This window comes from Dietzia sp. IBK-p2-16D (assembly GCF_057773085.1).
In genome coordinates, this window is record NZ_JBYMTL010000005.1 from 1 (window position 1) to 57671 (window position 57671).

46 protein-coding genes, 1 tRNA gene and 1 pseudogene (1 of these 48 running past the window's edge) are annotated in these 57671 nt (G+C 67.5%); 25 read left to right on the forward strand and 23 right to left on the reverse strand.

Translation table 11 applies throughout. The annotated features are described in order from the left end of the window. Nucleotides 1-329: 329 nt before the first annotated feature. A complete protein-coding gene (locus AC3DE3_RS11380; RefSeq protein ID WP_488370050.1) occupies nt 330-2525 on the forward strand; it encodes a hypothetical protein in 2196 nt (731 codons plus the stop codon). Between the two features lie 324 nt (nt 2526-2849). Here AC3DE3_RS11380 and AC3DE3_RS11385 read toward each other — a convergent pair whose 3' ends face one another. After that, the gene (locus AC3DE3_RS11385; RefSeq protein WP_488370051.1) at nt 2850-3185 is read right to left on the reverse strand and encodes a histone-like nucleoid-structuring protein Lsr2; all 336 of its coding nucleotides are present in this window, start codon (nt 3183-3185) and stop codon (nt 2850-2852) included. Between the two features lie 298 nt (nt 3186-3483). Beyond that, entirely contained in the window at nt 3484-4878 is a 1395-nt protein-coding gene (gene merA, locus AC3DE3_RS11390; protein WP_488370052.1) for a mercury(II) reductase, read from the reverse strand. A 92-nt stretch (nt 4879-4970) separates the two neighbouring features. On the opposite strand from merA, the gene AC3DE3_RS11395 reads away from it, so the two are divergent. Then, the gene (locus AC3DE3_RS11395) at nt 4971-5360 is read left to right on the forward strand and encodes a heavy metal-responsive transcriptional regulator (protein WP_061230215.1); all 390 of its coding nucleotides are present in this window, start codon (nt 4971-4973) and stop codon (nt 5358-5360) included. A 94-nt stretch (nt 5361-5454) separates the two neighbouring features. On the opposite strand, the gene AC3DE3_RS11400 is transcribed toward AC3DE3_RS11395, so the two are convergent. Both AC3DE3_RS11400 and AC3DE3_RS11405 read right to left on the reverse strand, forming a co-directional pair. Then, a complete protein-coding gene (locus AC3DE3_RS11400; RefSeq protein WP_173674812.1) occupies nt 5455-6051 on the reverse strand; it encodes a CueP family metal-binding protein in 597 nt (198 codons plus the stop codon). 8 nt (nt 6052-6059) lie between these two features. Beyond that, entirely contained in the window at nt 6060-7997 is a 1938-nt protein-coding gene (locus AC3DE3_RS11405; protein ID WP_070720014.1) for a heavy metal translocating P-type ATPase, read from the reverse strand. Between AC3DE3_RS11405 and AC3DE3_RS11410 the strand changes: the two genes are divergently transcribed. Then, entirely contained in the window at nt 7947-8273 is a 327-nt protein-coding gene (locus AC3DE3_RS11410) for a hypothetical protein (RefSeq protein WP_239550487.1), read from the forward strand. The genes AC3DE3_RS11405 and AC3DE3_RS11410 overlap by 51 nt on opposite strands. Before the next feature lie 280 nt (nt 8274-8553). On the opposite strand, the gene AC3DE3_RS11415 is transcribed toward AC3DE3_RS11410, so the two are convergent. Then, complete coding sequence (locus tag AC3DE3_RS11415) at nt 8554-9186, reverse strand: DUF305 domain-containing protein (RefSeq protein ID WP_488370053.1); 633 nt, start codon at nt 9184-9186, stop codon at nt 8554-8556. Between the two features lie 45 nt (nt 9187-9231). Further along, nucleotides 9232-10758 carry a multicopper oxidase family protein gene (locus tag AC3DE3_RS11420; protein WP_488370054.1) on the reverse strand — a complete coding sequence of 509 codons (1527 nt, stop codon included), beginning with the start codon at nt 10756-10758 and terminating at the stop codon, nt 9232-9234. Nucleotides 10759-11068: 310 nt separating this feature from the next. On the opposite strand from AC3DE3_RS11420, the gene AC3DE3_RS11425 reads away from it, so the two are divergent. Together AC3DE3_RS11425 and AC3DE3_RS11430 are read left to right on the forward strand one after the other, a co-directional pair. Further along, nucleotides 11069-11767, forward strand: coding sequence for a response regulator transcription factor (locus AC3DE3_RS11425; protein WP_070720006.1), 699 nt, complete (start codon nt 11069-11071; stop codon nt 11765-11767). A gap of 50 nt (nt 11768-11817) precedes the next feature. Then, nucleotides 11818-12915, forward strand: a complete 1098-nt coding sequence (locus AC3DE3_RS11430) for a sensor histidine kinase (protein ID WP_070720027.1) — start codon at nt 11818-11820, stop codon at nt 12913-12915. A gap of 100 nt (nt 12916-13015) precedes the next feature. Here the strand turns inward: AC3DE3_RS11430 and AC3DE3_RS11435 are convergent, their stop codons facing one another. The 3 genes from AC3DE3_RS11435 to AC3DE3_RS11445 form a co-directional block, all read right to left on the reverse strand. Then, nucleotides 13016-13447, reverse strand: coding sequence for a hypothetical protein (locus AC3DE3_RS11435; RefSeq protein WP_488370055.1), 432 nt, complete (start codon nt 13445-13447; stop codon nt 13016-13018). A gap of 184 nt (nt 13448-13631) precedes the next feature. Next, nucleotides 13632-16127, reverse strand: a complete 2496-nt coding sequence (locus AC3DE3_RS11440; RefSeq protein WP_488370056.1) for a polynucleotide kinase-phosphatase — start codon at nt 16125-16127, stop codon at nt 13632-13634. After that, nucleotides 16124-17536, reverse strand: coding sequence for a 3' terminal RNA ribose 2'-O-methyltransferase Hen1 (locus tag AC3DE3_RS11445; protein WP_488370057.1), 1413 nt, complete (start codon nt 17534-17536; stop codon nt 16124-16126). The genes AC3DE3_RS11440 and AC3DE3_RS11445 overlap by 4 nt, the downstream gene beginning before the upstream one ends. Here AC3DE3_RS11445 and AC3DE3_RS11450 point away from each other — a divergent pair. Then, complete coding sequence (locus tag AC3DE3_RS11450; RefSeq protein WP_488370058.1) at nt 17520-18002, forward strand: hypothetical protein; 483 nt, start codon at nt 17520-17522, stop codon at nt 18000-18002. The two genes, AC3DE3_RS11445 and AC3DE3_RS11450, sit on opposite strands and share 17 nt — an antisense overlap. 16 nt (nt 18003-18018) lie before the next feature. On the opposite strand, the gene AC3DE3_RS11455 is transcribed toward AC3DE3_RS11450, so the two are convergent. From AC3DE3_RS11455 to AC3DE3_RS11485, 7 genes and pseudogenes are all read right to left on the reverse strand, one after another. After that, nucleotides 18019-18537, reverse strand: a complete 519-nt coding sequence (locus AC3DE3_RS11455; RefSeq protein ID WP_488370059.1) for a hypothetical protein — start codon at nt 18535-18537, stop codon at nt 18019-18021. 152 nt (nt 18538-18689) lie between these two features. Beyond that, a complete protein-coding gene (locus AC3DE3_RS11460) occupies nt 18690-19304 on the reverse strand; it encodes a hypothetical protein (protein WP_488370060.1) in 615 nt (204 codons plus the stop codon). A 55-nt stretch (nt 19305-19359) separates the two neighbouring features. Next, on the reverse strand, nt 19360-19776 hold the full coding sequence (locus tag AC3DE3_RS11465; RefSeq protein WP_488370061.1) for a DUF2188 domain-containing protein: 417 nt from the start codon (nt 19774-19776) through the stop codon (nt 19360-19362). Nucleotides 19777-20601: 825 nt separating this feature from the next. Further along, nucleotides 20602-20929, reverse strand: a pseudogene (locus AC3DE3_RS11470) (IS21 family transposase); the annotation flags it as partial. 847 nt (nt 20930-21776) lie between these two features. Continuing rightward, complete coding sequence (locus tag AC3DE3_RS11475) at nt 21777-23954, reverse strand: site-specific integrase (RefSeq protein ID WP_488370062.1); 2178 nt, start codon at nt 23952-23954, stop codon at nt 21777-21779. After that, nucleotides 23951-25681, reverse strand: a complete 1731-nt coding sequence (locus AC3DE3_RS11480; RefSeq protein WP_488370063.1) for a hypothetical protein — start codon at nt 25679-25681, stop codon at nt 23951-23953. The genes AC3DE3_RS11475 and AC3DE3_RS11480 overlap by 4 nt, the downstream gene beginning before the upstream one ends. A 14-nt stretch (nt 25682-25695) precedes the next feature. Then, on the reverse strand, nt 25696-27132 hold the full coding sequence (locus AC3DE3_RS11485) for a tyrosine-type recombinase/integrase (RefSeq protein WP_488370064.1): 1437 nt from the start codon (nt 27130-27132) through the stop codon (nt 25696-25698). A 63-nt stretch (nt 27133-27195) separates the two neighbouring features. Here AC3DE3_RS11485 and AC3DE3_RS11490 point away from each other — a divergent pair, with 63 nt between their 5' ends. Genes AC3DE3_RS11490 through AC3DE3_RS11500 form a run of 3 tightly spaced genes read left to right on the forward strand, consistent with a single transcriptional unit; the run spans nt 27196 to nt 28171 of the window. Then, entirely contained in the window at nt 27196-27363 is a 168-nt protein-coding gene (locus AC3DE3_RS11490) for a DUF4244 domain-containing protein (protein WP_488370065.1), read from the forward strand. Nucleotides 27364-27410: 47 nt separating this feature from the next. Continuing rightward, nucleotides 27411-27722 carry a TadE family type IV pilus minor pilin gene (locus tag AC3DE3_RS11495; protein WP_488370067.1) on the forward strand — a complete coding sequence of 104 codons (312 nt, stop codon included), beginning with the start codon at nt 27411-27413 and terminating at the stop codon, nt 27720-27722. Then, nucleotides 27719-28171, forward strand: coding sequence for an Rv3654c family TadE-like protein (locus AC3DE3_RS11500; protein ID WP_488370068.1), 453 nt, complete (start codon nt 27719-27721; stop codon nt 28169-28171). Before AC3DE3_RS11495 ends, AC3DE3_RS11500 begins: the two co-directional genes overlap by 4 nt. A gap of 30 nt (nt 28172-28201) precedes the next feature. On the opposite strand, the gene AC3DE3_RS11505 is transcribed toward AC3DE3_RS11500, so the two are convergent. Next, the gene (locus AC3DE3_RS11505) at nt 28202-30547 is read right to left on the reverse strand and encodes a DEAD/DEAH box helicase (protein WP_488370069.1); all 2346 of its coding nucleotides are present in this window, start codon (nt 30545-30547) and stop codon (nt 28202-28204) included. A 199-nt stretch (nt 30548-30746) separates the two neighbouring features. On the opposite strand from AC3DE3_RS11505, the gene AC3DE3_RS11510 reads away from it, so the two are divergent. The 3 genes from AC3DE3_RS11510 to AC3DE3_RS11520 all read left to right on the forward strand — a co-directional run bounded on the left by AC3DE3_RS11510 (nt 30747) and on the right by AC3DE3_RS11520 (nt 32453). Beyond that, the gene (locus tag AC3DE3_RS11510; protein WP_260486571.1) at nt 30747-30950 is read left to right on the forward strand and encodes a cold-shock protein; all 204 of its coding nucleotides are present in this window, start codon (nt 30747-30749) and stop codon (nt 30948-30950) included. Nucleotides 30951-31038: 88 nt separating this feature from the next. Then, entirely contained in the window at nt 31039-31626 is a 588-nt protein-coding gene (locus AC3DE3_RS11515) for a hypothetical protein (protein ID WP_488370070.1), read from the forward strand. 41 nt (nt 31627-31667) lie between these two features. Next, entirely contained in the window at nt 31668-32453 is a 786-nt protein-coding gene (locus tag AC3DE3_RS11520) for an NRDE family protein (RefSeq protein WP_488370071.1), read from the forward strand. Between the two features lie 41 nt (nt 32454-32494). On the opposite strand, the gene AC3DE3_RS11525 is transcribed toward AC3DE3_RS11520, so the two are convergent. Next, nucleotides 32495-33565: a 2-oxoacid:ferredoxin oxidoreductase subunit beta gene (locus AC3DE3_RS11525; RefSeq protein WP_260486574.1), complete on the reverse strand. Its 1071-nt coding sequence runs from the start codon at nt 33563-33565 to the stop codon at nt 32495-32497. A 24-nt stretch (nt 33566-33589) separates the two neighbouring features. Further along, a complete protein-coding gene (locus AC3DE3_RS11530; RefSeq protein WP_488370072.1) occupies nt 33590-35593 on the reverse strand; it encodes a 2-oxoacid:acceptor oxidoreductase subunit alpha in 2004 nt (667 codons plus the stop codon). A gap of 243 nt (nt 35594-35836) precedes the next feature. Between AC3DE3_RS11530 and AC3DE3_RS11535 the strand changes: the two genes are divergently transcribed. The 3 genes from AC3DE3_RS11535 (at nt 35837) to topA (ending at nt 42318) form a co-directional block, all read left to right on the forward strand. Next, complete coding sequence (locus AC3DE3_RS11535) at nt 35837-37519, forward strand: alpha/beta fold hydrolase (RefSeq protein ID WP_488370073.1); 1683 nt, start codon at nt 35837-35839, stop codon at nt 37517-37519. Nucleotides 37520-37547: 28 nt separating this feature from the next. Continuing rightward, nucleotides 37548-39206: an alpha/beta fold hydrolase gene (locus AC3DE3_RS11540; RefSeq protein ID WP_488370074.1), complete on the forward strand. Its 1659-nt coding sequence runs from the start codon at nt 37548-37550 to the stop codon at nt 39204-39206. Nucleotides 39207-39339: 133 nt separating this feature from the next. Continuing rightward, on the forward strand, nt 39340-42318 hold the full coding sequence (gene topA, locus AC3DE3_RS11545; protein ID WP_488370075.1) for a type I DNA topoisomerase: 2979 nt from the start codon (nt 39340-39342) through the stop codon (nt 42316-42318). A 10-nt stretch (nt 42319-42328) separates the two neighbouring features. On the opposite strand, the gene AC3DE3_RS11550 is transcribed toward topA, so the two are convergent. After that, nucleotides 42329-43900 (reverse strand): adenylate/guanylate cyclase domain-containing protein, encoded by a 1572-nt coding sequence (locus AC3DE3_RS11550; protein ID WP_488370076.1) that lies wholly within the window; start codon nt 43898-43900, stop codon nt 42329-42331. Nucleotides 43901-43973: 73 nt separating this feature from the next. Here AC3DE3_RS11550 and AC3DE3_RS11555 point away from each other — a divergent pair, with 73 nt between their 5' ends. Together AC3DE3_RS11555 and AC3DE3_RS11560 are read left to right on the forward strand one after the other, a co-directional pair. After that, the gene (locus AC3DE3_RS11555) at nt 43974-45188 is read left to right on the forward strand and encodes a DNA polymerase III subunit delta' (protein ID WP_488370077.1); all 1215 of its coding nucleotides are present in this window, start codon (nt 43974-43976) and stop codon (nt 45186-45188) included. Nucleotides 45189-45262: 74 nt separating this feature from the next. Further along, a tRNA-Thr gene (locus tag AC3DE3_RS11560) sits at nt 45263-45335 on the forward strand. 63 nt (nt 45336-45398) lie between these two features. Here AC3DE3_RS11560 and AC3DE3_RS11565 read toward each other — a convergent pair. Continuing rightward, nucleotides 45399-46004 carry a TetR/AcrR family transcriptional regulator gene (locus AC3DE3_RS11565; protein WP_260486581.1) on the reverse strand — a complete coding sequence of 202 codons (606 nt, stop codon included), beginning with the start codon at nt 46002-46004 and terminating at the stop codon, nt 45399-45401. 45 nt (nt 46005-46049) lie between these two features. Between AC3DE3_RS11565 and AC3DE3_RS11570 the strand changes: the two genes are divergently transcribed. The 5 genes from AC3DE3_RS11570 (at nt 46050) to AC3DE3_RS11590 (ending at nt 51133) form a co-directional block, all read left to right on the forward strand. Further along, nucleotides 46050-46874: an alpha/beta fold hydrolase gene (locus AC3DE3_RS11570; RefSeq protein WP_488370078.1), complete on the forward strand. Its 825-nt coding sequence runs from the start codon at nt 46050-46052 to the stop codon at nt 46872-46874. 147 nt (nt 46875-47021) lie between these two features. Next, entirely contained in the window at nt 47022-47825 is an 804-nt protein-coding gene (locus tag AC3DE3_RS11575; protein WP_488370080.1) for a crotonase/enoyl-CoA hydratase family protein, read from the forward strand. A gap of 8 nt (nt 47826-47833) precedes the next feature. Continuing rightward, the gene (locus AC3DE3_RS11580) at nt 47834-48997 is read left to right on the forward strand and encodes an acyl-CoA dehydrogenase family protein (protein WP_488370081.1); all 1164 of its coding nucleotides are present in this window, start codon (nt 47834-47836) and stop codon (nt 48995-48997) included. Next, nucleotides 48994-50175 carry an acyl-CoA dehydrogenase family protein gene (locus AC3DE3_RS11585; RefSeq protein WP_488370082.1) on the forward strand — a complete coding sequence of 394 codons (1182 nt, stop codon included), beginning with the start codon at nt 48994-48996 and terminating at the stop codon, nt 50173-50175. Before AC3DE3_RS11580 ends, AC3DE3_RS11585 begins: the two co-directional genes overlap by 4 nt. A gap of 73 nt (nt 50176-50248) precedes the next feature. Further along, entirely contained in the window at nt 50249-51133 is an 885-nt protein-coding gene (locus tag AC3DE3_RS11590) for a DUF1542 domain-containing protein (protein ID WP_260486585.1), read from the forward strand. Nucleotides 51134-51169: 36 nt separating this feature from the next. Here AC3DE3_RS11590 and AC3DE3_RS11595 read toward each other — a convergent pair whose 3' ends face one another. Then, the gene (locus AC3DE3_RS11595) at nt 51170-51997 is read right to left on the reverse strand and encodes an HNH endonuclease family protein (protein ID WP_488370083.1); all 828 of its coding nucleotides are present in this window, start codon (nt 51995-51997) and stop codon (nt 51170-51172) included. A gap of 67 nt (nt 51998-52064) precedes the next feature. Between AC3DE3_RS11595 and AC3DE3_RS11600 the strand changes: the two genes are divergently transcribed. The 3 genes from AC3DE3_RS11600 (at nt 52065) to AC3DE3_RS11610 (ending at nt 57239) form a co-directional block, all read left to right on the forward strand. Beyond that, nucleotides 52065-53972 carry a hypothetical protein gene (locus AC3DE3_RS11600; protein ID WP_488370084.1) on the forward strand — a complete coding sequence of 636 codons (1908 nt, stop codon included), beginning with the start codon at nt 52065-52067 and terminating at the stop codon, nt 53970-53972. Between the two features lie 122 nt (nt 53973-54094). Continuing rightward, nucleotides 54095-56179, forward strand: a complete 2085-nt coding sequence (locus AC3DE3_RS11605) for a DUF6541 family protein (RefSeq protein ID WP_488370085.1) — start codon at nt 54095-54097, stop codon at nt 56177-56179. A gap of 121 nt (nt 56180-56300) precedes the next feature. Next, the gene (locus AC3DE3_RS11610; protein WP_260486588.1) at nt 56301-57239 is read left to right on the forward strand and encodes an SDR family NAD(P)-dependent oxidoreductase; all 939 of its coding nucleotides are present in this window, start codon (nt 56301-56303) and stop codon (nt 57237-57239) included. A gap of 21 nt (nt 57240-57260) precedes the next feature. Here AC3DE3_RS11610 and AC3DE3_RS11615 read toward each other — a convergent pair whose 3' ends face one another. Further along, nucleotides 57261-57671, reverse strand: partial view of a hypothetical protein gene (locus tag AC3DE3_RS11615; RefSeq protein WP_488370086.1) — the 3' portion only. Its footprint extends 327 nt past the window's final position; only the last 411 of its 738 coding nucleotides appear in the window; its start codon lies off the right edge, out of view; its stop codon occupies nt 57261-57263.

Below are 57671 nucleotides of genomic sequence, written 5' to 3' on the forward strand. Positions count from 1 at the left end.
CGATTCGCCATGCCCCATGATTTCACATACCCAACCGTAAAACTACTTCACACGCGCGACACTAGAACAGCCCGCAACTTGTTGCGGCCGTTTACGATTTGGGCCGAAGGGAGTGAGTGCGAATGACATGGCCGCTTTTGTCTAACGTAAGGCTTGAAGGGGCGCATTCCATCGACCGTGCGTTCCGCCCGCCGAATCCAGCACAAGCGGTCGCGCGCAACGATTTTGAAGCCGCCACCGACGTTATTCGGCGCGCCTGTGATGCCTGGGGCGGTGCCTACATGCCCCTCGTGCCTATAAGTGTCGGCCAGCCCATAGAGAAGTTGTGGGTGGATCTTCTCGACGGCGGCCACATCGATGGCCTAGCCGAAAACGGCCTCGTCGATAGTCAACCTCAATTCGGTTACGGGTTCACCACCCAAATCAGCTCAGGACTTTTCCTGCTACGTCAGTTGATGAATTTAGAGCTGCCGGAAAACCGTCTGACGATACAGACTGTAGACGGCCTCGATGTAGACAATCCGTGGTTTCTGTCGTATCTCGGAACGCTTGGTGGGCACCCCCTTAACCGCGCGCCCGATATCAAGCGAATGGAGGGAATCCGGGAAGACTACGATTACGGTGACCTTTTCCCAATTGAGGAGTTTAGGGGGGAGCCGGGTGCCGGAGACCTGTTAGCCCGCCTACGCGACCCCAACAAGATGACCGCGGCACAACTAACTCTGAACGGTCTTTCGAGCACCGCTGAGCCCGTCGATAGCAGCTTCCCAAGCGCTCCACCCCGAGTGCAACTCGATGGCCGTGCGGATGCTCGAAGGTTCGGCCCCAACGTGGTTATCGTCTATGAGCCAGGTTCAGTCGACGATCTAGCGCTCCTGTGGTATCTGCGTTCTCTCCATGGCCTCCCCGACGGCTTTCCGCTTGCTATCCCTGCGACGGCCGACGTTGCAGCTGCCCTTTCCATTTGGCGGGACCAACGGGCCTACCGGCTCTGGGGTTGGGCGGGAGGTGACATGACGATAATCTCAGCAAGTGTGTCGCAGGATCGTCTTAGCGAGTACGCCGCTGGTTCCCGCTTCCAAATCTCGGTGCCCGAGGACGTACTTATGCCGTTGCACGGCTGTGGATTGTTCTCGACAGATACAGCCCACTATATAAATGGCCGTGCTGAAGTCCCACGATTCGTGCCTACTGAACGACAAGCGATTGGTATGCGCGCTCTTGAGTACGCTGGTGGATGGTCTACCGTGACCGTCACTGTCAAAGACGACAGATTGCCGCCCAGTCGGGCATTACGCCGCACTTCCCACTATGGCCAAGGCTATCTCGAAGGGTACCGTGCTCAGACGTCAACTAGCGATAGCGTACTTACACTCTTCCATCCCACTGGTATTGAAGTACTCAACGCGCTTGCAAAGGACCACGAGCAAACAATCAAGCTCAGCGTGCCCGGGCGGGCGGCCGCGCAGCTCATTACAATGGTCGGGGGTATGTCGGGCATTACTCGTTTGACATGTCCGACGATTGCAAATCTTCTCTATGAGCTCACTCGTGGTCGAAATAAGACAGTGATTTCAAGGCAACTACGCAATTTTCTAAAGATTGACGATCCCGGCGATACAAGTGAAGAACGTTATCAACTAATTGAGCAGAGACTTGACTCCGCGTTTCCGCGACCAGACGTTGAGGATATTTCTTATAAAGCTCTGAAGGCGATCGCTCGAATCTCAAAGCTCACCCCGGCAGCTAACACGGAGTGGGTGCGCTGGGCATGTCAGCGGCGGCTCTTACTGCGCGGCTTCGAGGCTTACTGTCCGCACTGCGAACACAGGCAGTGGCGCCCCCTGAACGATGTCGCTCCTGAGCTGACTTGTCACGGATGCGGCCAGACAATTCCCGAGCCCCTTGGCACCGACCAGGCGAACCTTCGCTATCGAGCAAGTGAGACAGTGCTTCGAGCTATGAATGCCGACGTGCTGCCCCACGTCCTCGCACTCCGCTACCTAGTCGACATCTGGGATGGAGGCCGAGGTTCTCACAGTGTATTTGGCGCGTATCCAGGTGTAGAGATCGTTGACCCAGCAAGCAAGAGGATTGCTGCTGAGGCCGACGTCGTTCTTATCCTTGCAGATGGCCGATGGGTAGTTGGTGAATGCAAGACTACGGCACTTGGGCTTCGTGAAGAAGATCTGGATAAACTAAACGAGTTCGCTAGTCGCGTTGACGCGGCAGCCACATTCGTGGCCACTATAGATTCCTCGGAAAAATGCGGAGAAATATGGAAACGTACCACAATCGGTTCCGATAGGCCGCACTTCGCGCTCACGGCGGAACACCTTTTCGACTTTATGCCAATTTCTTTGGTAGATCAGGATCCGCTCGATTGGCGCTCTTCTTACCATCTTGGCACCTCGGAGATTGATGAAAGCGCTCTCTCCGACGAATTGTCGAATTATTTGATTGTTTCTGGCGATGACCACGAGCTGCATCGCAGGGCGCCCTGGATGAAGACCGACCAGGACTAAGTCGGAAGGTGGATGCGGTGACTATTCGGACGCTTTGATGCCGGTAGATCCCGTCGCAGGCATGTGCCGGTGTTACATAACGTCTGGATGTCGGCGTGGACCCACAGCCTCTGGAATGTGCACAGCCTCGCTCGGCGCGGACGACACTGACATCCAGTGACGCCACCGGGAATCAAGCGTGAAGGGGACCAATAGCGAAGTCTCGGCGTGAGTGAGCTTGCGCACGACCGCGCTGACGGCGGGAAAGATGCTGAGCGAACCCGGCCATCTTGCGAGCACGGCAATCCGACCAGCGATTACCTTGGCCGGCGCCGGGCTGCTTTCCTACTTGGCGGCTGCGTACGCTTCCATCACCGTGGCGGGAATGCGGCCGCGGTCAGAGACATCATGGCCATTGTCGCGAGCCCATTCGCGAATCGCCTTGGTGTCCTCGGATGCGGTCTTGGTCGTGGCCTTGCGCGGAGTCTTGGACTTTCCGGTCACCCGCTGGCCGGCCTCGATGTACGGCGCCATGATCTGGTGGAATGTGTCAGCGTTCTCGTCGCTGAGGTCGATCGAATATTCTTTTCCATCGAAGGCGAAGAAGAGAGTGTTCGCCTCGTTGCCCAGGTCAGAGCCGTCGATATCGTCGATGTACCGCATCTGAAAATGCTGTGCCATTGCGTCCCCCTATAGTGATGCCGTCAAAACTGAGTGACAGTATGCACCAAATGGAGAAATCAGGTCCAATCACATTCCCGGGCAAGCCTCAGGCGCCGATTCCGCCAGTGGCCGACCCGGCGTCGAGGTGCCGATAGAAGCCGACACGGGTTTTCGGACACTGGTGGCCTGGCGAAACAAGTTGGCTTCGGAAGCGTCGCAAACTCGATCGTTTTACGGATGTGGGAGTGATGTAGCTTTCTGAGGCGATCACAAAATGCCGCGACTGAGCGATTAATCCCGCCACGCGAGGCGGTGGTCAGACGCAGCAGGAGGTGGGCAGTTCGGTGTGGAAGGTGCCTGCGACCAGGCGCAGAGCTTCGGAGACGGTCAAATAGGGGGCCCAGGTGTCGGCAATCTGGCGGGTGGTCATCCCGGCTGTGATGGCGTAAGTCGCCGCGAGCATGACTTCTCCGGCGTGGTCTCCGATTGCGCTGAGTCCGAGGATTCTTCCGGTTTCTGTTTCGGCGACCATCTTGATCGCCCCGCGGGTGTCCTGGTCGACTAAGGCGCGCGGCAGGTCCTCGAAGCTCATCACCCGGGATTGGCAGCGGTGCCCGGCGGCCCGGGCTGCGGCCTCGGTGAGCCCGGCGGTGGCCAGGTGGGGGCGGGAGAAGATCACCGCTGGCAGTCCGGTGTAGTCGACGACCTCGCCTGGGCCCTGCGGATCGGTGCGAAGGGCGTTGGCCGCGGCGGCTTTCCCGGTGGCAGCAGCGACGTAGACAAACTGGGGTGCCGAGGTGGCGTCACCGGCGGCGAAGACGCGCCGGTTGGTGGTGCGCTGATGCTCGTCGACGAGGATGAATCCGTCCGGGTCGGTGGCGATTCCTGCGGCTGGCAGGTTGAGGCGGTCTGTGGACGGGCGACGCCCGGTGGCCACTAGTAGCCGTTCTGCGCAGTGGCTGCGGCCCGAAGCGGTACGGACTGTGACCTGTGCGTTCTGCCGGTCGACAGAGGTGGCGTGCTGCTCGATCACCGTGATCCCGTCCTGAGCCAGGGCCTGGCGAAGGATGGCGACCATCTCCGGCTCGGCAGCAGGGGTGATCCTGCCGATGATGGTCACCCGGGTGCCCAGATGGGCGAAGAGTTGGGCCTGTTCGATACCGACGTAGCCACCGCCAATGACGATCATGGAGTCGGGCAGTTCAGTTAATTCCATGGCGGTGGTCGAGGTCAGATGCTCCACCTCGTCCAGCCCGGTCACCTCCTTCGGTAGTGCCGGTTCTGCTCCGGTGGCCAGTACCACCGAACCGGCCGCCACCGGATCCCCATCCATCACCAGAGTGCCGGGATCGAGGAAGGAAGCCTCCCCACGGCGGATCTCGAAGCCATGGGCGTTCGCGACGTCGGCGTACTTGGTCTCTCGCAGTCGAGTGACCAGCTGGTCCTTCTGCTTGACCAGCGCTCCGAGATCAACGCCCCGGGCGAGGGTGGGGACCCCGGGGAAGGGATTGGTCAGTGCGACCTGGCGGGTGCCGGCAGCGGCCAGCAGCGCCTTGGACGGGACGCACCCGATGTTCACGCAGGTGCCGCCGATGGTGCCGTGCTCGATCACCAGCACCGTCCTGCCGGCCTGGCGAGCGGTGATAGCGGCCGCCATGGCTGCCCCGCCGGAGCCCACCACCGCCAAATCGAATTCGAAACCCGGTTCCATCAGATGGCCCCTCTCTTTCTTCGCTCATTAGGATGGACCTTCCAGCGCACTGGAAGGTCAACCCAGGCGGTCTCGAAGGAGCGGTAATTCCAATGAGGATCGGCGAACTGGCTGCCACGGCGGGCACCACTCCGAAAACCCTTCGGTACTACGAATCCGTGGGCCTGCTCCCGCCCCCACAACGAACCCTCAACGGCTACCGTGACTACCCCGAGCACGTGATCTCCCGGCTCGATTTCATCCGGCGGGGCCAGAGCGCGGGACTATCGCTTGCCCGCATCGGTGAGATCCTCCGGATTCGCGATGACGGACAGGCACCTTGCGCTCACGTCGACACGCTCCTGGTGACTCGACTGGACGAGATCGACCAGCAGATAGCCGATCTCTTGCAGCTGCGTCAGGCAGTCGCCCAGCTCCAGTCCGCCAGCCGCACAGTGGACCCTGCGACCTGCCAAGCCGAGACGATCTGCCGCTACCTCTGACTGGCGGTGCTGTGGTCCATGCGGGACGCACCGCCTTCCCTGCCGGCCGGGGGCCGCGACCCGGCGGGGGGTTGTTGATGCGGGGAGGGGGTTGTCAGGTGAGTCTCATGGTGGTCAGGCAGGTGAGGTCCTGGTCTCCGGTGGCGATCGGAACAGTGGCCGACTTGTCGTCGTAGTCGATGGTGAGCGTGGCAGTGATGTCTCGCGGTAGCCAGAATCCGAGGAAGCCGTTGTCGTAGGTGGTGCGTGGTTCGTCGATGAGGATGTCTCCGGTGGCGGTATCGGTGACGGTGACGTGCACCTCTTCGGTGGCCATCTCGCCGCGGCAGGTGGTCAGGCTGTGGAACTGGCAGGGGTGGGTGCTGGTGTTGTAGGGCGCCACTGACAGATAGAACTGGTCATCTGGCATAGGCATCGTTGCCAGGCCCTCATCGCTACTGGTCAAGACCAGTTCGGTCGGCTGCACCGAGGCGATCAGGTCATCCGGCCTATCGGCCACCGGCATGGTGTCGAGTTTGTTGATGATCTGGGGCGCGTCGAGACCGGCGAGGCCGTAGGACTCCAACGACGGGTTGGGTGGTTCTGTCGAAGCGTTCTCGGACGGCCCGGTCGAGCAGCCGGCGAAAGTTAACGCGGCGGCAGCAAGGAACGCGGACGCGACTCGTCGCCGCGAGTGGTGTCTGATGGTCATCGTGTTTATCATCGCTCCATCGCTCTTGTGACGGATTCTGGACTCAGGTCGAGGCGGCGTAGCAGCTGGGCGTTGAGAGCGACAACGACTGTCGATAGCGACATGAGGATGGCGCCGACGCTCATGGGCAGCACGAATCCGACCGGGGCCAATACGCCAGCGGCGAGAGGCACGGCGGCGAGGTTGTAGCCGGCGGCCCACCACAGGTTCTGTTTCATTTTGCGGTAGCTCGCGCGGGAGAGTTCGATGACCGAGAGCACCGAGCGCGGATCCGAGCTGGCCAGGATCACCCCGGCGGAGCCAATCGCCACGTCGGTCCCGGCGCCGATGGCGATGCCGACGTCGGCTTGGGCCAGCGCCGGGGCGTCATTGACCCCATCGCCGACCATGGCGACCTTGCGGCCCTCGTGCTGGAGCTGGGCGACCTTGGCGGCCTTGTCTTCGGGCCGGACCCCGGCGAAGACCCGGTCGATGCCCAGTTCGGCGGCGACGGTGTCGGCGACGGCCTGAGCATCGCCGGTGATCATGACGACCTGCGCACCGGCAGCATGGAGCGCGTCGACGGCGTCACGGGACTCGGGCCGGATCTCATCGGCCAACCGCAGCGCACCGATCACCCGACCATTGGCGAGGATGTGCAGGATGATCGCGCCCTCGGTGCGCCAGTGATCGGCGACAGGGAGTTCGTCGCGGCCATGCTGGTCGAGGAGATAGGGGCCACCGACCTCGACCACGGTGCCGTCCACCGTGGCCTTCACGCCCACAGCTGGCGAGGAGGAGAAGTCGGTCGCCTTCGACACGGCCAGTTCGCGGGCTCGCGCGGCCCCGATCACAGCTCTGGCGAGCGGGTGCTCACTGTCGCTCTCGGCCGCCGCAGCGAGGGCGAGCACCTCGTCTTGGGTGTGTCCCTCGATCGGTTCGATCCCGGTGACGGTGGGTTCGCCCTTGGTCAGGGTGCCGGTCTTGTCGAACAGCACGGAGTTCACCGTTCGCATCGATTCCAGCGCGAGGCGGTCCTTGATCAGCACGCCGCCGCGGGCGGCGCGTTCGGTGGCGATCGAGACCACCAGCGGGATCGCCAATCCCAGGGCGTGCGGGCAGGCGATCACCAGCACGGTGATCGTGCGAACCACCGCCGCATCCGGCAACCCCAGGACACTCCAAATGACCGCGGTGATCGCCGCCGAACCGAGGGCGAACCAGAACAACCACCCGGCCGCGGTGTCGGCGATGCGCTGGGCACGCGAGGAGGATGCCTGCGCGTCGGCCACCAGCTTCTGAATTCCGGCCAGGGCTGTGTCGTCACCGATTGCGGAGACTTCGACGCGCAAGCCGGAGTCGGTGGCCACCGTGCCGGCGACCACTTGCTCGCCGATCTCACGGCGGACCGCCTTGGACTCGCCGGTGACCATGGATTCGTCCATGCTGGCCGAGCCGTCGATAATCTTGCCGTCGGCGGGCACAGAAGCGCCGGGGCGGACGATCACGACGTCACCGACCGCCAGGTCGGCTGGTGCGACTGTGACCACGTCGTCGCCGTCGAGCTTCTCGGCCTCATCGGGTAGCAGTGCCGCCAGGGAGTCGAGTGCAGAGGTGGTTTGCGCCAGGGAGCGCATCTCGATCCAGTGGCCCAGCAGCATGATGACTACCAGCAGGGCCAGTTCCCACCAGAAGTTCAGCTCAGGATCCAGGATGCGCAAGGTAGCGCCCCAGGAGGCGATGAACGCCACCGTGATCGCCAAGCCGATGAGCAGCATCATGCCGGGTTGACGAGCGCGGACCTCGGAGAGAGCGCCGGTCAGGAACGGCCGGCCGCCCCAGAGGTAGATCACTGTGCCCAGGATGGGGGAGACCCACCACACCCATCCGGCGTCGATGAGGTGGTAGCCAAGGAGGTGGGCGAACATGTCGTTGAAGCCGACCACCGGTACCGCCAGGACGAGCATGATCCAGAAAAGACGTCGGAATTGTCCGACGTGGTCTGCGTGCCCGGCATGACCGCCGTGGTCTTCATGTCCGGCGTGATGCTGCCCCGCCTGGTCGTGGCCGGTGGTGTCATGGGGCGCGTCCGGGTGATGATGCTCGGCTACCGCCGCGCCCCTATCGTCGAGGCGCCCGGCCGAGTCGCCACCGGATCCGTGCCGGTGGGCGTGGTCATGATGATCGTGTGGCTGACTCATTCGTTCACTTCCGTCTTGTCCAGTGCCGCGCGGTTGGCGTGATCTTCGGGCAGCAGCCGTCCGGCAGCTTCGATATCCAGAAGTTTCGAGGGAGTGGAGCAGCACGAACACGACTCCCTGACAGCCGTTAGCGGTAGCGCATGGTGCGTTCTAGAGGTCATGGACATTCCTTCCCGCAGGCCCAGTTGCGAATGCTCTCGGCCAAGAGGCGATACCCCCATAGGGTATCGATCCATGTTCGTCGTCTGTGTCGGCCGCACAAAGTTCACGGATGCGAAACCGGGGTTGTGGGCCGCTGCCGCGGCCCGCAACGATCGGGTGGTTAGAGCGAGTTGAGCAGGTCGCGCATGGTGTCGATTTCCTGTTGCTGGATGTCGATGATGGTCTGGGCCAGGTCGACGGCAGGCTGGAAACTGCCGTTTTCGACCTCGTCTTCGGCCATGGTGATCGCGCCTTCGTGGTGGGCGATCATCTGCTCCAGGAACAGTCGTGCGGCGTCGGTGCCTTCGGCGTCGGACAGTTGCTGCAGTTCGTCGGCGCTGAGCATGCCGTCCATCTCAGCCATGTTGTGGCCGCCGTGACCGCCCTGCGGTTCGGTGGGTTCACCCCACTGGTCGAGCCACTCGGTCAGCTGCTGGATCTCTGGGCCTTGAGCGTTCTTGATGTCCTCGGCCAGCGTGGTGACGTCCTCGGGGATGCCGTCCTTGGCCAGAATGATGTCGCTCATCTCGATCGCCTGTTGATGGTGCGGCATCATCATCTGCGCGAACATCACGTCCGCCTCAGAGTGTTCCGCGGCCGCACTGGATGTGGCGGTCGTCGTCGATTCGACGGCCGACGAGATGACAGAGGTCGTGGCTTCGGCGGTGGTGTCGTCGCTGTCGTTGGTGCACGCGGAGAGGGCGAGCAGCGCGGCTGCCGCAACTGCGGTGACTAGCTTGGGCTTGCGGATCATCGTGGGAGTGCCTTTCTCGATGGGTATAGGTCGGGCCGGGAGTGGTCAGGCGAGGTAGGACAGGGTGGTCATCATCCCGGCCTCCTGGTGGTAGGCGTTGTGGCAGTGGAAGGCCCATTGACCGGGGTTATCGGCATCGAATTCGATCTCGACCGTGCGCATCGGCCGGATCGTGACGGTGTCCTTGCGCAGCCCGGTGTCGGCGAGGGCGAAGGTGTGCCCGTGCAGGTGCATCGGGTGGACCATGTCGGACATGTTGCGAAGCCGCATTCTGATCCGCTCGCCCTGGGCGACGTCCAGTGGCGTCGAGTCGGGGTGGGCGCGGCCATTGAGTGTCCAGCGGTAAGGCGCCATGGTGCCGCCCATGTCGACGCTCAAATAACGGTCGTGAGCTCGATCTGCCACGCGGGCTGCTGGCGTTGGTGTCAGGTCCGTGCCGAAGAGAATCCGCCTGTCGAGTTCGTCTGGGCGATCCTGGGCCGGTAGTTGGCCGGAGCCGGTGCGCACGATGCCGTACCCGTACCCGGTTTTGCCCTCCGCCTGGGCAAATAGCGGGAATGCACCGTCGGCCAGCGTGACGACTACGTCCACCCGTTCACCCATCCCGATCAACAGGGCATCTGCGTCGTCGGGCTCGACGGGGAAACCATCGGTGTGGGTGACCGTCATCTGGTGTCCGCCGAGTGCGACGCGGAAGACGGTGTCGGCACCGGCGTTGACGAAACGAATCCGTGCCCGCTGTCCCGGCGTGGCGGTCCACACGGTCGGATCGGCAGGGACGCGCCCGTTGATCAGATAGAGCGGGTAGGCCACGTCCCCGGCGGCACCGATCAACGGCGACAGCATCGCGCCGTCGCCGGAGTGCATGCCCCCCATAGCGCCGTGATCCATGCCTGCGGTCGCGCTGGCGCGTTCAGAGCCGCTGGGAATGCCGAGCTGGGATGCGGCATCGTCTGGGGTGCCGTCGATACCATCGAGCCAGTCATCGAGCACCACAAGCCACTCGTGGTCGTAGTCACCGGGCTCGGCTGGGTCATCGATGATCAGTACGCCGTACAACCCGCGATCGAGCTGCAACCCCGAGTGGGAATGGTAGAAGTACGTGCCCGGATGCGAGGCGGTGAACTCGTAGTCGAAACGGGCACCGGCCGCGATGGGTTCCTGCGTGAGACCGGGGGCGCCATCCATGTCGTTGCTCATCGCGATCCCGTGACAGTGCACACTCGTCGGCGCTGGTAGCTGATTGTCCACCGAGATCTGCAGCAGGTCACCAGCCCGAGCCCGCACCACCGGCCCGGGTATTGCCTGGCCGTAGGCCCACGTGGGAACCACGCGTCCGCCCAGGTCGACCTCGACCGGGCGGGCGACCAACTGCGCCGAGGTCACCGGCTGATTCGGTCGTCGCCGCTGGAGTTCGAGCTGGCGAACCACAGGGGATGAGGCAGTCACCGGTGTGCCGGAAGGGGCGGCCGGTCCAGTGCAGGCCGCCAGGGCGCCGGCGCCGGCACCGGCGACCACCGTGCCGAGCAGGAAGCCACGACGGGACAACTCACCCACCGAGTGCCTCCCCATGCCTGGAGCCGAACAGAACGGTCACCAGAAAAAGCGCGGACACCCAGAAGACGATCAGGCCCATGGCCCCCACAGTCATGCTCGTCCACGCTGTCACCCGCGCCTCCCTCATCCGGTCGACAACCAGGATTGCGGGCGAACCTGCGCGTTTCGGTGGAGATCGCATGAAGGTTCGCTCAAGAATTTCCCCTGGCCGAGGGGGTTCGCGCTGGAGCTGACCATGATGGAGGCCATGGCCTCTTCTCCTCGTGCGCTCGGAACGACAGAAGTCGCCGCGCCGACGCCGCGTCCGGCCACGGGTGTGCGGGCGATGGTTGTCGAGGACGAGCGGTCTTTGGCCGATGTCGTGGCCACCTATCTCGAACGGGACGGCTTCGAGGTGACGATCTGCGGCGATGGTCTTCAGGCGGTGACACTGGCCCGGCAGGTCGACCCGGACGTCATCGTCCTCGATCTTGGCCTGCCCGGGCTGGACGGGGTGGAGGTCTGCCGGCAGGTTCGCACGCATTCCGACGCCTACATCGTCATGCTCACGGCGCGCACCGAGGAGGTCGATACGCTGATCGGTCTGTCCGTCGGTTCAGACGACTACATGACCAAACCGTTTAGCCCCCGCGAGTTGATGGCCCGAATTCAGGCAATGATGCGTCGCCCGCGTACGGGCCCGGCGGCCGGTGCTCCCGCCGTGATGGGCGCGGGGGAGTCGCTTCGCAAGTTCGGCGACCTGACGATCGATGTCCAGGGCCGGGAGGTCACCGTCGCCGGGAACGCAATTGCACTCACTCGCACCGAATTCGACATCCTGGCGGCCCTATCGAGAGACCCCGGCGTCGTTCTCGGCCGGCCCCAACTTATCTCCGCGGTCTGGGGACCGAACTGGGTCGGCGATGATCACCTTGTCGATGTGCACATCGGGCATCTGCGCCGAAAGCTCGGTGATGAGGCCACTCGAGGCCGCTACGTTCGTACCGTCCGAGGTGTCGGCTACCGGATGGGCATCGGACAGTGAACTCTCGCGCCGCCAGCCGCACCTTCGTGCCGAGGCTATGGCCGCGCCGAATATTCGCCCGGTCGAGCTTTGGCAGCAGGCTGCTCACCGCGCTGAGCGTGGTTGTTGTCGGTTGCGCGGTCAGCGCGTGGTTTGTCGCCTCAGCTCTAGCCCCGGGAATCTTCCACGATCACCTGGGCCAGGCCGGCATCGATCATAATTCGGCGGAGGCAGCCCACGTCGAGGAAGCATTCACGGCGTCCATCATCGTGGCCTGGGGGTTGGCGGTGACCATCGCAGTGTTACTGGCGCTGCTGGTGAGTTGGTATCTCACCCGGAGAGTCCAACACTCCGTCACCGCCGTGACCTCCTCGACCGCCGAGATCGCCAGTGGACGCTACGACACGCGGGTCGTTAGCCCAGGCCTGGGCCGCGAGTTCGACGATCTCGCCGACAGTGTCAACGAACTCGCCCGACGGCTCGACGCCACCGAGACCACCAGACGCAGGATGTTGGCCGACCTCGGACACGAAATGCGCACACCCCTTGCCACACTCGACTCCTACCTCGAAGCCATCGACGACGGCATCCACACCTTCGACGACGACGTCCGAACCATTCTGTGGTCGGCTACTCGGCGGCTGGAGAGACTCGCCGCGGACATCGTCGACGTCTCCCGCGCGGAAGAACACCTCACCCGCCTTCGCCCCAGTCTGACCACTACTCGGGCCCTGGTGACCAGTGCGGTCGACGCCGTCCGAGAACGATACGAGAACAAGGGAGTCCAGCTACACACCCATGTCGACGACGCGCCGGTGGCGGTGGACACCGACCGCATCGGACAAGTACTGGGCAATCTCCTGGACAACGCGCTCCGCCACACCCCCGCCGGCGGCACCGTCACCGTCACCAGCACGGAGGTAGGACACCGCCACGTCGAGATCACTGTGTCGGACTCCGGCGAAGGAATCGCCCCACACCACCTCGACCACCTCTTCGACCGCTTCTACCGAGCCGACACCTCACGCGGCCGCCACAGCGGCGGCAGCGGTATCGGCCTGACCATCACTCGCGCACTCGTCGAAGCCCACGGCGGGCACATTCGAGCACACAGCGACGGGCCCGGCCAAGGGGCAAGCTTCACCGTCACAATTCCGAAGCCTGGCTAAGGCGACCCCGGTGTAGGGGCCTGTAGGAAGCTCGAGCGGCGCGCAATCTACTACTCGGCATCGTTAGCTTTACAGAACGTCTGGTTACCGGACTTCGCCACTATCGGCGGGGTGGGTGTCGGCGGTGCCCTTCGGCCGCGAGCGCCACTATCAGCGCGGCACCCGCGAGGCCTGCGGCCCACCATGCCCATGGGATGCCGGTGCCATCGAGGTCGACCGGGCGTTGATCGCCGTCCGGCGTTTGCGGGGGGCCGTAGACCTCGATAGCGGCCTCACGGGTGCGGATGTCGGTAGAGACTGCTGTGGCTGAACAAGAATTGTCCGACCACGGGGCCCTGTTGGCGGTAGAGGAGCTGGCAAAGACCAGATACTCGGTGCCGATCGCGTACCCGGTTCCGCAGGAGGGGCCTTGTGTACTGGTGGCCACGACGGTACTGGCGCCAATCTCGCCGGCGAACACCTCCCGGACATCGAACTCGTAGTAGGCAGTGTCACCGTCGATGCGCTGCGCGGTCGCGGTGCCGGTGAACACCCCTGACGCGTGGCTGACGTGATCGAGGATCCGGGGGCCATCGGGGGCGTAGGCGCATGAGCATGCGTGCGCGGTGCCTGGGGCGGCGACTGGCACGGCAAGCGGTGCGACCAGTACTGCGACGATCAATATCCACCGCATTGCGATACCTCCCGGTTCACTGCGCACTGACTCGGCTATCGGGTCACAGTCGTGGGTCGATAGGTTCGGATTCCATGGCGAGGACGGCGAAGACACATTGATGGATTTTCCACAGTGGTTCGCCGACGGCGGCCCGGCGTGCGGCCTCGAGCCCCAGCGCGTATTCACGCAACGCCATGGAGCGTTTCTGGCCCAGGGCTCGGTTCTTGAGGCCGGCCAGGATGTCGGGGTTGGTGTAGTCGGCGCCGTAGATGATGCGCAGGTACTCGCGCCCCCGCACTTTCAGTCCGGGTTGCACGAGACCTTTCTTGCCGCGGGTGAGGTTGGCCCAGGGTTTGACGACCATCCCCTCGCCACCGGCGTCGGTGAGCTCGTCCCACCACTGGATGCCCGCGGCACGTGAGGCGTCGTCGGCGGTGTTGACTTCGAGGCGGCGTGTGGTGCGGAACAGGTCCGGGTCGGCCGAGATGAGACGGTCGGCCAGCTCCAAGTGCCATTGGTGGTCGCGGGTTTCGTAGGTGCCCGCGTCGGTGGCCACGAGCTGGAACGGAGCGATCTGCAGACCAAACTGGTTCTCGATCGGCTGGATGTAGCGGCGGTAGGCCTGAACGAACTTCCCGGCGTTGGCGGCCCGGCCCCGTGTGCGAGCGAGCAGGTCACCGACATCGAGACCCCGATGAGCAGCTGATTCGAGCACGCTCACCGTGGCGGGCAGTGCGGTGGTGGCCGCGGCGCCCACGGCGGCGTACTGGTCGCGGATCATCGGCTCGGCTTTGAGAGTCCACGGCAGAATCTCGGTGTCCAGCAGCAGCCAGGTGGCGCCGAGGTCTGACCACAGCCCGGCGGCGGTGGCGGCGCTGGCGATCCGTTGAAGGATCACTGTCTGCTGCTCGTCGGGCAGCAGGGCGCGGCCGGTGCGGGAGTGGATCACCCCGCCGCCCTGGTCGGTCAGGTGCACAACAGCGCGCGAACCCATGTGCTTCTCCTGGCAGATGACCCGGTCGACGCCATGCTTGGCGAAGTAGTCAAAGGCCTGATCCGGATGTTCGAGCAGATCGGGACGAGCGGAGCTGTCGACCGGTGACATGGTCGGCGGCAGGTAGAGAAGCTGCGCCGGGTCGACGGCGAAGCGACTCATCACCTCCAACGCCCCGGCCGCATTGTCTGCCCGCAGCGACACCCGTCCCATGTGCTGGGTCTCGATGACTCGCGGTCCCAGGACGTCGGACAGTTTGAGCGTCGCTGGGTCCCGCTCGGGCGGGGCAGGGGGACGGATCGGCTCGTAATAGGTGTCCTGGGCGGGCACTGAGACGACGTCGCGTTCGGGATAGCGCAGCGCGGTCAGAGCTCCGCCGAACACGCACCCCGTGTCCAGACACATGGTGTTGTTGACCCACTCGGTCTTCGTGACCGGGGTGTGCCCGTAGAGCACCATGGCCGCGCCGCGGTAGTCCTCGGCCCACGGATAGCGCACGGGCAACCCGAACTCGTCGGTCTCACCACTGGTGTCGCCATACAGGGCGAACGCCCGCACCCGCCCCGATGCCCGGCCGTGATACTTCTCCTTCAGGCCAGCGTGGGCCACGACGAGGCGACCGTCATCGAGCACGTAATGCGCCACCAGTGAGTCGCAGAACTCCCGCGTCCTCGCGACGAAGTCCGCGTCCTGGTCGGCCAGCTGATCCAGCGTCTGTTGCAGACCGTGGGTGGCTTTGACCGATCCTCGGCCCAGTGCCTTGGCGAGTTTGGCCTCGTGATTGCCCGACACGCACAGGGCATTGCCGGAGTCGACCATTCCCATCGCCAACCGCAGCACGCCTGGAGAGTCCGGGCCCCGGTCGACCAGATCGCCCACAAACACCACGCGCCGCCCCTGGGGGTGGCGGGCATCGACCGCACGCCCGTGATGGTCGTGCTCGATTACATAACCGAGCGTGTCGAGCAATTCCTCTAGCTCTCGGCGGCAGCCGTGGACGTCACCGATCACATCGAACGGGCCATGCTCGTCTCGGCGGTCGTTGAACAGCCTCGTGCGCACAATCGACGCCTCGGCCACTGCCTCGACCGAGTCCAGGACGTGGATGGATCGGAACCCTTCCTTCTTCAGGCCGCGCAGGGAGCGGCGCAGCTGCTCGGCCTGCCGCTTGATCACCCCGGCTCCGAAATCGCGGTCGTCGCGGGCGGCATTGCGCTGCACCGCGACCGCGGTGGGCAGGTCCAGCACGATCGCCGTGGCCAACACGTCATGCTCACGCGCCAAGGCCACGAGGGATTTGCGGGCGGCCGGCTGCACGTTGGTCGCATCGATCACGGTCAACCGTCCCCGCGCCAGACGCTTGCCGGCGATGAACTCCAGCACGGCGAACGCATCCACTGTTGCGTCCTGGGCGTTGGGGTCATCACAGACCATCGCCCGACAGTCATCGCTGGAGATCACCTCGGTGGGGGCGAAATGGGTCGCGGCGAAGGTCGATTTGCCCGATCCGCTGGCCCCGATGAGCAGAACCAGCGACAACTCCGGAATGGGCAGCTCACTCATGCGGGCACCTCCACAGGGGCGGACAGATTGAACACGGCCATCTGCGTCGGCGGACCGACCTGCGGATCGTCGTCGCCCACGGGACGGAAGTCCACTTGGTAGCCGTGCATGGTGGCCACCGTGGTGGCCCACTGTCGGAACTGCTCGCGGGTCCACTCGAACCGATGATCCGGATGCCGAAACCCTCCTGAGGCCAGCGCGGGGTAATGCACGTTGTACTCCCTGTTGGGCGTGGTGATCACCACGTGCCGGGGACGCATCGCCCCGAACACGTTTCTGGTCACCGCTGGCAGGCGGTCAGGGTCGACGTGCTCGATCACTTCCATCAGGATCGCCAGATCCAGATCGATCAGCCGCTCGTCCTCGTACAGCAGCGAGGACAGCAGCAACGTCAGACGCTCGGCTTGCCGCTCGGTCATCGACTCCACGTGCAGCCGCGTGGCCGCCTTGGACAGTGCGACATCCGAAACCTCGGTGCCGATCACCCGCGCCACGCCCTGCACCTTGAGCAGACCGCCCAGCAGAGCGCCGGACCCGCATCCCAGATCCGCGATCGATGCAGGCGATAGGTCGCGGACCACCTTCAGCGCCGCCTCGTGGCGCAGTCGTACCAGCGGCCGCGGGGCACTGGCACCGTCATTGTCGTCGACGGTGGGTTGAGTGCTGTCGTCCAGTTCGGCCAGTCGGGTCAGGGCACTGTCGCGAAGATCGCGCTGACCGGCCAGGAATCGATGCGCGATCACCTCGCGCTCGGGATGCGACGATAACCAGCCCGAGCCAGCGCGCATCAACTTGTCGATCTCGTCGTCACCGACCCAGTAGTGCTTGGACTCGTCGAGCACCGGCAGCAACACGTACAGGTGATTGAGCGCCTGGGCCAGGCGCACCGTCCCGGTCAGCGTCACCGACACCATTGGAGCCTGGCCCCACTGGGGCCTGGTGGCATCGAACGCGATCGGCGTGGCCTGCACGTCCCATCCCAGCGGCGTGAACAGTCTGCGGACCAGATCCGCCTCCCCGGGCACCGCCGGCAGGAACAGTGTCAGGTCTAGAGCAGCGTCGACGAGATCCTCATGGCCGGTGCACTGACCATTCAGGGCGGAGCGGAACACTTTGCCCACCGCCACCGACAGCAGGGACGACGCCACGTACGGGCGATCGTTGACGTAATGCCCCAGAGCGAAAGCGTCGCTGCGGCCCGAGCGCCCCCGCACCAAGGCCACCGGATCCACCTCCAGCACCACCGCCGCAGTACACGTCTCGGCTGAGCTCTCGGGGTAGAACACATGCGCCGTGCCCCCGTACACCTTGAACGACTGCACCCGCTCGGGATGCTTATGCAGCAAGATCCCCAGATCACTCGGCGTCGGCAGCGCCTGCGAACGGCGGGCAGTGATCGTCAACAACATACAGGCCAGTCTGCCGCACCAACTCACGCGAGCAGGCACGACGGGCAATCGAGGGCCTCACGGTATTTTCAGCAGGAGCGCCGCCGGCTGCCTCGTGGGGGCTACCGTCACGGCCATGGTGTGGGTATGGACGTTTGCGGTGGTGATGGTCGTGTTGGTCGGCGCTGCGGTGTTGCCCCGGCGCTCCGGGATCCGTCGCGAGGGCTTTCCGTGGTTCTGGTTGGCCTTCCCGACAGCGATGCTGCTGGTGGCCGCGTCGGTCAATATGTGGGTTCCCGGGATCAGCGCGACCGGGGGGTGGACGATGTACATGCCATTGGCGGATCGAAGCGGTGGCCTGCAGTTCCTCAGCAATGAGCAGTTCTGGCAGCTGCAAGCCTTCCTGCTCGGACGGTGGATACTGCCCGCAAGTGCCCTGATCGCTGCCGGGTTGTCGGTGTGGTCATGGAGACGCGGTCGATACTGAGCCCGGCGCGACCCCATCATTGGTTGACGTCGACGACTGGCCTAGCACGGTTGGTCAGGAGGGTCGCTGCGGCCAGCAGGTAGCCGGCGAGGGCGATCATGACTGGGGCCAACAGGTAGGCGCCGGGCGCGCACGCGAGGACAAGCACAGCAGTCATCACGCAGGCGGACCTGGCGGCACTGGTATTTCTGCGAGCAACGAGGACGAGCGCAAGCCCCGCTGCGGTGATCGTGATGCTTGCCCACCCGGCGAGCGGGGAGTACTTCGCGAAGGACACGGGGATGGAAAAGCCTCCCTGGGCGATGAGCAGGGCCCCGACCACAGTCATCACCAGTGCGGCGGCCCGGGTGCGCTCGCTGCCGGTGTCGTGGCGGAACTCGACTGTGGTGGTGATCATCAGCGCGACCACACACGTCAGGGCCACCACGCTCAGCGCCGGGATCACGTAACCGAGGCCGTCCGGGCAGCTCCACACCTGTTGGCCGTCGATTCTGTTGCGCGTGCAGCCGTAGTGGCTGACTTGGGCTAGCTGCATGGCGCCGACCGCCAGGAACGCTCCCACGCAGCAGCCGCCAATGACCGCGACAAATGAGGCGTAAGCAATCCGCGCACCAACTCCCATGGCCACACCGTAGAGCGGCACGGCTGTCTTGAAGCCGGCCCCGATGTGATGCCGGCGGCCCGGGTCTATCCGGAGGAGGTCGGAGTGTCTGGAGGCCGGCCGTAACGAGACCGAATGTAGTGGGTGATGTATCCGGCGAGGGCCAGGACCGCGAGGGCGAGTTGGACGCGGCGATCGGCGAGCCACGTCAGCGGCCATTCGAGTACCCAGAGGGCCCATGAGGCGGGGGTGTGGCGCGGCGAGGTCGGGTCACCGTGAAGGCTGTGGGCGAGGTCGCTGGTGCTGGCCGACTGTCCGTCACGGAATGTGGAAAGTGCGTAGCCGCACATGTCGGCCTCCGCGGCTGCGATCGGCCAGAGGCGGCCAGTGCCGAGGAAGAGTCTGGACTGTCCACGTTCCGGCCGGCCGGGGGAGCAGGAGTTGCCCGAATCGGGCGAGGTGACCAGCACTCGCGAGGCCACGTTTCCGGCGTAGACCTCATCGACCCGGTATTCGCTGACGCCGGGGAAGGTCCGCACCAGCGTGCCCGTGAAAACAACGTCGTAGCGGGACAGGCGCTCCAGTGCACCCTGACGGTTCTCCGGCAACGCGCAGCTACATGCCGCCGCGGTACCGGCCCCGCCGAAGAAGAGCGCCACAGCCAGGCCGATTAGCGTCGCGACCTTCCACGGCCCGGTCACAGGTCTTTTAGGAAAGCCAGCGGGAGAACTCGGCAGGATGGCGGGTGTTGGACTTCTATCCCTTTGATGAGCGCGGATCATTGCCTGGGTCGATGGTCTCTTGTGCCCGGATCTGTCCGTTCTTGCCCCGCACTTGTAGTTCGCCGCCGCCATCGTTGGCAAGGATCTCGCGCGCCCGGTCAATGCCATCTGACTGTCTGGGTGTGACTGCGCTCGCTCGGTCGGCTCCCGGTTTGCGTACCTCCCAATTTCCGTCGTCACGCTTTTGAACGACTCGTTTGTTGACCATGCCGATGTCCCATCGTCGCCGACTGTTGATGTGAGCGTAGAGCGGAAGCGGAGCGCTGGGGCGCGAAGTGGTCTTGGGCGTTCTCTCTTTGTCGTAGGTCCATGCAAGTCTTCGCGGTGTGACTGATATCGATGTGCTGAGGATTGGCAAGCGTCTGATTTCGTGACGCTGGAGGAAAGTCATCAGCGCGGCGGTTATCGCAGTGTTCGTGCTTCATCCTGCGACGGGGCAACGAGCGGCCATGTGGGCCGGGGACCAGTACGCTCAACGACTTTCGCGAATGGTGGAAGATGCAGAATTGCTGGATGCCGCCCCAGCCTCCGCTGCCTGATGGACCCTGACTTGTCATAAAGTCTGGGTATCGGTGAGACGAGTGCTATAAGGGCGCATTGAGTGCGATGTTCCGCGATCGTGCGAGGTGGGTGCCGGCGAGTGTGAGTGCTCCGCCTATAGTCGCCCCCGCCCCGGTCAGGACCACTGCTGCTCCCCATGTCGGTGGACGTATGACGCCTAGCGTCTGACCTTCGCCACCGACCAAACCGCGAGCAGAGCAAACCCATCCCGGGGGGAAATACGACCACGTTGAGGTCCAATCAACCGTGGAAGTCGGATCCGCCTTATCAAGAATTCGCTGGTATTCATCCCGCAGGGATTGGCGGGCCGGGGCATCACTGTATGTGCTAGTGCAGCCGTTGTTGGCGCCAACATCCGGGCCTCGAATGAACAGGGCAAATCCGTAGACGACGATCAGCGCGGCGACGCCGACAATGAGCGCTGTGCGGCCGGCGAATGTACAAGCTCTCGTTGTCGAGTACGTGTTGCGCATTTTCGACCCTTTTGGTTCTGGCCTCGATGTTCCCTGGGTAGCCAGCCGGGCCACGCACGGTCTGCGCGAGCAGATTGTCATCAAGTATCCACGCCAGGGTGCGGGCGAGCGGCGTTCAAGGCGCTTTGAGCCGCTAGCTTTACAGAATATAAGTTATCGGCGTTAACTTCGCTGCTGGTCGGAGCGTTTTCCGCACGGGTCAACCACCCATGCTCGCCGTGCAGGAGCTTCATCGCCCGCCCCGACCCGGGCCATCTCCCGATGCACCTCGGCCCAGTCGGGCTCGGCGAACACGCTGTCGTGCTCACCCCGCCCGGGGAACAACAGCGAGTACACCTCGCCGTCCGGTAGACCTGCGACATCGTCCCAGCTGAGCTCGGCCGCATCAGCGGCCTCCAGCACCGCAGCGACGCTATTGCGCGAGATCTGCTGCGAGGCCGCGATCGCCCGCCCCGACAGGCCTTCGGCCCGTAGCTGCAAGACGAGTTTCGCCTTGATCTTCCTTACCATTGGGAACTGCTCCTTCCGCCAGGTGCCCGTTACACCCAGCGGAAGGAGCCTAAGAAGGTGGCTCCGAACGCGAATAACGGTGGCTCCGACGGAGTCGTCCGCATCAAGCCGCCGCCGGCTCCCATAGCCAATACGACTGGCCCTCAGAACAGCGAATACTCAGTTGGCGCTCCATCGGGACGGGCTAGGTCATTTGTGGTCATCATTGGCCGGTGGCGAGCTGCGCTCGGATGACGTGCTTGGTGAGCTTGCCTGAGGGGTTGCGCGGAAGTTCATCGACTTGCACCACCTCGCCGGGAAGCTTGTACCGGGCGAGCGTGGACTCCAATTGTGCGCGGCCCAGTCCGTCATGCGTGTAGCGGAGTCCTGCTGAGCAATCAAATTGGCACTGGTTCAGCGGTCCTCGGAGGCAGGGTATGGTGCTCGGTGCAGTCGAGTATCTGACAGTAATGCAACTTTGCTCTTGTCGGCTAGGAGTTCGCGAAGTCTCGATATTTCCTCGTGCTGGGCGGCTAAACGGGAGACTGCGACGCTCCGAAAGGTTTGGAGTTCCGAAATCAAATCCTGCTGCTGTGAGACTCGCTCTTTGAGCGTTTCAATTTTCTTCTTCAAGTGGACGAGCTGAGCTTCCCGAGGGTCTGGGTGGTCCCCATCGGCGACGAGCCGATCCCGGCGCCGTTCAAAATCGTCCTTAAGATGAAGATATGTCGAATAGAGGGCCGAGCGGCTGACCCCCGCTTCCTTGGCTAACGTCGCGAAGTCACATCCGCCTCCTGGCGGTAGCTCACCGGCTAATAACCGGTCGGCCGCCGCGCGAATCCGATTCTCAATCTGTTCGCGCTGTTTTTCAGTTAGCCGCATCTGAGCCCCCCGTTTTAGTCGCAGAATCGATCGAGCCGAGCACTCGGGTGTTGCGTTCGAGTTCAGAGTGCAGCCGCTCCCTCTCGTTTGATGACACGCGGGGATTGGCAAGCAGCGCCGTCGTGGCTTTTGCTGCGTTCGCCCACACGGCGCGGTGTGAAGGGTGGTGAGTGGCCTGTGGGCAACGAGCTGAGTCACATAGACCGACTAAAGGACGGGTCTGGTCGGTTTTTCCAGCCAGCCGGATGCAAAGTGCTTTCGACGGATCCTGAAACCAGCAATAGTTTGCTGGTGTGGTGTGTAAGGACCCTGCTTGGAGCCGGAGCAAATTCTCCATCCTTCGTTCATTAGCAAGCACGTTTGGTTCGGTCTTGTGATCACCAAGTTGCGATTCAACCGATCTAAAAACACTGATGAGTTGCCGTGCACCGGGTCCACTGGGCATCCGACCTTCCTGGAAGTCTCTGAACGCAGCAACCGTGAGTTCAAGGTGGCGGGCCGTTTCTTCCAGTTCGACCTCGGCCATAAATGAGGACTGGGACCCACCAGGTCGGTTTGCATAGCCCTCAGTTGTTGCAACCGAAACATGTTTGAGGTGAATTTTTGCTGCTAGAAGCCCTGATGGGCGCCTAGCAAGCTCTAGGGCTAGTGTCCGCCGCAACATGCGGGCGTTCACCGGGCCATCTGGGATTAGTTGCATGCCTAAACGCTGCATAAACGGGGCGCCGGACCATTCCCGGAACTGCTTGACGAAAGATCCAATATTCGCGGACCCGAACAGCGCCTCTCCGGTCGCGGCGCCGGAGATTAATTCGGCCAGGCATACGGCGGTGTGGACTTCTTCGATAGTGACCCATTCATCATCTGCGCCCCCAAGAGGTTGCCCTTTTATTCGCTTAGAAGCTATCCGGAAGCGTTGACCTCCCAATTCGTTGGTTGTGCGTCGCGCGCCAACGCTAATCTCCATAAGCTCACTTCGACGCATTCCGGTGATGGCTGCGGTTACGAGAAGACATGCGCCACTGGTGTAGCTGGCCAACTGGTGAACTTCGTTAGAAGAGAGGGGTACGGTCCACGGAATCAACTTGCCTGATTGCGCATGCGGTATCTGAGCGGCTTCTCGTGCCCAAAGATGAGCCGTTCCCACTTTTGAGATGGCATCTTCAAACAAGGGCCGTAACCGGGCGATGACGCCCGAAATTTCGGCCCGCATACCGCACTCGAGTAGGATGCGCCCGATATGTAGGTCTATTAGCGGATCGTCCCGGTCCCAGGCGGATCGTGAGGCAGCGATATGGTGATCTTCGAGTCGCGGAAGGGGCGTCCCGGAGTCGACGGATTCACCTACCCAACTCACAATGGCAGAAATTTGCGTGTCGTCCAGGGTTTTCACAGAACGACAATGCCGAGCGCTCGAATCGAACCTTCTTCTGTCGGCGCGAATTTGACGTAAAAGCGGGGGCAGGAATGGGCCGATGACTTCGATCAAAAAGAAGCAGTTCGCCAGAAGTGGTTGCATTATCTGGTCGGGCACAGGCTGTGTCGAGTTCTCGCCTTGACGATTGTGGCCGGATATTTCGTCGGCGGTCCGCCCTTGCCAGGGCGAGAACTTCGGGTCTAGACGGTCTGCCAGGAAAAGGTCGTTGTAGGCGACAATGGCTTGGATAGGTTTGATAACGTTAGATAAGTAGCTGGACGACAACCGTCTGGCGGTGCCGTCCGCATGTCTCTTGCACGATCGTTCTTCTAGGTAGTCATCGCACATCGACTGATTCACGGCAGACAGGGTTGAGACATCGACTTCGGTTAGCCAGTTAAACCAAATGATCCACTCGCGCAAGTATTGTTGTACCGTGCGGGGGCTGCGAGGTGACTTCATCACGAACGGCATGTCAACCACGGGGCTACTCGCAGGAGCGAGGAACGCAAGGGCGATGTCCTTAGCGACCATCCGCCAACTTGGGTTCTCGATTCGAACAAAGTTCCATTTGAGGTCAGCGGGGCGGACCATTCGGTGAGCGCCCACTAGCCCAGTGAGGTCCCAGACCTCGTCCTCATATCGCGGGCGAGTTGAACCGGGGACGATCTGCAGTCCCGCGACCTCGAAGACGTCGGATCCTGCGTACTTCGACTCAGCGCTGATCGATCTGTCGGGATTGATCATCCTGTCTCCTCCGGGCGGAGTGGGAGAGCCGAATCGTTAGCGTGAATTGACGCTGCGGCACGTTCGATTAGCGCTTTATCAAATAGGGGCAGTATTTCGTTTTCTAAGCGACTGGCGTAAGGGCCAAAAATAGCCATGAAATGCTCTGTTGGCAGTTCGCGAAACTGGCGCGAGAAGAAAGCTTTTAATCTTAGCAGATTTTCGGCATGGTGCGGGACGAAAATCGCGAGTGGGCACAAGAGGCAAACCCACGGGCGAGCGGGACATGGCTTTCCGGCCGGACCCCAAACGCCGGCTAATTGGTCACTGCAGGCGGCAACAAAGACATCCTGTTCGCCACCTAGGAGTTTACGAATCGTCGAATCGTCCATGGAGTGTTTGGTGATGGCGGATTGAAAGCTGGAAATAAGCTCGGCAACGTTATTCCCGTTCAGGACTGCTGGGGGAAGTGCCCTTCTAGCGATGTCACCTTGGCCGTCGGCGATAATCGACTCGATTGCGTCCATCTGGGCCGGCGTGGAGGCTGTCAGGTAGTGGTCTCCCTCCACAGTCGCACTGTGATTCGGGTCAATCGTGGTTCGACCCGCCCAGCCGCGAAGAGATAGTGCTTTTAAATATGTGGTCCGGACCCGGCTTTGGTGGATTATAAGTAGCGAGTCATCATCGGCGCGTAAATTATGGAGACGGACGAACTCCGCGTTTCTTCCAGGCAGCCGCGGAGTGGATTGCACGCCGTTAGATTTCGAGAAGCTTCCAGGTGGGATGGATATCCATAATTGCTCCTGGGTGTCCGGCGAAGCAAAGCGGCGGAGCAAGCTGGAATGTTCGAGCCACTGCGAGAGTAGCTTTATTGCTTTACGGGGCAAACTCGCCCCTTCAGGGCCGGTTCTGCCCTTGATATAGTCGAGCAGCACCGTCGAGTCCCCAGCCCAATGTATTTTATTGACGGCTATGTCATCTATACCGTCAGGGACGATTCCGGTGTATAGGCCGAAAAGTAGGCGATATGCGAACTGAACGTGATGTGTAGGAAATAGTGCCTCACGAACTTTCCTGAGGGCTGTCACTGCGCGGCGCTTTTCATTGCGGGGAGCAGGAAACGACTTATCCGCGACGAACTCTGTGGCTCCAGATGGCCCATTCTTAACCATCCAGCTCGCCAAAAAGTCTTGGCAAACCCAAGATGTGGCTTGCACTTCGTTTCGGTGAGCGTTCTCGAGCATGCCCTTATGGCGGCGAAACGACTCTTCGACTGTCTGGATGCAGCTTTCATGGAGCCGCCTCCATTCGTTCTCCGTGTACGGTTTCCAAGGGTGCGATGGGGGTCTTTGTTTTCTTATTCGTCCTTGAAGTTCTTTGTGTAGATCCGGATCAATATGGTGCCCCAGTTCGTGGTACGCGCGCAAAATCCGTCGAGTGTTTCGTTCGTCCCCATGTGAACAGGCGATCCAGAATTCCAGCATATCCGACTTTTTCAGGTCTGAGGCGGCCCCTCTGAACCCTCCCGCGCTCAGCAAGGTCACCATCTTTCGCAATGATGCGCGGTAGTGGGCGACGCTAGTTTTTGACGCGATGGTGCCATGCGGGTGTACGAGGCCGACTAGCCCCTTCGCGAGGTCGGATGCCAGCCGAAGGTTGGGTAGATCGTGCAGTTCCGCTGTAACTTGAGTTCCGTTTGGAAGGTCAAACTCTATAGAAAGCGGGTTTTTTACGAGTGTTGCAGGCATTTTTTGAGCTCCTTCTAGGGCGTGAGTCTGGAGGGATCTACGGCTCCGTCGGAGTCTTCTTCGGTAATTCGAGCAGCCTCGTATGCATCCTTATAAATTCGTGTCACATCCAGTCTATCGAGATAGGCTTGAGTGGTGGTCACCGAACTGTGTCCGAGAAGGTCACGGAGCACCATAAGTGGATCAGACTTTGTTAGATACATGGATAAAGAGGCATCGGCCCTGGTTTCGGTTACCACTTGGGCGGCACGGTTGTAATGGTTTGAAACCAGCCTTTCGAGTGTATGCATTGCGAAAGTGTGGCGAAGGCGGTGGGGCGAGACATCTGGGAATCGGGGTTCATACTGTTCTCGGATGCGCCTCGAGGTGCGGATGAATACGGTCGGCCAGTCTTTAAACGGGTCTCCGGAGGATTGCACGGAAATCAAGCAAGTTGTGCCCTCCGGTGAAACTAATCGAAGTCTTTCCTTCGGCGCCAGGCTGCGCCACGATACTCGGGTGCCGTTTACGTGGGCACCGTCGAAATCGGGCTTTTCGACTAGTAGGGGTGCACCTAGTTTGGAAGAGGGTTTCCAATTGTTTTTCGATATTGCCGCCCGCCGTTCTAAATTCACATATTGGTGGGCGTTTGCTAACGCGTCATAGTCGATCCAGGTTGTCCGGAGCTTTTGGCCTTTAGCTAATGAGCTAGCTACGGGCAGCAGTATTGGGAGGTTGGACCGCTTGGGGGGAAGCGGTGGTAGTTCGTACGTCAGAAGGTAGGTAAACTCTTGTCGTCGTAGCCCAGTCGAGACTGCAAGCGCTCCTATCGCGGAATTCCGTCCAAGCTCTCGACCGTAGTGAGTTCTATCTGGAGTGCCATCGGGCGCCAGCCCCGCCAATGCTTTTATGAAGATATCGGTGAACTCGCGGTCCAGATATTTTATGGTGCTATGTCGTTGCGGTGACTTCAGGGCTGCGTTATTTCGCCGCATCTCTATGCGGCGTCCTCCTTGGTTTCGGAAGGATGTGGAATAGGTAAAAGGCTGGCAGGCCGTTAAATTTTCATCGATCGCCCACTGGTAGAATTTAGAGATCGTGGTGATGTGTTGATTCCAACTTGCCGGGGATAGCCGTTTCGCGAGATCGCCGCCTAATCTCTCTCCGGCGTACGCGCTGAGTGCGTCGCGTAGCTGGGCGCGGGAGTCGAACAGGTCGACTCCGTTCTCTTCTAGGTGCTCAAGCCATGCGCGCATCGCGCGCGCATACGCCCACCATGTATTTTTTGAAGGTGCGCCGCTTGTGGGTAGCTGCCTCAACCAGCGGTTCACCGAAACTGACGGACGGCTGACTCCAGCGGTCTCGAATGCCAGGTCCTGGTCGATCAGTACGGGCATGCCGTCACGAATCATGGGGCGTCTGTCGAGGTCCCATGTCTCCCAGCCTCGCGCCGAGTACTCGAAGATCAGCATGAGGCCGAATCTAGTATCGCGACAACTGCTCAGTGCTGCCATTAGCAAAAGTGATCCGGGTGGATGCCGTTATCCGGACACGGCCGGAGTGCATGCATAGCTGTCGAGTACGCGGTGGGGACGATCGCGGCGGCCGCGTTCGGCGCCGTCCTGTACACCGTCGTCAGCGGCGATTCGATCCCCGACGCCCTCGGCGGGATCATCGAACAGGCTCTCAACACGTCGGTGTGACGGTGCGGCGGTGGCTCCGTGCGCAGACGGCCCGTGACGACGGTTCGGTGACTGTGGAGGCGGCCCTCGGCATCGCCTCCCTGGTCATGGTGGTCGGTGTCGCCGCCGCGGGGGCCGGCGCGGCACTCACGCAGATCCGGGTGGTCGATGCCGCGCGGGAGGCCGCGCGGGTGGCCGCGATGACCGGCCCGGGCGACGGGGTCGCGGCCGGACAGGCCGTGTCACCCGGCGCCGAGGTGTCGGTGGACGGCGGCGGATCGTTCGTCACGGCCGTGGTCGTGGCGCCGGCGCGTGGTCTGCCGGGCGTCGAGCTCCACGGCCGGGCGGTCGCGCGGACCGAGCCGGGAGTGGTCGGATGACGTGCGCCGGGCCCGGCCGCGCCGGCCACGAGAGGACCGGGATCACCGGGTCGTCGCCACCCCGCCGCGCCGGGGCGGTGCCCCGCCGCGGTGGGTGGCGGCGGGTCGACCTCGACGACGACGAGGGCGTCATGACCGTCACGACCGCCTTCGCCGTGGCCGCCGTGCTGGCTCTGGCGGTTGCGGTGCTGCTGGTGGGCAGGGCGGCCGTGGCCGGGCACGCCGCCCGGGCGGCCGCGGACCTGGCCGCGCTGGCGGGCGCGCACGCGCTGCGCGCGGGCGAGGACCCGTGCGCGGCGGCGTCCGGGTTCGCCGACGCGAACCGGGCGGAGCTGTCGGTGTGCCGGGTCGACGGGCACGACGTGGTGGCCAGAGCGGAGGTCCGTGTGGATCTCGGTGTGTTCGGGGCGCGGTCGGCGTCGGCCGTGGCCCGGGCGGGGCCGGTCTGACGGGTCATCCCGCCGCCCCCGCCGCCCCGCCTACGCGGCCGACCCGGGTGCCGGCGTGGACAGCTGCCCCACCACCTCCGTGAGCAGCGCGATCGCCCCCGGCTTGGACAGCGGGTCGTTGCCGTTGCCGCACTTGGGTGACTGGATGCAGGACGGGCACCCTGACTCGCACTCGCAGGAGCGGATCGCGGCCAGCGTCGCCCCCAGCCACGAGGTGGCGCGCCGGAAGCCGCGCTCGGCGAATCCCGCGCCGCCGGCATAGCCGTCGTAGACGAACACCGTGGGCAGCCCGGTATCCGGGTGCAGGGCGGTCGATACACCTCCGATGTCCCAGCGGTCGCACGTCGCCACCAGCGGAAGCAGTCCGATCGCCGCGTGCTCGGCGGCGTGCAGCGCCCCCGGCCAGTCCGCCTCCTCCAGACCGGCGACACGCAGCAGCTGCGGGGTGAGTGTGTAGACCACGGCCCGCGTGGCCAGTGTGGTCGCGGGCAGATCCAGCGGGGTCACATCGAGGATCTCGCCGCCGCGCAGTCGACGTTGGTACCCGGTGACGCGGGTGGTCACCTCGACGTCGGCCAGCGAGAGGGTGACGGGGCCGGCGGGCACCGACTCGAGGGTCTCGACCAGATCGATCGACACCTGCTCGCGCGCGCTGGTCGTCCACTCGGGGACCTCCGGGTGGCACAGTGCCAGTCCGTCCTCGAGGTTCAACTCGTCCACGATGAACGACTCGCCCTGGTGCAGGTAGAGCGCCCCCGGGTGGACCTGGGAGCGCGCCCGGACGGAGTCGATCGTGCCGAGCATGCGGCCGTCCACGGCGTCCACGATCACCACCTCGGCCCCGCCCGTGCCACGGATGTCGACCTCGGAGTGCGGGGTGTGGTCGTCGGCGGCCGGATACCACCCGGCGGGCCGGCGCCTCACCAGGCCGTCGTCGGCGAGTCGTTCCAGAACCTCGGTCGCGCCCCAGGCGCGGGCCTCGTCGTGGGTCATGGGTCGCTCGCTCACCGCGCACCGCAACTGCCCGGCCAGCAGGACGGGGTTGCGCGGGTCGGTGACGGTGGCCTCGACCGGGCGGCCGAGCAGTGCCTCGGGGTGGTGGACGAGGTAGGTGTCCAGCGGGTCATCCCGCGCGACCAGCATCACCAGGGCGCCCTGCCCCCGGCGGCCGGCGCGCCCGGCCTGCTGCCAGAACGAGGCGATGGTGCCCGGGAACCCGGCGCTGACCACGGCGTCGAGCCCGGAGATGTCCACCCCCAGCTCGAGTGCCGAGGTGGACGCGACCCCCACGAGTTCGCCGTCGGCGAGGCCGCGTTCGAGGGCGCGGCGGTCGTCGGCGAGGTACCCGGCCCGATAGGCGGCGATCCGTCCGGCCAGCTCGCGGCCGCGTTCACCGTGCTCGGACACCAACCGCTCGCGGGCGCGCAGGGCGGTGGACTCCGCGCCGGCCCGTGAGCGGACGAAGGTCAGGGTCCGCGCGCCCTCCGCGACGAGGGACGCCATGAGTGCGGACGCCTCGACCGGGGCGGGCCGCCGGACCGGCGCGCCGTGTTCGCCGGACAGGCCCTCCATGAGCGGCGGCTCCCACAGGGCGACGGTCCGGCCGCCCTGCGGGGAGGCGTCGTCGGTGACCTCGACGCAGTCGCGGCCGACGAGGGTCGTCGCGGCGGCGCCGGCATCGGAGGTGGTGGCGGAGGCGAGGATGAAGGTCGGTGCGGCGCCCAGCGCCCGCGCGAGGCGGTCGAGCCGGCGCAGGACGAGGGCGACGTTGGAGCCGAACACCCCCCGGTAGGAGTGACACTCGTCGACGACGACGAAGCGCAGCCCCCGCAGGATCCGTGTCCACTGCCGGGCCCGGCCGAGAAGTGACAGGTGGAGCATGTCCGGATTGGTGACGATCCACCGGGAGTTCTCCCGTATCCAGGGTCGGGCGTCCGTCGGGGTGTCGCCGTCGTAGGAGGCAGGAGCCACGTGGGAGAGCTCGGGCACGGCGTCCACCAGCGAGATGACGGACGACAGCTGGTCTCGCCCGAGTGCCTTGGTCGGAGCCAGGTAGAGCACGCAGGCGTTGCGGTCGGCCGCCAGGGCGCTGAGCGCGGGAAGTTGGTAGCCGAGGGACTTGCCCGACGCGGTCCCCGTCGCGACCACCACGTTCCGGCCGGCGTGGGCGTGCTCGGCGGTGGCCACCTGGTGGGCCCACGGTCGGTCGACCCCGCGGCCGCGCAGCTCGCGCACCAGACCGGGCTGCGCCCAGGAGGGCCAGTCGGCGTACCGGGCCTCGCGCGCGGGCAGGTCGACGGCGTGCGTGAGCGGCGACGCCCCGGCGGGCATCTGCTCGAGCAGGTGGCCCAGGAGTTCGCGTCCGTAAGTCGTCACCCCTCGACCGTAGAGGGCGGATCGGCCACCGCGCCGGAACGGCCTGCCCCGGATCTGTTCTCCTCGGGCTGCCGTCGTGATCTACTGGACCCGGTCGTCATCATCGCCCGCGGACACCCCGTGGTCGGGGGCGCCGGCCCGACACGCGTGGCCATCCCGCGAGTCGCACCTGGCAGTACGGAAAAGGAACACATCAAAAATGGCACAGGGCACCGTCAAGTGGTTCAACGCGGAGAAGGGCTACGGGTTCATCGCCCCTGAGGACGGTTCCGCCGACCTCTTCGTCCACTACTCCTCCATCGAGGGCTCGGGCTTCAAGTCGCTCGAGGAGAACCAGCGCGTCGAGTTCGAGGTCGGCGAGGGACAGAAGGGCCCGCAGGCCCAGGACGTCCGCGCGATCTGAGAAGATCCGGTCGATCTCGGCGAGGCCCCCACCGCGTGCGCGGTGGGGGCCTCGCGACGTGTCGGAGGTCGACCGTAGTCTCTGATGCGTGACGCAGCTGTCGTTCTTCGCCGCGGACGACCACGTCCCCGAGCCCTCGGACCTGGAGGGCGCGCTGGCCGCCCGGGGCCAGTCCACCCTGGCGGGCGACCTGGCGCAGGTGTCGGTGGCCCTTGACGCGGCGTGGCGGGCGGACGCACTGGAGGCGCTCCTGAGGGAGGCGGGACTCGAGCCGATCCGCTCGGATGCGGGTCCGGACGGACGCTGCACGGTGTCCACCGCGCGTAGTCCGTCCCTGGCCCCGGTGGTGCGCCGCTGGCGGCGGGGTGCGGTCACCGCGGTTCCCGACGGGTGGACGCCCTCCGCCGGTGCGCTGCGCGTCTGGGTGCTCACCGCCGGCCACGTCACGGACGGGGGAGCGGTCGAGCTGGGCATCGACGCCGCGATGGAGCACCACGCACCCCGACGCGACGCCCTCCGGGCGGCCCTGGACCGCGTCGGGATCCGTACCACCTACGTCGGCAGCAAGGGCGGTGGTCCGCTGCTGCGGCTCGGTACCGCGCGGGCCCGCGCGCGACTGGCGCAGAGCATCGGGGCGGCGCCCGCCGGGGTGCCCCCGGAGCACTGGCCCGGCTGACGCCACCGCGCCCCTGCCGCCGCCCGAAGTACCGTGGGGGTATGTGCATGCTGGTCGTCGCCCGTCGGGTCCACCCTCACTATCCCCTCATCGTGGTGGCCAACAGGGACGAGGTACTGGGTCGGCCCACCGAGCCGTTGCACGAGTGGACCTCCGACCGCGTCGGAGCCGGGGGGATCGTCGCCGGCCGGGACGTGACCGCGGGCGGAACCTGGCTGGCAGTGGGGTCGGGCGGGCGGTTCTCGGCGGTGACCAACGTCCGTGAGCCCGGACCGGTGCTCCCCGCAGCCGCCTCGCGGGGCGAGCTGCCCGTCGACGCACTCACCGGGCCGGTGCCCGCCGGGGAGTTCGCCCACCACGTCGTCGACGATCTCGATCGCTACGGAGGCGTCAACCTCCTGGCCGGGGACCTCGACCGGATGTGGTGGGCGTCCAACCGGTCCACCCGCGGCCCGGTTGCCCTCGGCACCGGTGTCCACGGGTTGTCGAACGCCTCGCTGGACACTCCCTGGCCCAAGGTGGTGGGTGCGGTCCGCGACGTGAGGACGCTCGTGGGCACCGACGTCATGGAGGACCCGGACTGGTCCGGGGCACTGTTGGACGTGTTGGCCGACCGCCGCCCCGCGGCACCGTGGAAGATGCCGCGCACGGGCGTACCGCTGGCGCACGAATGGCGCCTGTCGGCGCGGTTCGTCCGCATCGGTCGGCGGTACGGCACCCGGTCGACCACCGCCGTGCGCGTCGACCAGCACGGCACCGCCGACGTGGTCGAGCGCACGTGGGACGCCCGCGGACGCATCACGGGGACGGCCACCAGGCGCATCTGAGCGGGTGACCGCCCCCGTGGGACGGGTGTGCGGGTGTCGGTCTAGCCGACGGTCCAGGTGTTGCCGCCGTCGAGCAGCGCCTGCAGGTCGGAGGGCGCGGTCTCCTTGGCGGCGGCGACCTGCTCGCGGGCGAGGTCGTCGTAGGTCTCACGCCGGACCTGCCGGATGATGCCGGTGACCGTGTACTCGAGGTCCTGGCTGGACAGGTTGGCCAGCGCGTGGGCGTACGTCGGGTCGTCGGTGTGGGCGTCGTGGACCACGATGTCGGCCTCGTCGACCTCGGCGGTGGCGGCGACCCTGAGGGAGAACCCGGAGCGGATCACGCAGTGCTGGCCGTCGTCACCGAAGATGATCTTCTCGCCGTGGCGCACGGGGATGAGGTGGTCCCCGGCGTCCTCCTTGCGGAGCAGGTCGAAGGAGCCGTCGTTGAAGATCGGGCAGTCCTGCAGGATCTCCACGAAGCTGGTGCCGCGGTGGCGTGCGGCCGCGTCGAGGACCTCGGTCAGGCCCTTGCGGTCGGAGTCCAGGGCGCGGGCGATGAAGGTGCCCTGGGCGCCGATCGCCAGTGACAGGGTGTTGAACGGGTGGTCCAACGAGCCCATGGGGCTGGACTTGGTGACCTTGCCCGGCTCGGAGGTGGGCGAGTACTGGCCCTTGGTCAGCCCGTAGATCCGGTTGTTGAACATGAGGATGTTCAGGTTCACGTTGCGACGCAGCGTGTGGATCAGGTGGTTGCCGCCGATGGACATCGCGTCGCCGTCACCGGTGACGACCCAGACCGACTGGTCGGGGCGCGCGGTGGCCAGCCCGGTCGCGATGGCCGGGGCGCGGCCGTGGATCGAGTGCATCCCGTACGTCTCGAGGTAGTACGGGAAGCGGCTCGAGCAGCCGATGCCGGAGATGAAGGTGATGTTCTCGCGCTTGAGACCGAGCTTGGGCAGCAGGGCGCGGATGGTGGCCAGGATGACGTAGTCGCCACAGCCGGGGCACCAACGCACCTCCTGGTCGGAGGTGTAGTCCTTGGGCTTCTGCGGTGCATCCGTCTTGGGCACGGACGCCAACGCGTCCAGCGGCAGTGGGCTGCCGACGAGGCCGGGTTCGGTGGTGGTCATGGGGTTCCTCTCCTCGCTCGCAGGTCAGCGGGTTCGGTTGGCGGTGGTGGTGCCGGTGGCGGTGTGGCCGATCCGCCGGTTGCGGGCCGCGGGCTCGCCGGTGGTGGTGATGACCCCGTCGAGCGCCAGGCGGTACTTGTCGTGCTCGGTGTGGGTGAGACGGCCGGCGAACTCGGACTCGATGGCGGTCTGCAGCTCCTCCGCCGAGAACGCCATGCCGTGCACCTTGGTGACGGGCTGGATATCGGCGGGGAAGCGGGCCTTGAGCAGCATGGCGAGCTGTCCCAGGTTCATCTCCGGCACGAGGATCCGGCGGTACCGCGCGAGCACCTCGCCGATGTTGTGCGGCAGCGGGTTGAGGTGACGGACGTGGGCGCGGGCCACGCGGTGGCCGTTGGCACGGGCACGGCGGACGGCCTCGCCGATGGGCCCGTAGGACGAGCCCCAGCCCACCACGAGCACCTCGGCGTCGCCGGACGGGTCGTCGACCTCGAGGTCGGGCACGTCGATGAGGGCGATCTTCAGGGCCCTGGTCCGGGTCATGAGGTCGTGGTTGTCGGCGGTGTAGGAGATGTTGCCGGTGCCGTTGGCCTTCTCCAGCCCACCGATGCGGTGCTCGAGCCCCGGCTCACCCGGTACGGCCCAGTCGCGCGCCAGCGTCTCCGGGTCGCGGGCGTACGGCAGATACCCGGGGGTGGTCGCCCCCTCGTCACCCTCGCCGTCGGCGGCGGGGGCCTTGGCGAGGTTCTTGTCGATCCTCGGCAGGTCGGCGACGTCGGGCAGCAACCACGGCTCGGAGCCGTTGGCGATCGCGCCGTCGGAGAGCACGATGACCGGGGTCCGGTAGGTGACCGCGATCCGGGCCGCCTCGCGGGCGATCTCGAAGCAGTCCGCCGGCGACTGCGGGGCGATCACCGCGACGGGGGACTCGCCGTTACGGCCGAACAGGGCCTGGAGCAGATCGGACTGCTCGGTCTTGGTCGGCAGGCCCGTCGAGGGTCCGCCACGCTGGACGTCGATGACCACCAGCGGCAGCTCGGTCATCACGGCCAGGCCGATGGCCTCGGACTTGAGCGCGAGACCGGGACCGGAGGTCGAGGTGACCCCCAGGGTCCCGCCGTAGGAGGCGCCCAGTGCGGCGGCGACGCCGGCGATCTCGTCCTCGGCCTGGAAAGTCGTCACGTCGAACTGCTTGAGCTTGCTCAGCTCGTGCAGGATGTCCGAGGCCGGGGTGATGGGGTAGGTGCCCAGGAAGACGGGCATGTCGGCGGATTTGCCCGCGGTGACCAGGCCGTAGGCCATCGCCGTGTTGCCGGTGATCTGGCGGTAGCGGCCCTCGGGCAGCGTGGCCGGGGCGATCTCGTACTCCGAGGCGAACGCCTCGGTCGTCTCGCCGTAGTTCCAGCCGGACCGGAGCGCGAGGATGTTGGCCTCGAGGATGGCCGGCTTCTTGCCGAACTTGTCCTTGAGGAAGTTCTCGATCGAGTCGACCGTGCGCCCGTACATCCACGTCAGCAGGCCGAGGGCGAACATGTTCTTGCAGCGCTCGGCGTCCTTCTTGCCGATGTCGACCGATTCGACGGCGCCGATCGTCAGCGTGCTCATCGCGACCTCGTGCACCTGGAACGCCTCGAACGCCGGGGAGCCGAGCGGGTTGGACTCGTAGCCGACCTTGGTGAGGTTGCGCTTGGTGAACTCGTCGGAGTTGACGATGAGGATCCCGCCCGAGGGCAGGTCCCCGATGTTGGCCTTGAGGGCCGCCGGGTTCATCGCCACCAGTACGTCGGGGCGGTCACCGGCGGTGAGGATGTCGTAGTCCGCGATCTGGATCTGGAAGCTCGAGACGCCGTGGATGGTGCCCTGGGGAGCCCGGATCTCGGCCGGGTAGTTGGGCTGGGTCGCGAGGTCGTTTCCGAAGGCGGCCGCCTCGGAGGTGAACTGGTCACCGGCGAGCTGCATGCCGTCACCCGAGTCACCCGCAATGCGGATGACCACCTTGTCCAGCTTGGTCTTGGACGCATTGCCCACCGGTGCTGACCTCCAGAGAATCGTGATGAGTCGGGGCGAGTCGCGGCTCCCGTTCAGCCATCGACGGTACGCCGATTTCGGCGTGGCCCACGGCCGCGATCGTGTTCTCGGACTGTAACAGGTTCCAGTTCCACGTCGTGGCGTCTCCACGGAGCCTAGACCGATCTGTCTATCCCTGCCAGTCGGACCCCTCTGCCAGGGGAAGCTGAACGGGCGAGCACTGCAGATGAGAAACTCATCACCATGAATGCGCTCATCCGGTGTGCGGCCGTGTCCGCGGCCGCAGCCCTCGTCGTCGTCATACTCCCGCCCGTGGCCTCGACCGCGCCCTCGGTCGCTCCCACCCTGACCGGGGTTGACACCGTGGTGTGGACCCTGTGCCCTGCGGACTCGCCCGAGGACACCGCCCATGGCCTCCCCCGCGCCGATGTCCTGTGCGCCTCGGTCGACGTCCCCGTCGACCACGCCGACCCCGGCGGACGCACGGTGGGGGTCGAGGTCCGCAAGATCACCGCCACGGGCGGGCGCGAGGGCGCCCTGTTCGCCAATCCGGGTGGCCCGGGCGGCGACGCCCGAACCCTCTGGTACACCGCGCTCGACAGGGACGACGACTCGGCGATCGACGAGATCCGCCGCACCCACGACCTGGTGATCGTCCAGCCCCGCGGACTCGAGGGGTCGGGCGCGCTCGAATGCCTGCCGGAGCAGTCCCCGGAGGGGGACGACCCGGCTGTCGTCGACCTGAACACCGCGGCCAAGGCGTGCATGGACACGGACCCGGAGTTCGTGCGCTCCATCACCACCGAGAACGTGGTCCGGGACCACGAGATCGTGCGCGAACGCATGGGGCTGGAGACCATCTCCTTCCTCGGCTACTCCTACGGCACCGCCATCGGGATGATGTACCAGACCCTGTTTCCGCAGAGCATCGACCGGATGGTCCTCGACTCCTCGGTCGGCCCCACCGACACCTGGTGGTACGAGTTCCACCGTCTGCAGGCGGCGAACCGGCACCAGGCCCGCGACCACGTCCTGGCGTGGATCGCCGAGTACGACGAGGTGTACGGGCTCGGCGACACCCCGCTGAAGGTGTACCGCCGCATCCACGAGCTGGACCTGTCCGAGGGGGCGGCCGCGACCCGCTTCCTGCCGCCTCCCGCGCAGCCGGGCGACGCCATCCCGGGGTCGGTGTCGACCGGGTCGTCGGCGACGGGCTCGCTGGATGTCCTGGGCACCGGCTCGGTGCGGGCGGAGAACGCGGCCCTCGCCTCGACCGGGGCGTTCGACGCGATGCCGGACGACGCCGTGGGCTACTTCCGGTTGCTCGACACCTACAGCAGGGTCCCCGATGCGTGGCCTGACATCGCCTCGGCCATCGCGGAGAAGCTGCACGGCGCGGCGGCCGTCGCCGCGACACCGGAGGAGCTGGAGGAGCAGCTCGAGGAGGAGAACGCCAGGCCCACCCTGACCTCCGACCAGCAGACGTACCTCACGATCCTCAACTGCAACGAGACCGCCGCTCCCCGCACTAACCTGCTGGCCCCGGCCCAGCTCGGCAGCAGCGACTCCGCGGGCAGCACCAACGAGGACGTCTGGGCGCTCACCGAGCAGACGAGCTACTGCCTGTACCCGCCCTCGGCCGTCCCGCCGCGCATCGAGGCCAACGAGATGGGCGCGGCGCCGCTGATCCTGCAGTCCGACCACGACCCCAACACGCCCGGCCTGCTGGGCCCGCGGACGGCGACGGCCACCGGCGGCACGCTCGTCCGGATCCGGGGGACCGTGCACTGCCACTTCGATTCCGGTAACCGGGCCGTCGACGAGGTGGTCCTGTACTACCTGCGCACCGGTGAGGTGGCGCCGGGGCAGTATCTCGACACCCCGCGTCCCGTACCGGGCCCGGTTCCGGTGGGCGGGCCCCTGTGACGGGCCCGGCGCCGAGGGGAAAGGAGCGGTGACCGCGGGCCCGCCCGTGCCCGCCCTCGTCACCGCGTTGGCGTCGACGGTGGTGACGGGGGTCCTCGCCGGGATGCTCACCGTGCCCGCGGTCGCCACCGCGGCCCCGTCGGCGGGCGGGCAGGGGATCGACTGGCGTCCCTGCATACCGGTGGACCCCCGGGACCCGGACCATGACCCGGATCCCGCCGAGGCGCGCCACGACGTGCAGTGCGCGGACGTGCGGGTGCCCGTCGACCACGCCGACCCGGACGGGCGGACGTTCACCGTGGCCGTCACCAGGATCCCCGCGACCGGTGAGCGCACCGGCGTGCTGTTCGGCAACCCCGGCGGCCCGGGGATCGACGCGCGGGGGATGTGGATCGACGCCGTGGACCGCTGGTTCGACACGGCGGTCGACGAGCTGAACCGCACCCACGACCTGGTGGCGGTGCAGCCCCGCGGGCTGGTCGAGGCGGGCGAGACGGCGTGCCCGGGCATGGGGGCGGACATGCCCTACACCGCGCGGGCGTGGGCCTGCCACGAGGCGGATCCGGAGTTCGTCGGGTCGCTGACCACGGCGAACGTGGTGCGCGACACCGATCTGGTCCGCGAACTCATGGGGCTCGAGCGGATCGGTTTCCTCGGGTACTCGTACGGGACCGCGGTCGGGATGGCGTACCTCTCGCTCTTCCCGGAGAGTCTGGACCGGCTGGTGCTGGATTCGTCGGTGGGGCCGTCGTCGACGTGGTGGAAGCAGAGCGAGGCGACCGCGGCACGGCACCGGCAACCGGCGCGCGACGCGTTCCTGGCGTGGATCGCCCGCCACGACGCCGCCTACGGGCTCGGGACCACGGCGCGCCAGGTGTACTGGCGGTTGCGCGAGCACGACCAGCGGGCGGGTGACCGGGCCCGGCGGTACCTCCCGCCGCCCGGGGAGACCGGGTCGCTGTCCGCGGGCTCGCTGTCCGGCTCGGTGGACGGCGTCGCGCGACTCGGCGTCCGGGTGGACGACGCGATCGGCGCGGCGGGGGGCCGGTACACGCGGCCGTCGGAGGTGGGCGAGTCGGCCTTCGCGGTGCTCGACCGCAACGCGGGCTTCCCGTCGATGTGGCCGGGTGAGGCCGCGCAGCTGTCGTGGCTGGTCGGTGAGCGGCCCCGGGTGGCGTCGGGTCCGGCGGTGCGGGTCCCCGCCGTCTACGACGCCGGTGACGACGAGTATGACGACGACGACGAGGTGACCACCGCGGACCGGGACACATATATAGGCATACTCCGGTGCGCCGAGAACACGACCCCGCCGGAACCGGGTGTCGAGCCGGCACTCGACCTCGCGGTACGGCTCGGTAGCTCGGGGGACACCGTCGACCACCTCCGGCACCGGGCGCTGGCGTGTCCGTTCCCCGCGGCGTCGGTCCCGCCCGCCACCCGGGCCCCCGCCGGGGCGGTCCGCCCACTGGTCCTGCAGTCCGACGGGGACCCCTTCACGCCCCCGGGGCCGGCCCGTCTGACCGCGGAGGCGACCGGGGGAGTCCTCGTCCGCGTCCGGGGCGTCCAACACGCGTTGTTCGGGTACGGGAACCCCGAGGTGGACGGGGTGGTCCTGCGGTACCTCCGCACGGGGGAGACCGCGGGTGGGCTGCACCTGTCGGCCGCGCCGGAGCCTGTTCCCTGGTAGCGCGCGGTTCTCGTCGGGGGCATCCCGCCTGGTATGAATTCCTATAGAAGGGCCCCGGCACGCGTACCGTAGCCGGGACCGGTGGTCGGTGACAGGCGTCGTCGACGGATCAGCGCAGGTTGGGAGCACTCCAGTGGCGAGCAAGAAGACAACATCGGGCGGTAAGCGGAGCCTGGTGATCGTCGAGTCCGCCACCAAGGCGCGCAAGATCCAGCCCTACCTGGGGTCGGACTACGTGGTCGAGGCCTCGGTCGGGCACATCCGCGACCTCCCCAAGGGCGCCGCCGACATCCCGGCCAAGTACAAGAAGGAACCCTGGGCGCGCCTCGGCGTGAACCCGGACGACGACTTCGAACCGATCTACGTCGTCAGCGCCGACAAGAAGAAGAAGGTCGCCGAGCTCAAGAAGGAACTCGCCGGCGTGGACCAGCTCCTGCTGGCGACAGACCCCGACCGTGAGGGCGAGGCGATCGCCTGGCACCTGCTCGAGGTCCTCAAACCCAAGGTGCCGGTCAAGCGGATGGTGTTCCACGAGATCACCAAGCCCGCCATCCTCGCCGCGGCCGAGAACACCCGCGAGCTGGACACCGACCTGGTGGACGCCCAGGAGACCCGCCGGATCCTCGACCGTCTCTACGGCTACGAGGTCTCGCCGGTGCTGTGGAAGAAGGTCATGCCGCGCCTGTCGGCGGGCCGCGTGCAGTCGGTGGCCACCCGCGTGATCGTCGAGCGTGAGCGCGAACGGATGGCGTTCGTCGCCGCGGACTACTGGGACATCACCGCGACCCTGGCAACGAAGGGATCCGCCGGCGGGGACGCCGGTGAACCCCGCAGCTTCACCGCGCGACTGTCCGCCGTCGACGGCGCCCGGGTCGCGCAGGGCCGCGACTTCGGCCAGGACGGGCGTCTGAAGACCACCGGCGCGGCCAAGGACTCCGTCGTCCTCGCCGAACCGGCGGCCCGGGCACTGGCCGGCGCGCTGACCGGCGCCGACTTCGTCGTCGACTCCGTCGAGTCCAAGCCGTACACACGGCGCCCCTACGCGCCGTTCATGACCTCCACCCTCCAGCAGGAGGCCGGCCGCAAGCTGCGGTACACGTCCGAGCGCACCATGCGGATCGCTCAGCGGCTGTACGAGAACGGCTACATCACCTACATGCGTACCGACTCCACCACCCTGTCCGAGGGCGGCATCGCCGCGGCCCGCGCGCAGGCCACGGAGCTGTACGGCAGCGAGTACGTCTCACCCACCCCGCGGCAGTACACCCGCAAGGTCAAGAACTCGCAGGAGGCCCACGAGGCCATCCGGCCCGCCGGCGAGACCTTCGCCACCCCCGGGCAGCTCCACAGTGCGCTCGACGCCGAGGAGTACCGGCTCTACGAGCTCATCTGGCAGCGCACGGTCGCCTCCCAGATGGCCGACGCGCGCGGCACGACCGTCAGCATCCGCATCAGCGGTGACGCCGGTGACAACGCCTCCGGTTACGAGCGCGCCACGTTCGCCGCCTCCGGCCGCACCATCACGTTCCCCGGCTTCCTCAAGGCCTACGTCGAGGCCGCCGACGAGTCCTCCGAATCCTCGGACAAGCCGATGGCGGACGATGCCGAGCGGCGCCTGCCCCGACTCGACGAGGGGCAGCAGCTCACCGGCACCGACCTGGTCGCCGACGGCCACACCACGAGCCCGCCGGCCCGCTACACAGAAGCGAGCCTGGTCAAGGCGATGGAGGAGATGGGCATCGGTCGCCCGTCGACCTACGCCAGCATCATCCGCACCATCCAGGACCGCGGGTACGTCTACGTCCGCGGCAACGCGCTGGTCCCCAGCTGGGTCGCGTTCGCCGTGGTCGGGCTGCTCGAGCAGAACTTCGGCAGGCTGGTCGACTACGACTTCACCTCTCTCATGGAGGACGAGCTCGACGCGATCGCCGAGGGCCGCGAGAACCGCGACGACTGGCTGCGCCGCTTCTACTTCGGCGCCGACAAGGGCTCGGCCGATGAGGACAACGCCAACTACGCCGTGGGGCTGAAGAACCTCGTCGACGTCAACCTCGAGGCCATCGACGCCCGCAGCATCAACTCGATCCGCGTGTTCGACGACTCCGAGGGGCGCCCGGTCCACGTCCGGGTCGGCCGCTACGGTCCGTATCTCGAGCGCATGGTCGCCGGCGAGGACGGCACCGAGGAATCCCAGCGTGCCAACCTGCCCGAGGGCATGAGCCCGGACGAGCTCACGCTCGAGGTGGCCGAGAAGCTCTTCTCGACCCCGCAGGACGGCCGCCCGCTCGGCGTGGACCCCGAGACCGGACACGAGATCGTCGTCAAGGACGGGCGCTACGGTCCCTACGTCACCGAGAAGCTCCCCGAGGCCACCGACGCCGAGAAGGCCGCCTGGGCCAAGAAGGTGCTCGCCGACGCCGAGGCGGAGAAGAAGCAGATCGACGCCGACCGCGACGCCGCGATCGCCGCCGCCAAGGACGACGACGCCAAGGCCGAGGCCAAGAAGGCCGCGACCAAGGCCAAGGCCGCCGTGACCCGCCGGGCGAAGAAGGAGGCAGACAGCCCCACCGGGCCGAAGCCCCGGACCGGCTCGCTGATGCAGTCCATGGAGCCGGCGACGGTCACGCTGGAGGACGCGCTCAAGCTCCTGTCGCTGCCCCGCGTGGTGGGCGTGGACCCCACGAGTGGCGAGGAGATCACCGCCCAGCTCGGTCGCTACGGGCCGTACCTCAAGAAGGGCACCGACTCCCGGACCCTCGACTCCGAGGACGCGGTGTTCACGGTGACGCTCGAGGACGCGGTGAAGATCTACTCCGAGCCGAAGCGTCGGGGCCGGCAGTCCGCCGCCCCCAAGGCGCTGCGTGAGATGGGGGTCGACGAGGTCTCCGGCAAGCAGATGCTGGTCAAGGACGGCCGCTTCGGCCCGTATGTGACCGACGGCGAGTCCAACGCCTCCCTGCGCAAGGGCGACACGGTGGAGAGCCTCACCGACGCGCGTGCCTCGGAGTTGCTCTCGGAGCGGCGGGCCAAGTCGCCGCCGAAGAAGGCCCCCGCGAAGAAGGCGCCGGCCCGCACGTCGCCGGCCAAGAAGACGGCCGCCGCGCGCCGCTGAGGCACGTTGGTCAGAGGGACTGGTCTTCGGCCGGTCGCAGCGCGACCGCGCCCGCCTGCCACCGGTCCGCGAGGGTGGCCCGCAGGGGACGGGCGAGCTGGGTCATGATCCCCCGTCCCCGCAGCTCCACGCTGCGACCCAGCACCCAGCGCGCCGCCTCGGGCGCGTCGGCCTGGTGGATGGTGGCCGCCGAGGCCAGGACGTGCCCCTGCTCCATCTTGGCCAGCGTGGTGAGGCGGGCGGCCTCGTTCACCGGGTCGCCGATGACCGTGTACTCGAACCGTTTGGCGTGGCCGATGTGCCCGGCGATCACGGTGCCGTAGGAGACGCCGATCCCCGCCGTCAGCGGGGCCAGCTCCGCGAGCCGGCTCTGCAGCGCACGCGCGGCACGCAGCGCGCGACCGGCCTCGTTCTCGATCTCCAGCGGCGCCCCGAAGACAGCGAGCAGGGCGTCTCCCTGGAACTTGTTGATGTACCCGCCGTTGGTGTCGACGGACTCGACCGCGATCCGGAAGAAGTCGTTCAGGACCGACACGACCTCGGCGGGCTCATGCGAGGCCGCGAACTCCGTCGATCCGGTGAGGTCGACGAACAGCACCGCGACCTGACGCTCCTGTCCGCCGAGTTCCGTGCCCCGCTCGAGCGCGTTGCGGGCGACGTCCTCGCCGACGTACCGGCCGAACAGGTCCTGGATGGCCTCGCGTTCCTGGAGGCCCGTCACCATCTCGTTGAACCCCTGGGCGAGACGGCCGATCTCGGAGCTGTCGTAGATCGTCACCCGGGTCTCGAGGTCACCCTTCTTGACGCGGCTGACGCCCGCCTGCATCTCCCGCACCGGGTCGGCGATCGAGTCCGAGACCAACCCCATACCGATCGCGCCCGCGATCACGGCGACGCTGGCCAACACGGCGAGCGCGACGAGGATGAGCCCGGGGTCGTCGCCGAACAGGCCGAACCAGTGCCCGGTGAGGATGAGCAGGATGCCGGCGATCGGGATGACGGTGGTCAGCGACCACCCCAGGAAGATCCGGCGACGCACCCCGGGGACGTGCCGGTTCTCCGGTACTCCCCGGGACAGGGCGCGGACCGTGATCGGGCGCATGATCCGTTCGGCCTGGAGATAGGAGATCAGGCAGGTCGTGCTGCCACCGAGGAGGCTGGTCACGGCGACGATGAGGGCGAGCCGGGGGGAGTGGCTCACGTTGACGGCGACGAAGAGCAACGTCCCGATGACCCACATGGCGCCCGAGATGAGCGCCTGGTGGAACGGCAGGCGCAGGGTGCGTCGGCGGATGGCGCCGTCGAAGTCCCTGCCCGACCTGTCGACCTTCAGCACCGGCAGGAGCAGCAGCGTCGAGGCGATGACGCCGCCCACGAAGGCCAGCACGAGGTAGCCGATGAACAGGCTCTGGTTGAGGAAGCGGAACTCGTTGAGGTCCAGGAACCGGTCCATCGGCAGGACGAACCGCAGGAACGAGAAGACGAAGACCGCGCCGATGATGTTGGCCTGGACCATCGTCAGGGCATAGACGGGCCAGGGGGTGGCCCACAGCCACCTGAACAACCTGACCCAGCGTTCCATCGGTCCAAGACTAGTTCGCGCCGGTCATCCCGGGAACGCAGGCGTGTCGGTGGGCGGGGATAAGGTGGGGGCCATGCCCGGGGTGTTCGATCGGTTGGCCGGACAGGCCGATGTCGTGGCGGAGCTGACTGCTGCCGCGACGGCCGCCCGTGCCCGGGTGCCGGGACAGGGGTGGGACTCCTCGGACGCCCGGATGGTCCACGCCTGGCTGTTCACCGGTCCTCCCGGCAGTGGTCGCAGCGTGGCGGCCATGGCATTCGCCGCTGCGCTGCAGTGCGAGCACCCGGACGTGGTCGGCTGCGGGGAGTGCCGCGCGTGCCACACGGTGCTGGCCGGCACCCATGCGGACGTGCACCTGCTCGCACCGCAGGGCGTGAACATCCTGCTCAAGGACGTCAAGGAGACCATCCACCGTGCGGCCAGTCGTCCCGGTACCGGGCGGTGGCAGATCGTGGTGGTCGAGGAGGCAGACAGGCTCACCGAGCAGTCCGGGAACGCGCTGCTCAAGGTGGTCGAGGAGCCGCCCAGCCGGACGGTGTTCCTCCTGTGCTCGCCGACCACCGACCCGATGGACATCATGGTGACCCTGCGGTCGCGCTCGCGGAACGTCGCACTGCGCCAGCCGGACGCGGCGGCGGTCGAGCGGGCCCTGCTCGCCGGCGGGGACCCGATCGACCCCGAGCTGGCCCGGTGGGCGGCGTCGGTGTCCTCGGGGCACGTGGGCCGCGCCCGGTGGCTGGCCACCGACGAGGCGACCCGGGAACGCCGGGATGTCGTCCTCCAGCTGCCGATGGTCATGCACAATCCCGGTCGTGCGTTCCCGCTCGCGGACCGGCTCGTCAGCTCCGCCGAGCAGGAGGCGCTGGCGCGCAACAGTGAGGCCGACGAGCGCGAGGTCGAGGAGCTCCGCACCGCGTTGGGTGCGGGTGGCACCGGCAAGGGCACCGCGTCGGCCGGGCGGGGTGCGACGGGCGCGGTCAAGGAACTGGAAAAGGCCCAGAAGTCGCGACGGACCCGGTCCACCCGCGACTCACTGGACCTCGCGCTGGTCGACCTGGCGGGGTTCTACCGGGATGCGCTCATGTCGGCGCTCGGCGCCCGCGAGGTCGACCCGGTCCATCCGGACAAGGCGGAGGAGGCCGCGAGGCTCGGCGGCCACTACCCGGCTGCGGCGATCCTCCGCGCGATCGAGGCGATCCAGGAGTGCCGGGCGGCGATCGAGGTCAACGTCAAACCCAAGTTCGCGGTGTCCGCCATGGTCGGCGCGATCCGCGCTGCACTGGGCTGACAGCCTGGCGGGGGCGGGTCGTTTTTCGGCGACGGGGGTCGGTCGGATATAGTTGCGTCGCCCCACAAGGGCTCGCCGCGTTAGCTCAGTCGGTAGAGCATTTCACTCGTAATGAAAAGGTCGTCGGTTCGATTCCGACACGCGGCTCCGCCAGAACCAGTGCCCCCGATCTCGGAATCCGAGGTCGGGGGCACTGTGCGTTCCACGGGTCTAACCGCCGAGCTCCTCGCGGGCGTGGCGGATGAACCAGTCCTCCCATTGGTGCGGAGTCCACCCTCGATCGCGGGTCAGCCTCAGCCACACGGACCGCGAGGTGAGCATCCACAGTGCGTCGACGGCTGTCCCGGCAGGCGGGGAGCCGAGGATGAGCCCGGACGCCCATCGCACCTCGTCCCAGCGGGTGCGCTCACGTTCGGTCAGCCGCGCCGCGGCGTTCCTGTCGACAACCGCGGCCTCGTCCAGGACGTGTTGGATGGCGGCTGACCGTTCGTGCGCACCGCGTAGCCACGCTGCGCCGGCCGCCAGGCGGTCCCCGACCGAGCCGACGCCCATCTTCATGTAGTCCGTCAACTCGCGTACGGGGACGTCCGCGCCATCCGACAGGGAGAGGTCGATGCACGCGTCGAGCAGGCTGAGCTTCCCGTCGAACTGCTGATAGACGGTCTGTCGGGCGAGGCCGGCGGCGGAGGCGACCTCGGCCATCGTCGTGGCCACCCATCCCCGTTCGACGAACATCTCGTGCGCGACGCCTACCACCGTCGCCCGGTTCTGTCGAGCCCGCTCCGTTCGACGCTCCGATGAGTAGGTCCTGGTCATGATCCGAGTCTAGACCGATTTGGATTTACACGGTGTAATGTCAATATGGATTCGGGACTGGTGGGCACGCGGCTCGGTCGACTGCATGTCGACGTACTCGGCGAGGGCCCACCGCTCGTGCTGTGGCACAGCATGTTCGTTGATTCGACGAGCTGGAACAGGGTGGTGCCGGGGCTGGCAGAAGCCCACCGGGTCCATCTCATCGACGCGCCGTCGTGTGGCCGGAGTGACCCGCTCCGCGCCGCGACGGACATCTCCGCCTGCGCAGACGCCGCGATCGATGCGCTCGAGCGGGTCCGGGCGTCGACGGGGCAGGGCAGCGTCGACTGGCTGGGCAACGCCTGGGGAGGCCACGTCGGCATCGAGGTCGCCGCTCGCAGGCCCGACCTGATCCGGAGTCTGGTCGCCGTCAGTGCACCGACTCACCCGATCGACAGGTCACTGCGCCGCAAGGTCCGCATGCTGGTCCCGCTCTACCGGGTGATCGGCCCCCGCGGGCCGGTGAGGTCCGCCATTGAGGAGTCGATCTTCACGGATCGCACCCGCGCTCACGACCCGGAGGCCGTGCACCTACTCCGTGACGCGCTCGGCCGGGCCGGGCGCCGGGCGACGATCCGCGCCATCGAGACCGCGATCCTCCACCGCGCTGATCTGAACTCCGCAGCGCTGGAGGTGAGGTGCCCGGTCCTGTTCGTCACGACGGACGATCGCGGGGAATGGACCCCGGAGCAGGCCCGCGCGGTCGCCGCCCGCATGGCCGACGCGCGCGAGGTCACCGTGCGGGGCGCCCGGGTGATTCCCGCGCTCGAGCAACCCGATGCGCTCCTCCGGGCTCTTGACGAGTTCTGGGCAGGCCTGGACGCTCGCTGATGCACGTGGGCAAGTACCGCCCGGCCACCCGAGCGGTCTCCGGTCGAGGTCGTGGTCGGGTATTTCGGGGCGCGGTCCCGCCAGAGGGGTCACCATGGGCGGTAGGTAGTTAGATAGGGATGGCCACCCGCGACCAGAAGGATCCCCATGACCACTGCGCCCCTGCTCGTCGAGCGCGCCGACCACATCGAGACGTGGACGCTCAACCTGCCCGACGTCCGTAACCCGATCTCGGATCCGGCGATCGTCGACGCGATCTGTGACCAGGTGGCGGCGGTCAACGCGGACCACGACGTGCGGGCGGTCGTGCTCACCGGGGCGGGATCGGCGTTCTCCGCCGGCGGGAACGTCAAGGACATGGTGGACCGGGCCGGGATGTTCGGCGGCAGCCCGTACGAGCTCCGCGACGGCTACCGCCGGGGCATCCAGCGGATCCCGCGCGCCCTGTACCACTGCGAGGTGCCGGTGGTGGCCGCTGTCAACGGGCCGGCGGTGGGCGCGGGGTGCGACCTCGCCGTGATGTGCGACCTGCGGGTGGCCTCCACCAAGGCGTGGTTCGCGGAGAGCTTCGTTCAGCTGGGCATCATCCCCGGCGACGGCGGTGCCTGGCTGCTCACCAAGGCGATCGGCCCGGCGAGAGCCGCGGAGATGGCCCTGACCGGGGACCGGGTCACGGCCGAGCAGGCCGCCGAGTGGGGCCTGGTCAACCGGGTGGTCGAGCACGACGCGCTGATGGACGCCGCCCGTGAGCTGGCGGCCCGGGTGGCCAAGAACCCGCCGCACGCGGTGCGGATGGCCAAGCGCCTCCTGCGCGAATCCCAGCACCAGTCGCTGGAGTCGCTGCTCGAGCTCTCGGCGACGATGCAGGCGCTCGCCCATCACACCGAGGATCACCGCGAGGCTCTCGCCGCGTTCGGTGAGAAGCGCCCCGGCACCTACACCGGCCGCTAGCAGCACCGATGCCGTCCCGAATCGCCCCACCGACCACCCTGGCGACGGAGGAGATGACCGCCCTGCGGGCCGAGGTGCGGGACTTCCTCGCCGAGGAGATCGCCGCGGGCCGCCTCACCCCGTGGATCGACACGTGGCTGACGAGGTGGGACGAGGACTTCACCCGCCGGCTGGCCGAACGCGGCTGGGTGGGGATGACGATCCCCACCGGGTACGGAGGCCACGGGCGTACCTTCCTCGAACGCTTCGTCGTGACCGAGGAACTGCTCTCGGTGGGCGCGCCCGTCGCGGCGCAGTGGGTCGCCGACCGTCAGATCGCGCCGTCGCTGCTGCGGTACGGGAACGAGGAACAGAAGCGGGAGTACCTGCCCCGGATCGCCGCGGGCGAGTGCTGCTTCGGCATCGGGATGAGCGAACCGGACTCGGGATCCGACCTCGCGAGCGTGCGGACGAAGGGCGTCCGGGTCGATGGTGGCTGGTCGATCACCGGGACCAAGGTGTGGACGTCCGGCGCCCAGCATGCGGAGGCCTTCATCGCCCTGTGTCGCACCGAGCCCCTGGACACGTCGAACCGCCACGCGGGTCTGAGCCAGTTCATCGTCGACCTGCGCAGCGAGGGCGTCGCCATCCGCCCGATCGTGTCGCTCTCGGGCGACCACCACTTCAACGAGGTCGTCCTCGACGAGGTGTTCGTGCCCGACTCGATGGTCTTCGGCACCCTCGGCCACGGCTGGGAGCAGGTCAACTCGGAGCTGGCCTTCGAGAGGAGCGGGCCCGAGCGTTTCCTGTCCTCGTTCCGGGTGTTCGCCGCCGAGATCGGGGCGGTCGCCTCGGGTGCGCTGCCCGCCCGCGCGGACCTCGGCCGGTCCGTGGCCCGGATGGCCGGTCTCCACGCGCTCAGCCAGAACATCGCCGGGTCCCTCCAGCGGAACGAACCCGCGGACACCGCCGCCGCCCTGGTCAAGCTCCTGGGCACCACCACCGAGGGCGACCTCGTGGACGCGGTCTCCGCGGGCCTGGGCGACGAGTTCGCGCCCGGTGACGACCCGGCCGCGGCCGAGCTTACGGACCTGCTCCGGGCCGGACTCCACCAACGCCCCGGTTTCACGCTCCGAGGCGGGACCAACGAGATCCTGCGCGGCGTGATCGCGCGAGCACTGGGGATGCGATGAGCGACGCCACCGACCAGCACGCCGCGTCTGCGGACCAGGCCGACCAGCGCGCCGCGACCGCCGGCCCGGTCGTCGACGAGGACCTGCTCACGATGATGGGCGACGTCCTCGCCGTGCACACCGGCGCCGACGTGGAACCCGACCCGGCAGCGGTGTGGCAGAGCCTGGTCGAGGTGGGACTGGCCCGGCTCACCGCCCCCGAGGCCGGCGGCGGGAGTGGCGCCGGTTGGGCGGAGGCGGCTGCTCTGCTCCGCCTGTCCGCGGCCGCGGGGGTGGCCGTCCCCTACGCCGAGACCGACCTCGTCGTCGGGCCCCTTCGTCGCGCCGCCGCGCTCGATGACGCCACCACGGCGACGGCGACCCTCGCGGTGATCGGCCCCGACGGCCACGCGCGACGCGTGGCCTGGGCGGGTGGCACCGACACGGTCCTGTTCGTCCGACGGGCCGGAGGGGACGACGACGAGGTGGGCGGGCGCCGGGCCGGCGGGTACGAGCTCGCCGAGGTGCCGACGGGCCGAACCGGCGTCGAGGCCGTCCGTGGGGTGTCCGCGGTCCCGCTGGCCGACGTGAGCCCGCCGGAGGACGCGACGTGGACCGCGGTCGACACCGCCGCTGTCGAGGCCGCCGTCCTGCGGGGAGCACTGGCCAGGGCGGTGCAGTGCGTCGGCGCGGCCGAGGGGATGCTGGATTCGGCGATCACCCATTCGACCGAGCGGACACAGTTCGGCCGGCCACTGGCCCGGTTCCAGTCGGTGCAGAACCTCGTCGTCGACATCGCCGCGGAGACGGTCCTCGCCCGCGCGGCGGTCGACCAGGCCGTCGCCGACGCCCTCACCACGGATCTCGCCGGCCCGCCGTCCGGGTTCCGGGTGGCCGTGGCACGCAGCGTGGTCTCGCAGGCACTGGCCGTGGCCGTCCGCAACGCCCACCAGGTCCACGGCGCGATGGGCACGACCCACGAGCACACCCTGCACCGCCTCACCCTGCCCGCCCTGCAGTGGCGCGGGGAGTTCGGCTCCGCCACGTTCTGGGAGTCCCTGCTCACCGACGCGGCCGTGGCCGGCGGGATGGACGGGGCGTGGCCGATGGTCGTCGGGGGCGTCGCGATCGAGGGTGCCGGGGCGGCGTGGCTCGACCGCGTGACCCGGGCGTGTCCCGCGCCCTCCCGGGACCGCTGAGCCCCGGGCCGGCCCCCGCGCCACGGGCCGCGATCTCGGTACCCTCGACACCAGTACCGAGAAAGGTCGTGTCGTGGAATTCCTCCTCATCGCCGCAGTGATCGCGGTGGCCGTCGCCGTGGTCTCCCGCAGTCAGAACAAGGGTCAGACCCAGCTGGAGGCGCGGCACAACCATCACCTCGCCGATCACCGGGCCGAGGCGGCCCGGTGGGTCGAGCGGCTCGGGGGCCAGGTGTTCAACCTCGACGGCACCGACGAGGCGTCCAAGCAGGCCATGGCCGACGCCTCGGAGCGCTACACGGCGGCCGTGTCCGAGTTGGAGAACGCCCGCACCCCCGTTCAGGCCCAGCTGGCCAAGGACACCGCGCTGGAGGGGCTGTACTACGTGCGCGCCGCGCGCTCGGCGATGGGCCTGGACCCGGGGCCCGAGCTGCCCAAGACCCCCGGCCAGGACCGTGCCGGCCGCGTGACCGAGGACCGCACCGTCGACGTCGAGGGCCGGACCATGAAGGCCGCGACCGATCCGAGCGACGAGACCCCGCACTACTACCCGGGTGGCGTCGTGGCCGGCCGACCGGTCCCGGCCGGCTGGTACTCCGAGCCCTGGTGGGCATCGGCCCTGACCACGGGCGTGTGGATGATGGGCTCGATGATGATGTTCAACATGATGTTCGCCGGCATGTCGGGCATCGGTTACTCCGGTGAGGACTTCGCGTCCGGGGTGGGCGAGGGAGGCGCCGACGTCAGTGACATGGGCGGCGACATGGGTGGAGACGGCGGCGAGGGGTTCTTCGACGGTGGTCTCATGGGCGGGGACGGCGGCGATGGCGGAGGCGACGGCGGCGGGTTCTTCGACGGCGGCCTGTTCGGCGGCGGCGACGGCGGGGGAGACGGCGGCGGAGGCTTCTTCGACGGCGGCCTGTTCGGCGGCGACGGCGGCGGCTTCTTCGACTTCTGACCGGGCCGCGTGTGACCGCTGCCGCCCGCGGCGGGCTCAGCAGCCGGCCAGGACCCGGTCCATCGCGTCGCGCTCGGCCGGCGTCACCCACAGCCCGTAGCGGTCTTTGACCAGCACCTGCCGGGACACGTACGAGCACCGGAACTCACGACGGGGCGGGAGCCAGGTGGCGGTGTCCCCGTCGCCCTTCTGCTGGTTCGCCCACCCCGCCACGGCCAACAGGTTGAGCGGGTCGTTGGCGAAGTCACGCCGTTGCTCCTCGGTGAGCTGCTGCGCGCCCTTCTGCCATGCGTCCGACATCGCCACCACGTGGTCGATCTGCACCTCGGAGGAGGTGCCCTGTCCGCGGACGAAGTCGATCTGCTCCCCGGTGTACGGCCCCTCCAGCACCCCGGTGAGGACGACGCAGTCCCGCGTCCCGGGCCGGAAGGTGATGTCCCGCAGGTCGCGCCGGAGGATGTCGTTGCGGGTATCGCAGCCGTTGCGTCCGAACTCCACGGACACGTCGTCGGTCCACGACTGCCCGAACAGGTCGCGGTCGTAGCCCGTCTTGGGTGCCCGGCCCTTGACCTCGAGCTGCGGCAGCGCCTCGCGGGCCGCCGCGACCAGGGGATCGCCCGACGGGCCGGCGTCGGGGACGACCGGGGGCTCAGGCTGGGCGGGGGGCGCCGGCTGCGCGTCGACGGGCGGCGGTGTCCCCGGCGACGACGGCGAGGCGGTCCCCTCCGGGTCGACCGCCGAGGTCGGTGTGGTGCCGATGGTGCCGGAAGCGCCGTCCTCGACATCAGCGCACCAGCCGATCCCGGCCAACACGACCACACCGAGGACGACGGCACCGATTGCACGAGGGGTTCCGGAACTCATGCGGGGCACCCTATCGACGCCCACCGACATCCCCGTCGGCACCCGGAGCCGACTAGCCTTGGCCGCGATGCCGCCCGCGACACCCAGCCGACGTTCCGCACCGGCTGACACGGATCCGCCCGCCACGCCGGGCCCGTCGGCGCCGTCGACCGACCGGCACGCCCGACGCCGAACGCTCGACCGGCGCCCACTGGTCGCAGCCTGTGTACTGGTGGTGATCGCGGCCACGGTCGTGCGCACCTGGGTCGCGGCGGCGGGCTGGTTCTACTGGGACGACCTACTCCTGCACGGCAAGGCGGCCGCATGCCCGCTGCCGGGCCCGGCGTTCCTGTTCGCCGACCACGACGGACACCTCATGCCCGGCGGGATGGCCCTGACCTGGGTCGCCGCCCATGTCGCGCCCCTGGACTTCCGCGTCCCGCTGCTGCAGATGGCGGTGCTCCAGCTGCTCGCGGGCGCCGCGCTCGCACGCATGCTCTGGGTCCTGTCGGCGGGCCGGGCGGTCCTGCTGGTCCCGCTCGCGGCCGCGCTCGCGATCCCGCTCGGCCTGCCCTCGGCCACGTGGTGGGCGGCCGCCCTCAACGCGCTACCCCTGGCCGCCGCGATGGCGTGGACGGTGGCGTCGATGGTCCGGCTCGCGAGGTCGGGGCGCCGACGCCACGCCGTGGGAGCCGCGGTGGCCACGGCGCTGGGGCTGCTGTTCGTGGAAAAGGCCCTCCTCATCCCGGTGGTCGCGGCCGCGGTGCTGCTGGGGTCGTGGTGGACGGGCCCCGCTGACCGTGCCGACCTGCGTCTCCTGTGGCAGCGGACCCGCTGGGCCTGGTCTGCACTGGCCGCGATCGTGGCGGTGTGGGCGGCGGTGTTCCTCGTCGTCGTCGGCCGTCTGGGCGGGGGGTCATCCGGCCACCTCCCGGCCGGCTACGAGGCCGAGGGCACGGGTCCCGGGTTCCTCGCGCTACTGGACCACACCTACCGGCTGGCGGTGGTGCCGACGCTGGGCGGGGGACCGTGGAGCTGGGACCGCTGGCATCCGGGGCCGCCCGTGGCCGACCCGTCGACCGCCGCGGTGCTGGCGAGTGTCCTCGCGGTCGCGGCGGTCCTGGTGTGGTCGCTGGCCGCCCGTCGACGCACCGGGGCGGTCTGGGTGGCCGCGGCGTTGTATCCGCTGGTGCCGGTGATCCTGGTCGCGGTGGGGCGCACCGGCCCGGACACCGCGACGGAGATCGTTCAGACCCTCCGGTACCACGCGGAACTGCCGGTCGTCCTCGCGGCGGCCGCCGCCCTGGCCATCGCCGCACCACGACGGAAGCCCGCTGCGTGGGGTCACCGCGTCAGAGCGTGGCTGCCCGCGGTCGGTGCCGCCGGGCTGGTCGCGCTGCTCGTCTCGTCGGCCGTGTCGACCGTGTCGTACCGGCGGTCGTGGTCCGAGCAACCCTCCCGCGACTACACCGAACCGCTGGTGACCGCCCTGCGTGAGCGGACCGAGCCCCTGCTCGACAAGGACGTCCCCCTCGAGGTGCTGCTGCCGGTCACCACACCCGCGAACCGGCTCTCCGCGCTGCTCGCCGGGGTGCCGGGGGTTCCGGAGGTGGGGGCGTGGACCCACGACCCGGTAACGATCGACGCCCGGGGGACCCTGCACCCCGCCGACGTGGTCCCGGGTCGGACCATCGTGCAGGGGCCCGAGCCGGGGTGCGGGCACCGGGTCGGCCCGGGCGGCGCGCGGCTCGCGCTGGACGGGCCGCTGCTCGGGCGTGACTGGGTGGTCCGGCTCCACCTCCTCGCCGACTCGGACGGCCACGTCGCGGTCCGCCTCGACGACGGAGACGAGGTGAAGGCCCCGGTGGAGGCGGGGTTGGGGACGGTGTTCGTCCGCCTCGAGGGTGGGGGGACGGGCCTGACCGTCGCCCCGGGTGGGGGCACCTCCGAACTGTGCGTGGGCAGCGGACCTGTCGGAGTGCTCGTGCCGCGCTGAGGTTTCCCGGGGCGGTGGACCATAATGGGCGGGTCGGACGGAGAGGCCACGGACACCGAGAGGGCCACTGACACCGACTGGGCTGGGAACGGAGGCGGGTCATCGACATCGCGTTGGTCATGATGACCCTCACCGCACTCCTGGTGGTGCCCGGTGCGATCGTCGGGCTCGCCGCCCAGCTGCCCCTGCGCCTCGCGGTGGGGACGTCGATCCCGGTCTCGTTCGGTATCGCCGCCATCGCCGGTTTCGTCTACGGGCGGATCGGGGTGCCCTGGTCGCTCGGCGGCTATGCTGTCGCCACGGCCGCGACCGCCGCGGTGGTCGGCGTGGTGGGGCTGCTCATCACCGGGGCGACGTGGGTGTGGCGACGACGACGAGGCCGCGACGCCGCGCCGGTGGGCGGTCGACCCGGGCGGCGCTCGTGGTGGTGGCTGCTGCCGGGTGCGGCGATCCTGGTCAGCGCCTGGCTCATCGGTCAGATGATCCTCACCGAGCTCTCGGGGACTCCCGGTGGGACGGCGAACGTCTTCCAGGGCTGGGACGCCCACTGGCACGCCAACTACATCCGGTTCATCCACGACGTCGGCGTGGCCTCGCCGGATCACGCGGGGGAGCTGCGCTACCCCGAGAACGGGGCGACCCTCTACTACCCGAGCACGTGGCACGCGATCGCCGCCCTGGTCATGGGCCTGCGCGGGATCGGCGCGGTCGAGACCTACAACCTCGTGCAGATCGGCAGTGTCGCCCTGGTCTTCCCGCTGGGCGTGGCGGCGCTGGCGTGGCTGATCACCCACCGACGGTTCTCGCGCCCGGTCGTCGCGACCTCGGCGGCCGTCGCGGCGATGGCCACCCCGCTGTTCCCGGGACTGCCGTTCGTCGAGGTGATGGTGGCCGCGACCCCGTCCGCCGTGGCCAACGGCATGGCCGGCCTCGGGGCCGCGGTGGTGGTGGCGGCCTTGGCCGATCGCCGGCTCATCCCCGCCGCCGCGCTCGGGCTGGTCGGCATCGGCGGCGTCCACCCGTCGGCCATGGTCACGGCCGGCGTGTTCGTCCTGTTCTGGTGGCTGTTCGACGGACTGTGGCGACCGGTGCGCGGCCGCGTGCGCGACGTCCTGGTGTTGGCCGGGGTCGGGCTCGCCGGCGTGCTCACCCTCCTGCCGCAGGTGCTCACGGTGTCCGAGGAGGCCGACGACATCTCGGCCTTCGAGTTCGAGATCGACGCCGACCGCGCCGCCACCTGGGGCAAGGCGGTGGCCCTGCAGGTCCGGCACGTCCAGGACTGGGGCGTGCGGTGGGTGCTGCTCTCCCTGGCCGCGCTGGGGTTGGTGGTGATGCTGCGCCGCAAGGTGTTCTGGCCGCTTCTCCTGTGGGGCGGGTTGCTGGTGGTGTGCGTCAACTCCATGAGCGTGTTCGGCAACTGGACGGGCGGTGTGCTGCGCGGGATCGGCAGCATCTACTACAACGACCCGCGCCGGATCGGGGTCGTGCTGGCGGTGGTGGTGGCGGCCGCGGTCGGCGTGGGCATCGGGGCGGTCGTGCAGGCGCTGGCGGGATGGCTGGGGAGGCTCGTCGACCCCCTCACCGACCCGGACGGTGGCGGTGTGCGGCTCGCCCGGGTCGCCGTGGCCCTGGCCGCCCTGGTGGGGGTGGGATCCTGGGTCGTCCAGGCATCCCCGGAGTACGCGGTCGCCGCGGGGGTCAACCAGCGCTGGGGCCGGATGGTCGACGAGCACGACCTACGCGCGTTCCGGTGGCTGTCCGAGCAGCCGCAGGCCTACTCCGGCCTGATCTACACGAACCCCGACGAGGGGTCCGGCTGGATGTACGCCACGGACGGGCTGCCCTCGACCTCGCGGCACTACCTGCAGTCCGGCACCACCGCGCCGTTGACCGGGTATCTGTTCACCCGCATGGACCGGGCCGGGGTGGACCCGCAGGTCGATCGGGCGTTGGCGGACCTGGGCGTCACGTACGTCTACGTGAGCCCACCCAACTACTGGGGATTCCAGAAGCCCAACGAGCACCTGCTGCGCCTCGACCAGACGCCCGGCCTGGTCAGGGTGTACGGCGAATCGCAGGTCCGGATCTATGCCGTGCGGGCGGCGTTCACCGACGCCGAGTTGGCGCAGGTGCTGGAGGACTCCCCGTTCCCGCCCGAGCGGCGGACCCCGCTCACCAGGGCGAGCGGGATCCATGGCCCGGAGTGACCTCGCGAATGGCACCCCGGTCGTATTCTGATCGGGAGCCTCCGGTGGGGTGGCCACTGGTGTTCCAGAAGACCGGGCTCGTCGCACACAAGTGCTCATTGCATACAAGGGGAGGCACCACATGCGCGCGTTGGTGACGGGAGGGGCCGGGTTCATCGGGTCGACCCTGGTGGACAGGCTGCTGGGTGAGGGCCATGACGTGACCGTGGTGGACAACCTGTCCCGCGGTCGGCTGGCGAACCTCGCCGCGGCCCGTGAGGCCGGTGACCGGTTCGAGTTCTGTGAGATGGATCTGACCGACCCCGCCATCGAGGGCGTGGTGGCCGGTGCCCGGCCCGAGGTCGTCTTCCACCTGGCGGCGCAGATCGACGTGCGACTGTCGGTGGAGGACCCGGTCCACGATGCCCAGGTCAACGTCGTCGGCACCGTCCGACTGGCGGAGGCCGCCCGCAAGGTCGGGGTGCGGCGGATCGTCTTCACCTCCTCGGGCGGGTCCATCTACGGGCCCGTGACCGAGCTGCCCGTCGCCGAGACACGGCCCGTGGACCCGCTGAGTCCGTATGCCGCGGGCAAGGTGGCCGGGGAGATCTACCTGGAGATGTTCTCCCGCCTGTACGGGATCGAGTGGGCGGGCGTCGCGCCGGCCAACGTGTACGGGCCGCGGCAGGACCCGCACGGCGAGGCCGGGGTGGTGGCGATCTTCTCCCAGCGGTTGTTGGCAGGTCAGCCCACGCGCGTGTTCGGCGATGGCGGCAACACCCGCGACTACGTGTTCGTCGACGACGTGGTGGACGCCTTCGTCCGCGCGGCCGAGGTCCCGGCCGCAGCGGGCCTGCGGTTCAACGTGGGCACCGGCGTGGAGACCACCGATCGCGGGCTGCACACTCTCGTCGCCGAGGCCGCGGGGTCCGCCGACGATCCGGAGTACGCCCCCGCCCGCCTGGGCGACGTCGCCCGCTCGGCACTGGACGCCGACCGCGCTGCCGAGGTTCTCGGATGGACGCCGAGGGTGACGATCCGAGAGGGCGTCGCCCGGACCGTCGACTATTTCCGCGACTGACGTCCTTCCGCGACTGAGGCGCTAGTTCGCGCCCGTTCCAGCGCGGGCGCCGGCGCCCGCATCGCCCTCTGCCCCGTCCGCGGCGCCCGCATCGACGGTGTCGGCGGCGGCGACCGGCCCGGTGCCCACCGCGTCGGCGCGGACCGTGTCCGGAAGCGGCGCCACGTTGGGCCGGGGCAGGAACGGGCGGAGCAGGTCCGGGAATCCGGGCGCGGGCCGGGCGCCGTCGGGAGCGGTGACCTCGAGCTCGCCCTGTCCCTGACCGGCGTCCTCCCCACCGCCCGCAGCCCCGCCCTCGGCGCCTCCACCCTCCGCGCCCTCCGCGCCCTCGGCGGGCGCCGCCGGTGCAGCCGGAGCCGCCGGAGCGGGGGCGACCGGTGCGGCCGGAACGACCGACGCCCGACGGACCGGCTGGACAGCGGCGACCTGTGG

Bases quoted from the DNA above. Each gene is read 5' to 3' on its own strand.
- AC3DE3_RS11385 (WP_488370051.1), bottom strand. From the start codon at position 3,185: ATGGCACAGCATTTTCAGATGCGGTACATCGACGATATCGACGGCTCT.
- merA (WP_488370052.1), bottom strand. From the start codon at position 4,878: ATGGAACCGGGTTTCGAATTCGATTTGGCGGTGGTGGGCTCCGGCGGG.
- AC3DE3_RS11395 (WP_061230215.1), top strand. From the start codon at position 4,971: ATGAGGATCGGCGAACTGGCTGCCACGGCGGGCACCACTCCGAAAACC.
- AC3DE3_RS11400 (WP_173674812.1), bottom strand. From the start codon at position 6,051: ATGACCATCAGACACCACTCGCGGCGACGAGTCGCGTCCGCGTTCCTT.
- AC3DE3_RS11405 (WP_070720014.1), bottom strand. From the start codon at position 7,997: ATGCTCGTCCTGGCGGTACCGGTGGTCGGCTTCAACGACATGTTCGCC.
- AC3DE3_RS11415 (WP_488370053.1), bottom strand. From the start codon at position 9,186: ATGATCCGCAAGCCCAAGCTAGTCACCGCAGTTGCGGCAGCCGCGCTG.
- AC3DE3_RS11420 (WP_488370054.1), bottom strand. From the start codon at position 10,758: ATGGGGAGGCACTCGGTGGGTGAGTTGTCCCGTCGTGGCTTCCTGCTC.
- AC3DE3_RS11425 (WP_070720006.1), top strand. From the start codon at position 11,069: ATGGTTGTCGAGGACGAGCGGTCTTTGGCCGATGTCGTGGCCACCTAT.
- AC3DE3_RS11440 (WP_488370056.1), bottom strand. From the start codon at position 16,127: ATGAGTGAGCTGCCCATTCCGGAGTTGTCGCTGGTTCTGCTCATCGGG.
- AC3DE3_RS11445 (WP_488370057.1), bottom strand. From the start codon at position 17,536: ATGTTGTTGACGATCACTGCCCGCCGTTCGCAGGCGCTGCCGACGCCG.
- AC3DE3_RS11455 (WP_488370059.1), bottom strand. From the start codon at position 18,537: ATGCAGCTAGCCCAAGTCAGCCACTACGGCTGCACGCGCAACAGAATC.
- AC3DE3_RS11465 (WP_488370061.1), bottom strand. From the start codon at position 19,776: ATGACTTTCCTCCAGCGTCACGAAATCAGACGCTTGCCAATCCTCAGC.
- AC3DE3_RS11475 (WP_488370062.1), bottom strand. From the start codon at position 23,954: ATGATCAATCCCGACAGATCGATCAGCGCTGAGTCGAAGTACGCAGGA.
- AC3DE3_RS11480 (WP_488370063.1), bottom strand. From the start codon at position 25,681: ATGCCTGCAACACTCGTAAAAAACCCGCTTTCTATAGAGTTTGACCTT.
- AC3DE3_RS11485 (WP_488370064.1), bottom strand. From the start codon at position 27,132: ATGCTGATCTTCGAGTACTCGGCGCGAGGCTGGGAGACATGGGACCTC.
- AC3DE3_RS11490 (WP_488370065.1), top strand. From the start codon at position 27,196: ATGCCGTTATCCGGACACGGCCGGAGTGCATGCATAGCTGTCGAGTAC.
- AC3DE3_RS11500 (WP_488370068.1), top strand. From the start codon at position 27,719: ATGACGTGCGCCGGGCCCGGCCGCGCCGGCCACGAGAGGACCGGGATC.
- AC3DE3_RS11510 (WP_260486571.1), top strand. From the start codon at position 30,747: ATGGCACAGGGCACCGTCAAGTGGTTCAACGCGGAGAAGGGCTACGGG.
- AC3DE3_RS11520 (WP_488370071.1), top strand. From the start codon at position 31,668: ATGTGCATGCTGGTCGTCGCCCGTCGGGTCCACCCTCACTATCCCCTC.
- AC3DE3_RS11525 (WP_260486574.1), bottom strand. From the start codon at position 33,565: ATGACCACCACCGAACCCGGCCTCGTCGGCAGCCCACTGCCGCTGGAC.
- AC3DE3_RS11535 (WP_488370073.1), top strand. From the start codon at position 35,837: ATGAATGCGCTCATCCGGTGTGCGGCCGTGTCCGCGGCCGCAGCCCTC.
- AC3DE3_RS11550 (WP_488370076.1), bottom strand. From the start codon at position 43,900: ATGGAACGCTGGGTCAGGTTGTTCAGGTGGCTGTGGGCCACCCCCTGG.
- AC3DE3_RS11555 (WP_488370077.1), top strand. From the start codon at position 43,974: ATGCCCGGGGTGTTCGATCGGTTGGCCGGACAGGCCGATGTCGTGGCG.
- AC3DE3_RS11565 (WP_260486581.1), bottom strand. From the start codon at position 46,004: ATGACCAGGACCTACTCATCGGAGCGTCGAACGGAGCGGGCTCGACAG.
- AC3DE3_RS11570 (WP_488370078.1), top strand. From the start codon at position 46,050: ATGGATTCGGGACTGGTGGGCACGCGGCTCGGTCGACTGCATGTCGAC.
- AC3DE3_RS11575 (WP_488370080.1), top strand. From the start codon at position 47,022: ATGACCACTGCGCCCCTGCTCGTCGAGCGCGCCGACCACATCGAGACG.
- AC3DE3_RS11580 (WP_488370081.1), top strand. From the start codon at position 47,834: ATGCCGTCCCGAATCGCCCCACCGACCACCCTGGCGACGGAGGAGATG.
- AC3DE3_RS11585 (WP_488370082.1), top strand. From the start codon at position 48,994: ATGAGCGACGCCACCGACCAGCACGCCGCGTCTGCGGACCAGGCCGAC.
- AC3DE3_RS11595 (WP_488370083.1), bottom strand. From the start codon at position 51,997: ATGAGTTCCGGAACCCCTCGTGCAATCGGTGCCGTCGTCCTCGGTGTG.
- AC3DE3_RS11600 (WP_488370084.1), top strand. From the start codon at position 52,065: ATGCCGCCCGCGACACCCAGCCGACGTTCCGCACCGGCTGACACGGAT.
- AC3DE3_RS11605 (WP_488370085.1), top strand. From the start codon at position 54,095: ATGACCCTCACCGCACTCCTGGTGGTGCCCGGTGCGATCGTCGGGCTC.
- AC3DE3_RS11610 (WP_260486588.1), top strand. From the start codon at position 56,301: ATGCGCGCGTTGGTGACGGGAGGGGCCGGGTTCATCGGGTCGACCCTG.